The organism is Pseudacidovorax sp. (genome assembly GCF_017991995.1).
Lineage (GTDB): Bacteria > Pseudomonadota > Gammaproteobacteria > Burkholderiales > Burkholderiaceae_C > Xenophilus.
The window spans coordinates 1-54,892 of record NZ_JAGOPN010000025.1 but is presented as its reverse complement, the minus strand read 5'-3'; the positions used below and the strand labels follow the sequence as shown (position 1 = coordinate 54,892).

At 66.6% G+C, this 54,892-nt stretch carries 59 protein-coding genes and 1 pseudogene (1 of these 60 cut by a window edge); 18 read left to right on the top strand and 42 right to left on the bottom strand.

All coding sequences use genetic code 11. The features are described 5' to 3' along the window. From KBC94_RS26240 to KBC94_RS26190, 11 genes are all read right to left on the bottom strand, one after another. Positions 1-70, bottom strand: the 5' portion of a protein-coding gene (locus KBC94_RS26240; protein ID WP_294377592.1) for an ABC transporter ATP-binding protein. The gene continues 761 nt to the left of window position 1, outside the view; only the first 70 of its 831 coding nucleotides appear in the window; it begins with the start codon at positions 68-70; its stop codon lies off the left edge, out of view. 13 nt (positions 71-83) lie between these two features. Continuing rightward, positions 84-836 carry an ABC transporter permease gene (locus KBC94_RS26235; protein ID WP_294377590.1) on the bottom strand — a complete coding sequence of 251 codons (753 nt, stop codon included), beginning with the start codon at positions 834-836 and terminating at the stop codon, positions 84-86. Beyond that, a complete protein-coding gene (locus KBC94_RS26230; RefSeq protein WP_294377587.1) occupies positions 833-1,549 on the bottom strand; it encodes an isochorismatase family protein in 717 nt (238 codons plus the stop codon). Before KBC94_RS26230 ends, KBC94_RS26235 begins: the two co-directional genes overlap by 4 nt. After that, positions 1,549-2,673 carry an ABC transporter substrate-binding protein gene (locus tag KBC94_RS26225; protein ID WP_294377585.1) on the bottom strand — a complete coding sequence of 375 codons (1,125 nt, stop codon included), beginning with the start codon at positions 2,671-2,673 and terminating at the stop codon, positions 1,549-1,551. The genes KBC94_RS26230 and KBC94_RS26225 overlap by 1 nt, the downstream gene beginning before the upstream one ends. Positions 2,674-2,851: 178 nt before the next feature. Further along, complete coding sequence (locus KBC94_RS26220; protein ID WP_294377580.1) at positions 2,852-3,556, bottom strand: phosphoribosyltransferase; 705 nt, start codon at positions 3,554-3,556, stop codon at positions 2,852-2,854. 117 nt (positions 3,557-3,673) lie between these two features. Next, positions 3,674-5,029, bottom strand: a complete 1,356-nt coding sequence (locus KBC94_RS26215; protein WP_294377577.1) for a tetratricopeptide repeat protein — start codon at positions 5,027-5,029, stop codon at positions 3,674-3,676. A gap of 34 nt (positions 5,030-5,063) precedes the next feature. Continuing rightward, positions 5,064-6,554, bottom strand: coding sequence for an ABC transporter substrate-binding protein (locus tag KBC94_RS26210; protein ID WP_294377575.1), 1,491 nt, complete (start codon positions 6,552-6,554; stop codon positions 5,064-5,066). 94 nt (positions 6,555-6,648) lie between these two features. Next, positions 6,649-7,467: an ATP-binding cassette domain-containing protein gene (locus KBC94_RS26205; RefSeq protein ID WP_294377574.1), complete on the bottom strand. Its 819-nt coding sequence runs from the start codon at positions 7,465-7,467 to the stop codon at positions 6,649-6,651. Positions 7,468-7,546: 79 nt separating this feature from the next. Beyond that, a complete protein-coding gene (locus tag KBC94_RS26200) occupies positions 7,547-8,542 on the bottom strand; it encodes an ABC transporter ATP-binding protein (protein WP_294377571.1) in 996 nt (331 codons plus the stop codon). A 58-nt stretch (positions 8,543-8,600) separates the two neighbouring features. Continuing rightward, entirely contained in the window at positions 8,601-9,494 is an 894-nt protein-coding gene (locus KBC94_RS26195; RefSeq protein WP_294377568.1) for an ABC transporter permease, read from the bottom strand. Continuing rightward, positions 9,491-10,450: an ABC transporter permease gene (locus KBC94_RS26190; protein ID WP_294377566.1), complete on the bottom strand. Its 960-nt coding sequence runs from the start codon at positions 10,448-10,450 to the stop codon at positions 9,491-9,493. The genes KBC94_RS26195 and KBC94_RS26190 overlap by 4 nt, the downstream gene beginning before the upstream one ends. 101 nt (positions 10,451-10,551) lie before the next feature. On the opposite strand from KBC94_RS26190, the gene KBC94_RS26185 reads away from it, so the two are divergent. Further along, positions 10,552-10,830, top strand: coding sequence for a YfhL family 4Fe-4S dicluster ferredoxin (locus tag KBC94_RS26185; RefSeq protein ID WP_294377565.1), 279 nt, complete (start codon positions 10,552-10,554; stop codon positions 10,828-10,830). A gap of 21 nt (positions 10,831-10,851) precedes the next feature. On the opposite strand, the gene KBC94_RS26180 is transcribed toward KBC94_RS26185, so the two are convergent. The 21 genes and pseudogenes from KBC94_RS26180 to KBC94_RS26080 form a co-directional block, all read right to left on the bottom strand. Next, positions 10,852-11,358, bottom strand: coding sequence for a hypothetical protein (locus tag KBC94_RS26180; RefSeq protein ID WP_294377563.1), 507 nt, complete (start codon positions 11,356-11,358; stop codon positions 10,852-10,854). A gap of 28 nt (positions 11,359-11,386) precedes the next feature. Continuing rightward, the gene (gene pth, locus KBC94_RS26175) at positions 11,387-12,016 is read right to left on the bottom strand and encodes an aminoacyl-tRNA hydrolase (protein WP_294377560.1); all 630 of its coding nucleotides are present in this window, start codon (positions 12,014-12,016) and stop codon (positions 11,387-11,389) included. 346 nt (positions 12,017-12,362) lie between these two features. Next, a complete protein-coding gene (locus KBC94_RS26170) occupies positions 12,363-12,596 on the bottom strand; it encodes a DUF2274 domain-containing protein (protein ID WP_017407699.1) in 234 nt (77 codons plus the stop codon). Further along, positions 12,593-13,855 (bottom strand): TrbI/VirB10 family protein, encoded by a 1,263-nt coding sequence (locus tag KBC94_RS26165; RefSeq protein WP_294377554.1) that lies wholly within the window; start codon positions 13,853-13,855, stop codon positions 12,593-12,595. The genes KBC94_RS26170 and KBC94_RS26165 overlap by 4 nt, the downstream gene beginning before the upstream one ends. 2 nt (positions 13,856-13,857) lie before the next feature. After that, the gene (gene trbG / locus KBC94_RS26160) at positions 13,858-14,850 is read right to left on the bottom strand and encodes a P-type conjugative transfer protein TrbG (protein WP_035884620.1); all 993 of its coding nucleotides are present in this window, start codon (positions 14,848-14,850) and stop codon (positions 13,858-13,860) included. Next, positions 14,847-15,551 carry a conjugal transfer protein TrbF gene (gene trbF / locus KBC94_RS26155; RefSeq protein ID WP_035884621.1) on the bottom strand — a complete coding sequence of 235 codons (705 nt, stop codon included), beginning with the start codon at positions 15,549-15,551 and terminating at the stop codon, positions 14,847-14,849. The genes trbG and trbF overlap by 4 nt, the downstream gene beginning before the upstream one ends. A gap of 18 nt (positions 15,552-15,569) precedes the next feature. Then, entirely contained in the window at positions 15,570-16,913 is a 1,344-nt protein-coding gene (gene trbL / locus KBC94_RS26150) for a P-type conjugative transfer protein TrbL (RefSeq protein WP_035884622.1), read from the bottom strand. Next, a complete protein-coding gene (locus tag KBC94_RS26145; RefSeq protein ID WP_017407589.1) occupies positions 16,910-17,233 on the bottom strand; it encodes an EexN family lipoprotein in 324 nt (107 codons plus the stop codon). Before KBC94_RS26145 ends, trbL begins: the two co-directional genes overlap by 4 nt. A gap of 11 nt (positions 17,234-17,244) precedes the next feature. After that, on the bottom strand, positions 17,245-17,973 hold the full coding sequence (gene trbJ, locus KBC94_RS26140) for a P-type conjugative transfer protein TrbJ (protein WP_035884623.1): 729 nt from the start codon (positions 17,971-17,973) through the stop codon (positions 17,245-17,247). After that, positions 17,970-20,408 (bottom strand): conjugal transfer protein TrbE, encoded by a 2,439-nt coding sequence (gene trbE, locus KBC94_RS26135; RefSeq protein WP_035884624.1) that lies wholly within the window; start codon positions 20,406-20,408, stop codon positions 17,970-17,972. Before trbE ends, trbJ begins: the two co-directional genes overlap by 4 nt. 9 nt (positions 20,409-20,417) lie before the next feature. Beyond that, positions 20,418-20,690 (bottom strand): VirB3 family type IV secretion system protein, encoded by a 273-nt coding sequence (locus tag KBC94_RS26130; protein WP_017407881.1) that lies wholly within the window; start codon positions 20,688-20,690, stop codon positions 20,418-20,420. Beyond that, entirely contained in the window at positions 20,687-21,070 is a 384-nt protein-coding gene (locus KBC94_RS26125) for a TrbC/VirB2 family protein (protein ID WP_035884625.1), read from the bottom strand. The genes KBC94_RS26130 and KBC94_RS26125 overlap by 4 nt, the downstream gene beginning before the upstream one ends. Further along, positions 21,067-22,105: pseudogene (trbB, locus tag KBC94_RS26120) on the bottom strand (P-type conjugative transfer ATPase TrbB). Before trbB ends, KBC94_RS26125 begins: the two are co-directional and overlap by 4 nt. After that, positions 22,102-22,548, bottom strand: a complete 447-nt coding sequence (locus KBC94_RS26115; protein WP_017407929.1) for a CopG family transcriptional regulator — start codon at positions 22,546-22,548, stop codon at positions 22,102-22,104. The pseudogene trbB and the gene KBC94_RS26115 overlap by 4 nt, the downstream one beginning before the upstream one ends. Next, a complete protein-coding gene (locus KBC94_RS26110; protein ID WP_035884626.1) occupies positions 22,545-24,542 on the bottom strand; it encodes a conjugal transfer protein TraG in 1,998 nt (665 codons plus the stop codon). The genes KBC94_RS26115 and KBC94_RS26110 overlap by 4 nt, the downstream gene beginning before the upstream one ends. 217 nt (positions 24,543-24,759) lie before the next feature. Then, complete coding sequence (locus tag KBC94_RS26105; protein WP_016452519.1) at positions 24,760-24,987, bottom strand: EexN family lipoprotein; 228 nt, start codon at positions 24,985-24,987, stop codon at positions 24,760-24,762. Between the two features lie 25 nt (positions 24,988-25,012). Next, entirely contained in the window at positions 25,013-25,927 is a 915-nt protein-coding gene (locus KBC94_RS26100) for a LysR family transcriptional regulator (protein ID WP_016452520.1), read from the bottom strand. A 17-nt stretch (positions 25,928-25,944) separates the two neighbouring features. Continuing rightward, positions 25,945-26,889, bottom strand: coding sequence for an FAD-binding protein (locus KBC94_RS26095; protein ID WP_026382503.1), 945 nt, complete (start codon positions 26,887-26,889; stop codon positions 25,945-25,947). Position 26,890: 1 nt separating this feature from the next. After that, entirely contained in the window at positions 26,891-27,640 is a 750-nt protein-coding gene (locus KBC94_RS26090) for an electron transfer flavoprotein subunit beta/FixA family protein (RefSeq protein WP_035884627.1), read from the bottom strand. 24 nt (positions 27,641-27,664) lie between these two features. Then, on the bottom strand, positions 27,665-29,446 hold the full coding sequence (locus KBC94_RS26085; RefSeq protein ID WP_016452523.1) for an acyl-CoA dehydrogenase: 1,782 nt from the start codon (positions 29,444-29,446) through the stop codon (positions 27,665-27,667). Between the two features lie 157 nt (positions 29,447-29,603). Beyond that, positions 29,604-30,305 (bottom strand): nitroreductase, encoded by a 702-nt coding sequence (locus tag KBC94_RS26080; RefSeq protein WP_016452524.1) that lies wholly within the window; start codon positions 30,303-30,305, stop codon positions 29,604-29,606. Positions 30,306-30,599: 294 nt separating this feature from the next. On the opposite strand from KBC94_RS26080, the gene KBC94_RS26075 reads away from it, so the two are divergent. After that, positions 30,600-31,628: an AraC family transcriptional regulator gene (locus tag KBC94_RS26075; RefSeq protein WP_016452525.1), complete on the top strand. Its 1,029-nt coding sequence runs from the start codon at positions 30,600-30,602 to the stop codon at positions 31,626-31,628. Positions 31,629-31,650: 22 nt separating this feature from the next. Here the strand turns inward: KBC94_RS26075 and KBC94_RS26070 are convergent, their stop codons facing one another. Continuing rightward, positions 31,651-32,421 (bottom strand): SDR family oxidoreductase, encoded by a 771-nt coding sequence (locus tag KBC94_RS26070; RefSeq protein WP_026062536.1) that lies wholly within the window; start codon positions 32,419-32,421, stop codon positions 31,651-31,653. Positions 32,422-32,707: 286 nt separating this feature from the next. On the opposite strand from KBC94_RS26070, the gene KBC94_RS26065 reads away from it, so the two are divergent. The 15 genes from KBC94_RS26065 (at position 32,708) to KBC94_RS25995 (ending at position 47,097) form a co-directional block, all read left to right on the top strand. Next, positions 32,708-33,739 (top strand): helix-turn-helix domain-containing protein, encoded by a 1,032-nt coding sequence (locus KBC94_RS26065; protein ID WP_017405984.1) that lies wholly within the window; start codon positions 32,708-32,710, stop codon positions 33,737-33,739. A 147-nt stretch (positions 33,740-33,886) separates the two neighbouring features. Then, positions 33,887-35,032 carry an acyl-CoA dehydrogenase family protein gene (locus tag KBC94_RS26060; protein ID WP_016452528.1) on the top strand — a complete coding sequence of 382 codons (1,146 nt, stop codon included), beginning with the start codon at positions 33,887-33,889 and terminating at the stop codon, positions 35,030-35,032. A gap of 11 nt (positions 35,033-35,043) precedes the next feature. Then, positions 35,044-36,096 carry a CaiB/BaiF CoA-transferase family protein gene (locus KBC94_RS26055; RefSeq protein ID WP_035884637.1) on the top strand — a complete coding sequence of 351 codons (1,053 nt, stop codon included), beginning with the start codon at positions 35,044-35,046 and terminating at the stop codon, positions 36,094-36,096. Between the two features lie 11 nt (positions 36,097-36,107). Continuing rightward, positions 36,108-37,775: a long-chain fatty acid--CoA ligase gene (locus KBC94_RS26050; RefSeq protein WP_017405987.1), complete on the top strand. Its 1,668-nt coding sequence runs from the start codon at positions 36,108-36,110 to the stop codon at positions 37,773-37,775. 44 nt (positions 37,776-37,819) lie between these two features. After that, positions 37,820-39,001, top strand: coding sequence for a thiolase family protein (locus KBC94_RS26045; RefSeq protein WP_017405988.1), 1,182 nt, complete (start codon positions 37,820-37,822; stop codon positions 38,999-39,001). Continuing rightward, positions 38,998-39,798: an enoyl-CoA hydratase-related protein gene (locus KBC94_RS26040; RefSeq protein WP_017405989.1), complete on the top strand. Its 801-nt coding sequence runs from the start codon at positions 38,998-39,000 to the stop codon at positions 39,796-39,798. The genes KBC94_RS26045 and KBC94_RS26040 overlap by 4 nt, the downstream gene beginning before the upstream one ends. A 29-nt stretch (positions 39,799-39,827) precedes the next feature. Then, positions 39,828-40,610, top strand: coding sequence for an SDR family NAD(P)-dependent oxidoreductase (locus tag KBC94_RS26035; RefSeq protein WP_026062537.1), 783 nt, complete (start codon positions 39,828-39,830; stop codon positions 40,608-40,610). A gap of 147 nt (positions 40,611-40,757) precedes the next feature. Beyond that, positions 40,758-41,480 carry a glutathione binding-like protein gene (locus KBC94_RS26030; RefSeq protein ID WP_017405991.1) on the top strand — a complete coding sequence of 241 codons (723 nt, stop codon included), beginning with the start codon at positions 40,758-40,760 and terminating at the stop codon, positions 41,478-41,480. A 45-nt stretch (positions 41,481-41,525) separates the two neighbouring features. Further along, complete coding sequence (locus KBC94_RS26025; protein ID WP_017405992.1) at positions 41,526-42,134, top strand: 2-hydroxychromene-2-carboxylate isomerase; 609 nt, start codon at positions 41,526-41,528, stop codon at positions 42,132-42,134. 60 nt (positions 42,135-42,194) lie between these two features. Then, positions 42,195-43,385, top strand: a complete 1,191-nt coding sequence (locus tag KBC94_RS26020) for an ABC transporter substrate-binding protein (protein ID WP_017405993.1) — start codon at positions 42,195-42,197, stop codon at positions 43,383-43,385. A 16-nt stretch (positions 43,386-43,401) separates the two neighbouring features. Then, entirely contained in the window at positions 43,402-44,169 is a 768-nt protein-coding gene (locus KBC94_RS26015; protein ID WP_017405994.1) for an ABC transporter ATP-binding protein, read from the top strand. Beyond that, entirely contained in the window at positions 44,166-44,882 is a 717-nt protein-coding gene (locus tag KBC94_RS26010; protein WP_026062538.1) for an ABC transporter ATP-binding protein, read from the top strand. Before KBC94_RS26015 ends, KBC94_RS26010 begins: the two co-directional genes overlap by 4 nt. A 20-nt stretch (positions 44,883-44,902) precedes the next feature. After that, positions 44,903-45,775 carry a branched-chain amino acid ABC transporter permease gene (locus KBC94_RS26005; protein ID WP_016452539.1) on the top strand — a complete coding sequence of 291 codons (873 nt, stop codon included), beginning with the start codon at positions 44,903-44,905 and terminating at the stop codon, positions 45,773-45,775. A gap of 11 nt (positions 45,776-45,786) precedes the next feature. Next, on the top strand, positions 45,787-46,782 hold the full coding sequence (locus tag KBC94_RS26000) for a branched-chain amino acid ABC transporter permease (protein WP_227472656.1): 996 nt from the start codon (positions 45,787-45,789) through the stop codon (positions 46,780-46,782). 9 nt (positions 46,783-46,791) lie between these two features. After that, positions 46,792-47,097: a hypothetical protein gene (locus KBC94_RS25995; protein ID WP_017405997.1), complete on the top strand. Its 306-nt coding sequence runs from the start codon at positions 46,792-46,794 to the stop codon at positions 47,095-47,097. Here the strand turns inward: KBC94_RS25995 and KBC94_RS25990 are convergent. From KBC94_RS25990 to KBC94_RS25950, 9 genes are all read right to left on the bottom strand, one after another. Next, the gene (locus KBC94_RS25990) at positions 47,090-49,072 is read right to left on the bottom strand and encodes a relaxase/mobilization nuclease and DUF3363 domain-containing protein (protein WP_035884628.1); all 1,983 of its coding nucleotides are present in this window, start codon (positions 49,070-49,072) and stop codon (positions 47,090-47,092) included. The two genes, KBC94_RS25995 and KBC94_RS25990, sit on opposite strands and share 8 nt — an antisense overlap. Positions 49,073-49,549: 477 nt before the next feature. Next, complete coding sequence (locus KBC94_RS25985) at positions 49,550-50,149, bottom strand: S26 family signal peptidase (protein ID WP_035884629.1); 600 nt, start codon at positions 50,147-50,149, stop codon at positions 49,550-49,552. After that, positions 50,146-50,670, bottom strand: a complete 525-nt coding sequence (locus tag KBC94_RS25980; RefSeq protein ID WP_026063021.1) for a DUF2840 domain-containing protein — start codon at positions 50,668-50,670, stop codon at positions 50,146-50,148. Before KBC94_RS25980 ends, KBC94_RS25985 begins: the two co-directional genes overlap by 4 nt. Next, positions 50,667-50,930, bottom strand: a complete 264-nt coding sequence (locus tag KBC94_RS25975; RefSeq protein ID WP_035884638.1) for a hypothetical protein — start codon at positions 50,928-50,930, stop codon at positions 50,667-50,669. The genes KBC94_RS25980 and KBC94_RS25975 overlap by 4 nt, the downstream gene beginning before the upstream one ends. Next, entirely contained in the window at positions 50,927-51,565 is a 639-nt protein-coding gene (gene parA, locus KBC94_RS25970; protein ID WP_035884630.1) for a ParA family partition ATPase, read from the bottom strand. The genes KBC94_RS25975 and parA overlap by 4 nt, the downstream gene beginning before the upstream one ends. A gap of 265 nt (positions 51,566-51,830) precedes the next feature. After that, positions 51,831-52,691 (bottom strand): replication initiator protein A, encoded by an 861-nt coding sequence (locus KBC94_RS25965; protein WP_017407915.1) that lies wholly within the window; start codon positions 52,689-52,691, stop codon positions 51,831-51,833. 26 nt (positions 52,692-52,717) lie between these two features. Next, entirely contained in the window at positions 52,718-53,008 is a 291-nt protein-coding gene (locus KBC94_RS25960; RefSeq protein WP_026063033.1) for a helix-turn-helix domain-containing protein, read from the bottom strand. 83 nt (positions 53,009-53,091) lie between these two features. Further along, complete coding sequence (locus tag KBC94_RS25955) at positions 53,092-53,841, bottom strand: DUF2285 domain-containing protein (RefSeq protein WP_035884631.1); 750 nt, start codon at positions 53,839-53,841, stop codon at positions 53,092-53,094. Positions 53,842-54,186: 345 nt separating this feature from the next. After that, on the bottom strand, positions 54,187-54,534 hold the full coding sequence (locus KBC94_RS25950) for a DUF2958 domain-containing protein (RefSeq protein ID WP_017407756.1): 348 nt from the start codon (positions 54,532-54,534) through the stop codon (positions 54,187-54,189). A gap of 223 nt (positions 54,535-54,757) precedes the next feature. Between KBC94_RS25950 and KBC94_RS25945 the strand changes: the two genes are divergently transcribed. Continuing rightward, positions 54,758-54,892, top strand: a 135-nt coding sequence (locus tag KBC94_RS25945) for a helix-turn-helix transcriptional regulator (RefSeq protein WP_294377655.1), incomplete at its 3' end; no start/stop codon positions are given.

Genomic DNA, 54,892 nt, shown 5'->3' with positions numbered 1-54,892 from the left:
CGCTCAGGTAGCTGGCGGCGCGGTCGGGGGCGGTGCTGTCGGGCAGCAGCCAGGAAGGTGGGTTCGTCATGGGCAGCGCGGCATCAGCCGCCGAAGCGGCGCTGGGTCCAGTGCTCCAGCAGCGCCACCAGGCCATAGAAGGCCAGTCCGAAGAAGCACAGCACCAGGATGGCTGCGAGGATGAGTGCGGTGTCGGCCTGGGCCGAGGCGAACAGCACCAGGTAGCCCAGCCCCGCCTGCGAGGTGATGAACTCGCCCACCACCACGCCGATGATGGCGAAGGTGGTGGCGATCTTCATGCCGCTGAACACGTAGGGCAACGCATGCGGCAGCCGTACCCAGGCGAAGACCTGCCAGCTTGATGCCGTGAGTGCCCGGCACAGGCGCAGCAGCGACCTGTCGACATGGTCCAGCCCGGCGAGCGTGGCGATCACCACGGGAAAGAAACTGATGAACACCGAGAAGGTCAACCGCGACTGGAAGCCGATGCCCAGCCAGACGATGAACAACGGCGCCAGCGCAATCTTGGGAATGAGCTGGAACAGCACCACGTTGGGATAGAGCATGTCGCGCATCAGCGCCGATGCGCTGAGCAGGGCGGCCAGCGCCACGCCCAGCACCGATGCGATGGCGAAGCCGGCCACGCTTTCCCATACCGTGGGCCAGGCATGCTGCATGAGCAGCGGAAAGGTGTCGACCAGCCGCGCTGCAACGGCGCTGGGCGCCGGCAGCAGCACCTCGCGGATGGCGAAGACGCGCACCGCGGCCTCCCAGACCAGCAGGGTGATCAGGGCAAAGGCCAGCGGCAGGACGATGCGGCGCAACGGTGCTGTCATGGGGCGATGGCCTCGGCGCCCGTCGCCGCCAGGCCCTCCAGGAAAGCCACCATGTCGGCGGTCGTGGCGGTCCAGCCGAAGAACTTCTGGATGTTGAACACGCTGGATTCGTAGACGGACGGCGGGCCGGCCTGCAGCGTGGCGTCGGCGACCATCACGGCGAAGAACTCCCGGTGGAAGGCATCGCGCACGGCCGTCTCGACGCACACATTGGTGTTGACGCCGACGAAGACCAGGGTGGTGACGCCGTGGGCCCGCAGCATCATCTCCAGGTGGGTGCCGGCGAAGGCGCTGTAGCGGGGCTTGTGCACCACGGTTTCGTGCGGCAGCGGCTGGAGGGCTTCGACGATCGCATGGTCCCAGGTGCCGCGGATCAGCAACTGGCTGCCGGGATGGGCGCGCATGTACTTGAGTGGGTTGGACTTGTGCCACATTGGCGAGCGGCGTGGCCCTGCTTCGGCCAGCGAGGGGCTCCAGCCGTTCTGCGCATGGATCACCATGAGCCCCGCGCGGCGTGCCGCCTGCAGCACCTGCGTCGCACGCTCGATCACCGGTGGCGTGCCGCTGACATCGAAGCCGGCCAGGTCCAGGTAGCCGCCGGGCGACAGGTAGCCGTTCTGCATGTCGATCACCACCAGCGCCGTCTGCGAGGCGCAGGCCTCCAGCGGCTCCGGCAGTGTCGGCAGCGTGATCGCTCTGGCCTGCGCGGCCATCAGGCCATGCCCACCAGCTTGGCGTAGGGTGCCACGTTGCGCCGCACCGCGTCCCATTCGGCGGCGCTCAGCTTGATGCGGCCGGCGAAGCGGTTGGTGGCCAGGTCCTCGGGCACCAGCGGCTTGGCATCGGCCTTGAGCGCGCCGGCGCGGGCGGCCAGCGAGATCATGCCGGCCAGCTTGGGAATGCTGCTGTAGCCCATGCCGTGCTCGATGGCCTCGGGCGCCACCATGGTGGCCTGGGCCAGGCCCTGCGACAGGCGGGCGTTCTCCTTGCCGCCCTTGGTCAAGGCGATCTCGGGCTGGGCCTTGAACAGGATCTCCAGCGATTCCTCGGGCTTCTTGAGCGTGTAGACCACCGATTCGAGGATGCCGTCGACCATCGCCTGGCACAGCCCCGGGTCGGCCTGGATGGTCTCGGTGCGGGCGATGACCTGGGCCGCATACAGCTCGATGCCGGCGGCGGACCAGGGGATGAAGCGGGTCTTGACGCCCAGGGAGTCGAGCACGGGAATGCTGGACGAGCCGATGGCCGTGATGGCGTCGACCTGCTTGTCCATGAGCGCGCGTTCGATCAGCCGCGCATCGAGCTGTTGCCGCGTGACCTTCGTGAGGTCGATGCCGGTCTTGGCGGCGTAGGCGGCCCAGTAGGGCGACTCGGCCGACGTGGCGACGGTGCCGACGCGCTTGCCTTCAAAATCCTTGGGGCCGCGGATCGGCGAGTCGGCCAGCACCAGGTTGCCCATCAGCGAGTCGTAACCCACGGTGGCCAGCGCCTGCAGCGGCAGGCCGCGCGCCATGTTGACCAGGGTGCCGCCAAAGAACACGACGCCCATGTCGAACTGCTTGTTGGCCACGGCCTGGGCCGCGGCCACCGAGCCATTGCCACGCGAGACGGTGAGGTCGATGCCGCGCTTCTTGAAGAAGCCCAGTTCCTTGCCGACCATCGGCCAGTAGTTGGAGCCGTTGACCACCCACGGCAGGGTGATGCTGATGGCGCGGGTCTGCGCCAGGACCGGGGCGGCGATGGTGGCGCCGGCCGCTGCGGCGGCCTGCAGCCAGCTGCGGCGGGTGAGGGTCCCTGCGGGCAGGGGAGGACGGGCGGTCAGGGTGGGTCGGGACATGCGGGGCTCCATCGCACACCCTGGCGCGGCAGCAGCGCGGCCGAGGCGCGAGCCGCTGCATGCACCAGAACGTATACGAAAAGGGATACGGAAGGGCGATGCGGCTGCTTCAAGCAGTTTGCGTACCACCTTGGCACCAGAGCGACGACCGCGACGCCCAGGCGGGCTCCGCCGGCGCTTAGTCCCGCGGCACCCAGCCCTCGTCGGTGGCGCGCAGCAGCGGGCTTTCGAAGATGCCGACCACGCGCGCGGCGCGCTCCGGCCCCAGCGTGTCGCGCCACCGGTTGCCCTGGCGCATCGCCACGCCCACGGCCGCCACCTGCACGCCGATGGACTCCAGCATGGTCCAGGGCGCCAGCAGGGTGCGGCCGCTGCTCACGGCATCGTCCACCACCACGGCGCGCTTGCCCTGCACCAGCGGCAGCAGGTGCGGGTCGAGGTAGACGCGCTTGCCGCCTGTCGGCGTGGTGATCGACTGCACCGCGCCCGACAGCGCCTCGTCGTACCAGAACTTGCGCGAGTAGCCCAGCGGCACGTACCGCGCGTGGCCAAGGTGGCGGGCCACCAGCGGCGCGAAGGTCAGGCCCAGCGTGGGCAGGCCGATGACGACCTCGGGCGCCAGCGGCGCCAGGCGCTCGGCCAGCAGGCGGCCGAGTTCATCCACCACGTCGAGCGAGGCCTGGTTGCACAGGAAGGAGGCGACCGCCAGGCCCGGGTCGTCGGCCATCTGGCGGATGGGCAGCACCAGCACCCGGCCGTCCGGCAGCGTGGCGGGCACGCCGTGGCGCCAGGGCGGCATGGGCGCCGGTGCGGCGTCGGCCGGCAGCAGTTGCTGCCAGTAGTGGGTCGTCGGCTCGGTGAAATGCGGGACGGGCGTGGTCATGGAAGGGCGGAGGCCGAAGACGATAGAGGGATGCGGCGGGTCAGGAACCGAGGCAGGCACGGCGCCAGCGGTGCATGCAGGCGGCATGTCGCAGACACCGCCGCAGCGGCCGCGTGCTCAGTGCGCCACCGGCGGCAGCCCCAGGCCGGCGTGGATCGTATCGGCCAGCCGCGCCAGCCGCAGCGATTCCGGTTGGCCGTTGCGCTGCGGCTGCACCACATCCAGCGCCTGCGCCAGGTGGCGGGCCTCGCCGCTGCGCACCAGCGCGTCGACATGGATCTGGCCGAAGAGGTCGCGCTGCGCATGGCTGCCGCCGATCTCGATCATGCGGGGCAGCGCGGTGCCCAGTGCCTCGGCCGCCTCCTTGAAGTCGCCGCGTGCATGGGCCACGAGGCCATGGGCTGCGGGCACGCAGACCTTCTGCCAGGCATGGCGGCTGGCTTCCGGCGCCCGGGGCGCGAAGGCCTCGAGGCGTGCCAGCAGTCCGTTGGCCTCGGGCCGGCCGGCGCGGGCCAGGCCGTAGAGGTACTGCAGATCCAGGAAGGGCAGCACCTGATCCTGCGTGTGCTCGGCGAGGTAGGTGCCCAGTTCGGTCCAGCGCTCGCCCACGTCCTGGCCGGCCAGTTCCAGCCGGGCGAGCAGAGAGACGGCGCCGATCTGGTCCTGCGAATAGGCCTTGGCCACGCCCCAGCAGTGCCGGTCATGCACCGCCAGCGCCTCGTCGGCGCGGCCCAGGTCGATGAGGAACAGCGCCAAGTGCCACCAGTTGTGCGTGACCATGAAGGAGTTCAGGCCCGTCCAGGTCTCGCTCACGTCCTCCATGAAGGCCAGGCCTTCGCGCAGCCGGCCTTCGGTGAGCATGACGTGCGCCAGCGCATGGTGGGCCCAGGGTTCCTTGCGCTGCAGGGCGATGGCGCGGCGGGCGCTGGCCTCGGCTTCGCGCAGTCGATGGCATTGCTCAAAGCCGAAGGCCACCATGCCATGCACTTGCGGTACGTCGGCCGCATGGGGCAGGGCAGCCAGGCCCAGGCGCAGCATCCCGGCGCAGTCGCCCAGGTTGAAGCAGTGGTACTGGCCCAGCTTGACCGAGACTAGGTCGCGCGGAAACTCGCGGGCCTGTTCCTCATGCAGTTGCACCGCGCGGCACATGTCGCCGTCGACCCAGGCAGCGACGGCCTCGATGAAGCGCCGTTCGCGTTCCGTGACGCCGGCAGCGCCCGCCCGTGCGCGTTCGATGTGGGGCCGGGCGGCTGCGGGCGCATCGCCCGTCTCCGCGAACATCTGGAGCGCCGCGGCATAGGCCTGGAAGAGCGGGGCGTCGTCGTCGTGGCCGTCGGTGACGAGGTTGGCCGCCCTGGATTCGCAGGCCAGGAAGCCCGAGGCGAAGTCGTCGATCAGCCGGCGGCTGGTGGTGTCGCTGACGCTGATCGGGTTGCCGAACGGGTCGGCGGGCAAGTTGGAGGCGGCGGGCATGCATCCATTCTGCCGCCGCCTCATCGAGCGGGCATCAGCCCCAGTGCAGCGCCGCCAGGTCGTTGCAGAAGATGGGCATCTGCGTCCACAGGCCCTTCACGCTCTTCTTGGCGATCACCGGGAACTGCGGCTGGTACATGAAGCCGTTGGCCGCGTCCTGGGCCAGCATCTTCTGCGCGTCGCCCAGCAGCTTGTTGCGCTCCTTGGCGTCGCCCGTGGTCTTGATCTTGTCGTAGAGCTGGGTGAAGGCCTTGCTGTCGTAGCCCCAGTAGTAGTCGGGCTTGGAATAGTTGCCCAGGTCGAAGGGCTCGACATGCGAAATGATCGACAGGTCGTAGTTGTGGCCGCCGCCATAGGTCTGGCTCAGCCACTGGGCCCATTCCACGTTCTGCGTCTTCACGGTGATGCCGACCTTGGCCAGTTGCGCCACGATCACCTCGCCGCCCTGGCGGGCATAGGGCGGGGGCGGGAGCGTCATGGTGAGTTCCAGCGGCAGCTTGACGCCGGCTTCGGCCAGCAGCTTCTTGGCCTTCTCGGGGTCGTAGGGGTTGATGCCGGTGGTGTCCACGTAGCCGGGCGCGCCGGGCACGTAGTGGCTGCCGATGGGCGTGCCGAAGCCGTCGGCCGCGCCATCGATGAAGGCCTTGCGGTCGATGGCGGCCAGGATGGCACGGCGCACGCGCACATCGTCCAGCGGCTTCTTCTTGCTGTTGATGGCCACGATGGTCTTGGCGCGCGAGCCGCCCAGGATCACCTGGAACTGCGGATTGGCCTTGAACTGCGGTACCACACGCGTGGCGATGCGCGGGAAAGCGTCCACGTCGCCGGCCATCAGCGAGGCGGCCTGCGCCGCCGGGTCGGAGATGAAGCGGAAGACGATCTTGTTGAGCTTGGCCAGCTTGGGATCGCGGAAGCCCTCCCACTTGCTCAGCGTCAGCGTGGAGCCCTTGGCCCAGGCGTCCAGCTTGTAGGGGCCGGTGCCCACGGGCTTGGCGGCGTTGCCGTCGGCGCTCTTGGGCTCGACGATCACGGCCGTGGCCTGGCCCAGCACGAAGGGCAGGTCGGGGTCGATCTCTTTGTTGATCAGCACCACGGTGTACTCGTCCACCGCCTGCGTGCTGATGGCGGCGAAGGTGCGCTTGTCCTTGTTGGTGCTCTTCTCGCCGCCGGCACGGTCGAAGGCGAACTTGACGGTCTGCGCATTGAAGGGCTCGCCGTTGCTGAACTTGACGCCGCGGCGCAGCTTGAAGGTGTAGGTCTTGAGGTCGGGCGAGACCTCCCAGCTCTCTGCCAGCAGCGGCGACACGCTGCCGTCGGCATTGATCTTGGTGAGCGTCTCGAGGATGTTGTAGAGCACGACCTCGCCGATGGCCGAGGCGGCGCCGGCGGTCGGGTCCAGGCCCGGCGGCTCCAGCGTCATGCCCAGCACCATGGTGTCCTTGCGGCTCTGGGCCAGCGAGGCGAGGGGGCTGGCCAGCGCGACCGAGGCGCTGCCGGTGACCAGGAGGGTGCGACGATTCAACATGAGGTGAGATCTCCGAAAAGGCTGACGGAAACGGTTCACGAGCGGCCGGCGGCCCCTCGGCGCGGGCCATTGTGGCCCAACTCTGGAGCGGCTTTCAGGCCGCGTGCAGCACGTCGCCGGAGGGCGCGTGCTGAACGGCTTCGAGCAGGCTGCGGGTGTAGGGATGCTCCGCCTCGCGGAACAGCCGCTCGGGCGGCCCCTGCTCGACGATGCGGCCCTTGAGCACCACGCAGACGTCGTCGCACAGGTGGTTGACGACGGCCAGGTCGTGGCTGATGAGCAGGTAGCTCACGCCGAACTGCTGCTGCAGGTCCTGCATGAGGTTGAGCACCTGGGCCTGCACCGACACGTCCAGCGCGCTCACCGGCTCGTCGGCCACGATGAGCTTGGGCCGGGTGATGAGGGCGCGGGCGATGGCGATGCGCTGGCGCTGGCCGCCCGAGAACTCGTGCGGATATTTGTCGATGTCGGTGCTGCGCAGGCCCACGGCGGCCAGCGATTCGGCGGCGCGTTCGCGCTGCTCGGCGCGCGAGGCGTTGGCCAGCGCGTCCAGCGGCTCGGCCACGATGCGGCCCACGGTCTGGCGTGGGTCGAGCGAGCCGTACGGGTCCTGGAACACCATCTGGAAGTCGCGGCGCGCGGTGCGCAGCTCGGCAGCCGACAGCCGGTTCAGGTCGCGGCCCAGCAGTTCGATGCGGCCGGACGTGGGCTTGTCCAGGGCCATCACCAGCCGGGCGATGGTGGACTTGCCCGAGCCCGACTCGCCCACGATGCCCAGGCTGCGCCCGGCCTGCACCTCGAAGCTCACGCCGTTGAGGGCCTTGACGGTGGGCGGCGGAGAAAAGAGCTTCTCACGCGGCAGCGCATAGTGGCGGACCAGGTCGGTGACCTTCAGCAGGGGTGGGGTGCTCATCGGAAAGCCCCGGAGAGGAGAGAAGCGTCACGCAGCGCGCTGGCTGCGTCTTCGCGCATGGTGAGGGCTCGGGCTGCGCTCATGCCTCGACTCCTTCGGCCGCAGCCGCAGCAACGGCCTCCAGCCGCAGGCAGCGCACCGCATGGTCGCCCGGCAGCGGCGTCGGCGGCACCGGCGTCGTGTGGCAATAGTCTTCGGTGAAACTGCAGCGGCCCGCGAAAGGGCAGCCAACCGGCAGGTCGACCAGCTCGGGCACGCTGCCGCGGATGGTGGCCAGCCGGCCGCCGCGCGGCGCACCCAGCACCGGCCGGGCCGCGAACAGTCCCTGCGTGTAGGGATGCGCCTTGGCCGCGAACACCGAGGCTGTCGGTCCGCTTTCGACCACGCTGCCGCCATACATCACCAGCATGCGCTGGACGTTGTTGGCGATCACGCCCAGGTCGTGCGAGATGAGGATCAGGCCCATGCCGCGCTCCTTCACCAGGTCCTGGATCAGATCGAGGATCTGCTTCTGGATGGTCACGTCCAGCGCGGTGGTGGGCTCGTCGGCGATCAGCAGGTCGGGCCCGCAGGCCAGCGCCATGGCGATGCCGATGCGCTGGCGCTGGCCGCCGGAAAACTGGTGCGGATAGGCGTCCAGCCGCGAGGCTGCATCGGGAATGCCCACGCGGTCGAGCAGGGCCAGCACTTCCTTGCGCGCCTCGGCCTTCGACAGGCCGCGGTGCAGCCGCAGCGGCTCGCCCACCTGGCGGGCGATGGTGTGCACCGGGTTCAGCGCCGTCATCGGCTCCTGGAACACCATGCCGATGCGGTTGCCGCGGAGGGCGCACATCGCCTTCTCGGGCAGGCCCACGAGTTCCTGGCCGTCGAAGCGGATGCTGCCGGTCACGCGTGCGGTGTTGGGCAGCAGGCCCATCAGTGCCATCACGGTGATGGACTTGCCGCAGCCGGATTCGCCAACGATGCCGAGCGTCTCGCCGCGCTCCAGCGAGAAGGAGATGCCGCGCACCGCTTCGGCCGGGCCGCGGTGGGTCTGCAGGCCGATGTGCAGGTCGTTGACGTCGAGCAGGGCCATGGTCAGCGCGCCGCCCGGTGCAGGCCGGGCGCGTAAAGGAAGGCGAAGGGAATGCGGTTCATCGTGCGCGGGCCAAGCGGGGATCGAGCAGGTCACGCAGACCATCGCCCATCAGGTTCAGGCCGAGCACCGCCATGGCGATGGCGGCGCCGGGCCACACGGCCAGCAGCGGCTGCTGGAACATCAGCGTCTGCGCCTCGCTCAGCATTCGGCCCCAGGAGGGCTGCGGCGGCTGCGTGCCCAGGCCCAGGTACGACAGCGCGGCCTCGGCCAGGATGGCGATGGCGAAGCGGATGGTGATCTGCACGATCAGCACCGCCGAGATGTTGGGCAGCACGTGCTGCATCGTGATCGCGAACGGCCCCTTGCCGCAGGCCTGCGCCGCGGCGATGTACTCGCGCGACCACACGGCATTGGCCGAGGCGCGCGTGATGCGCGCAAAGATCGGGATGTTGTAGATGCCGATGGCGATGATGGCGTTGACGATGCCCGCGCCGAACACGGCCGTCAGCATGATCGCCAGCAGGATCGCCGGGAAGGCCAGCGAGAAGTCGGTCAGGCGCATGATGGCCTCCTCGACCCAGCCGCGTTTTGCCGCTGCCAGCAGGCCCAGCGCGGTGCCAGCCACCAGGCCGATGCCCACCGCGATGATGCCCACCAGGATCGACGCCCGTGCGCCGACCAGCAGCAGCGAGGCCACGTCGCGGCCGAAGGCGTCCGTGCCCAGCCAGTGCTTTGCCGACGGACCGGCCAGCTTGTTGGCCATGTCCATGTCGTAGGGCGACCAGGGCGTCCACACGAACGAAAGCGCAGCCGCCACGATCAGCGCCAGCGTGAGCACGCCGCCGATCATGAAGCTGCGGTGGCGCAGCGCGCGCTGCCAGAAGCCGTGCCGGCCTGCAGGCCTTGCTGTGGCGGAGGGCGTGGCCGCAGGAATGCCGGCGCTGCTCATATGTCGGAAGCCTTGATGCGCGGGTCGATCACGGCATAGAGCACATCGACCACAAAGTTGACGATCACCACGAAGGCGGCCAGCAGCATCACGCAGTTGCGCACCACGACCAGATCGCGGTTGCTGATGGCCTGGAAGATCAGGCGGCCCAGGCCGGGCAGGTAGAACACGTTCTCCACCACGATGGTGCCCGCCAGCAGTTCGGAGAACTGCATGCCCATGACCGTGATGACCGGGATCAGCGCATTGCGCAGCACGTGCAGCCACAGCACGGCGCGCTGGCTCACGCCCTTGGCGCGGGCGGTGCGCACGAAGTCCTCGCGCATGACCTCGAGCACCGCCGAGCGCGTGATGCGCGCCAGGATCGCGGCCTGCACCACCGCCAGCGACAGCGCGGGCAGCAGCAGCGACTTCACGCCGTCGAGGATGCCGCCCATGCCTTCGCCCCAGCCATCGAAGCCGCCCGCCGAGAACCACTGCAGCTTCACCGAGAACAGCAGGATCAGCAGGATGGCGAACCAGAAGTTGGGAATGGCGATGCCCACCTGGGTGAGGCCCATCAGGCCCACGTCGCCCAATTGGTTGTGGCGCGCGGCGGCCGTCATGCCCACCAGCAGCGCCAGCACCGTGGTGAGCAGCATCGCCATGAAGGCGAGAGGAATGGTCAGTTGCAGCCGCTCCAGGATCAGCTCAGCCACCGGCGAGCCGTAGGTGTAGCTGTCGCCCAGATTGCCGGTGAGCATGCCGCCCACCCAGTGCCAGTAGCGCGTCCAGGCCGGCTGGTCCAGGCCCAGCTTGGTGGCCAGGGCCGCCACGGCATCGGGCGAGGCATCCGGGCCCATCAGCATCTGAGCCGCGTTGCCGGGCAGGATTTCGAGAACGAGGAAGATGATGACGGACGCCCCGATCAGGGTGCCGACCAGCGTCACCAGACGCTTGAGAAGAAAGAGACTCATCGTGAAAGCTGGGCCCGCGAAGGCAAGCGGCGCAGCATAACCGGACAGGGGAATGATTCACGCGCATGCAACGTGCGTGCCCGCCCAGGGATAATCCGGGGATGGCCTTGATGATCACCGACGAATGCATCAACTGCGACGTCTGCGAGCCGGAGTGCCCCAACGACGCCATCTCGATGGGCGAATCCTTCTACCAGATCGATCCGCACCGTTGCACCGAATGCGTGGGCCACTTCGACGAACCGCAGTGCGTGCAGATCTGTCCGGTGGCGTGCATTCCGGTCAATCCCGCGCATGTGGAGACCCGGCCGATGCTGATGGCCAAGTACGAGCGGCTCACGGCTGCCGTGCATCTGGAGCCGGCAGCGCCGCAGCGTTGAGCGACGCGGCACCGGGCCGCGTCATGCGTCCGACTTTTTCTTCTTCTTTTTCTTTGTGCCAGCGGGTGCCTCGCCCGCGGCGCGCGCGCTGAAGTCGCCGCCGACGGTGGCGCGCTTGGGAGCGCGGGGCTTATCGAGGTGGTTGTCAGCCAGCGCAGACCCGGTGTGCTGGGGCTGCGGATGCTCGAAGACGGCGGGGCGCTGGCCCGTGGCACGGTCCTCCAGCCGCTCGCGCTCGCGGGCCATGGCGTCCGCGCGGCGCTGGATGCGGTCGGTCTGGGCCTGTGCCTCGCGCGCCTTCTGCGGCGACGACGCTGGCGCCTCGTCGAGCGACCGGCCGTTGTCGCAGGGAATCTGGCTGTAGAGGTTGCCGCAACGCCAGATGGTGCCGCTGCGTGCGGGTTGGGGCTGTTGCGCTGCTGCGGTGGCGCCCAGCAGCGCCGTCAGCAGGACCAGCGTGGCCTGGCGACGCCTGCGGAGCCTGGACTGATCGGTGTGCGCCGTTTGTAGGTGGTGATGGGGTCGCACGGTCTCTCCCTGATCGAAAGTAGGTGGTTTAGCCTGGCGGTTTATCCGCAGGCGCGCTCTCCTGGCGCGGCGGCTTGGGCCGGGGCGGCTTGTGGGTGTGGATCTGCTGCATCGCGGCGGTCATGTCGCCGGCCAGGAGGGTGGGGACCGCCCGCAGGCTGCGGACGATGGCGTCGTCGATGGCTTCGCGCTGCTCGCGCAGCGGCTTCTTCAGCACCCAGTTCACCACTTCGGACTTCAAGCCCGGATGGCCGATGCCAACGCGCAGCCGCCAATAGTCGCCGGTGCCCAACTGCGCATGGATGTCGCGCAGGCCGTTGTGGCCGGCGTGGCTGCCACCGAACTTGAGCTTGGCCTGGCCGGGCACCACGTCCAGCTCGTCGTGCACCACCAGGATTTCTTCCGGCGCGATCTTGAAGAAGCGGGCGAGCGCCGCCACCGACTTGCCCGACAGGTTCATGAAGGTCTGCGGCTCCAGCAGCCAGACCGTCTGGCCGCCCACATTCGTTCGGGCCGCCAGGCCGTGGTAGCTGCGTTCGGGTGCGAGGTGGAGCTTCCAGTCGCGGGCGAGGGCGTCGATCCACCAGAAGCCGGCGTTGTGGCGCGTGTCCTCATACTCGGGCCCCGGATTGCCGAGGCCGACGAAGAGCTTGATCATGGATGGATTATCCCGGCGCCTGGCCGGGCCAAGGAGAGAAGGAGTGGACGATCGGCCCATGAAAAATGTCCGCTGTCAAGTCCTTCATTCAGACATGCAGTGGGGAAAAAGCTCTTACAGGGCAATAGGTTAGGCTAGATTTCAGCCGCTGAGTGCTCTTGCTGCTTTTCGAGCTAGGTGCTGCATAGGCGCTTCGCGGCGGTAAGCGTGGGGGCGCCGCGGCGGGCAAGATCGCACCATCATAGTCTCGCCCTGCCGCAAGCCCCGTCAAAAGCGAAAGCGCAGTCAGTGGACTGCGCTTTCATCGTGAAGGGGTAGCGGATGCGTCCACATCGTCAACCCTACTTCAGGGTATGGCCTTGCTCCCGCCACCCTTCCTGAATCCCCGGTCGCCGGCCATGAACGCCTCCAGCATAAGAGGAATCAACGTAGTGGCATCGACTGCCTCGCCATACGCCTGCGAGTGCGCCACGGCATAGCGGTCGAGATCAGCTTTTAGGCTGACCGGGCACAAAAACGTGAGCTTCGTGCTCTCGGTCTTGGGTAGCGGCCCAAGCCGCAATTTCTTGGAGGTGTTCATTTCGCCGCTCCTCTCTGGACGAAAAGCGGCTGGTACGGTCGCAGCATCAGGTCACGGTTGACGATGATCCGCACCGGCAGGCCCGGCCGCCCCGTCAAGGTCGGCTGAATGTTCATGTTGCGCCGGGTCATCTCCTGGCCGACCTGATTGATGCTGTCCTGCGCGCTGTCGCGCCAGGCAATCACGATGCGGTTGCCGTTCTGCCGGTTCTCCGGCGCGGCCAGCTCCGCGCCCACGCCCAGCAGTGTCGTCAGCGCCGCACCGGCAAAGACGCGATCCCAGTGCCAATCGACGCCATCCTCCAGGCCGGAGTAGCCGGCCGGGTCGGTGCCCGCGAGGTTGTCGAGCTTCAGCGAAGACGTGTCCGGCAAGATGATGCGGTTCCACACCAACTGCACGCGGCTCTGCCCATAGCTCACCTGGCTGTTGTACTTGCCCATGAGGCGCGAGCCCTGAGGGATCAACAGAAACTTGCCGGTGGCCGAGTCGTAGACCGACTCCGTCACCGTGCCAATCACGTCGCCCGGCAGGTCAGACTTGATGCCTGTCACCAGCGCCCCGGCGATCACCGTCCCGGCCATCACCTGGTACGGCGAGGTCGGCATTTGCAGATTGCCGGAATTGCGGGTTTCCGTAGAACCGCCTTTCAGGAAAGCCTCTTTCTGGTCTTGCCGGTTCTGCACGGCGGTCGGGTCGGCAGGCAGGGCAGCCGTCGAGGCCGGCCCAGCGGCCAGCGGGTCGAAGCCCGCCAAGGTCGATGCCGGGCCAGCCGCTTGCGCATTCGCTGGCGCTGCGGTCTTGCCGGGCGTACCAGAACGGAAGAACACCGAGGAAGCCGCTGCCGCTTCGGCTTCCTTGCGCCGAGCGTCCTCCGGGTCGTGGCCCGGTGGCGCATACGTGGGTGTCACCGGCTGCTGCGCCTTCACGATGGCAGGGCCGAGATCGCCCGGCAGCGGCGGCCCCAGCTCCGGCACCTTCGGCAGCTTGGAGTAATCCGAAGGCAGGCCATCCAGCCCCTCGGACTTCGAGACTCGATCCACGTTGTAAAGCTCGGTCTGCTCGCCTGCGCCGCGCCGATGTGGCTGCAATGACCAGATCGTGGCCCCTAGCACGGCGACCGACAGGCCGCCCGTGAGCATGGCCAAGGTGCGCCGATTCAGACGTGTGACCGGGCGCGGCTGGGCGCGCAGCGCCACCGCCTCGGGCGCGACCTTGCCCGCCTGTGGCGTGCCAAGATCGCGAGTGTCGTCCTGGCTCATGGTCAGTTCCTCCGCGTGCCACCGGAAACGCCATCGGTGCGCTCGATCCGCACCACATCGCCCTTGTCTCCGCCCAGGCGCAGTTCGGCCGCACCGAACAGGCGATCCACGATGTAGTACGGCGCACGGAATCGGTAGTTCACCAGTTGCCCATCGCCCTGCGCGCCGATCACGAACAGCGGCGGCAGCTCGCCCTGCGCGATGCCCGGCGGGAACTGGATGTAGACCTTCTCGCCATCGTCGAAAGCGCGCAGCGGCTTCCACGGCGGATTGCTGCCACTGACCGCATAGCGAAAGCGGATCTTCTCCAGCGACAGGCCAGCATCGACCGGCGCGGCGGCGCTGGCCGCCTGCGCCTGGCGCTGCAAGGCCAGCATCTTGTCCTTCGGATACTCCCAGGACACCGACGCCATCCACGTCTTCTCAGTCGAAGTCAGTTCAATCAGGTACGTGCGCCGGCTGGTCGTGATGACCAGATTGGTCTTGAGGCCCGAGCGGATCGGCTTGACCATCACATTGACGCGCAGCGCATCGCCGCTGCCGCTCGATGTATCGCCCACGATCCAGCGCACGGTATCGCCGGCGGCCACCGTTACCAGTTCCTCACCGGGCTGGAGCGCGATCACCGTCACGCGACCCACGGCCGCATAGACCTGATACAGCGCGCCATCGGTGAAAGGCCACACCTGAATCGCGTTGACGTACCCCTCGCGCGTGGGCGCGATACGCGCCTCGGCGTTGGCGCGGGACACACGCACGGTTTCATCGGCAGGTTCTGCTGCGGGCTTGGCATCCGGCACAGGCTTCATCTGAGCCGGCATCGGCAGCACTTGCGGCATGGCCACCACCTCCACCGGCGCAGGCGGCTCCGGTAGCGGCTGCGCCTGTACCGGCTCGTCGAGCGAAATGGACGGCGGCGGCTTGCCCTGCGTGGCGCAGCCCGCGAGGGCAAGCAGCATGATCGGCAAGACGGATTTACGGAAAAGATCATTCATGGTTTTGCTCCTTCGTTAGCTTCCAGTTCGCGGCTCCACGACAGCCCGTTGACGTAGATGCCCAGGGGGTTCTTGCGCACACGCTGCTCGGTGCGCGGCGTCTGCTGCACGATGGACACGACAGCGTTCCAGCGTTCGGTGCGGTCCAGCGCACCGTTGACGAAACGGGTCTCCGTCCAGCGCACGTTGAACGACGTATCGCTCGCGCGAGTCACGCTGCTGACCTGCACCGTCACCGACTCCTTGCCAATGCGCGCGAACGGATCGTTCACGCGGGCGTACTCGTTGAGCACCACGGCGCCCTTGTCGGTCGTGTAGTCATAGGCATCGAGCCAGTTCTGCCGCACCACGATGGGGTCGATGGACAGCGAGCGCACCAGACCGATGAAGCGGCCGAGGTGGTAAGCAATCTGCGCATCGCTGGGCCGGTACGGCGTGGCCGCTTCGCCGACAGCGCGCACCTGACCCGAGTTGTCCACCTCGATGACGTAGGGGGTGACGATGGACTGCGCGGAACGCCAGACCAGGCCACCGGCCATCAGTACGGCCAAAGTGAGGCAGCCGAAGGCCATGAGCCGCCAGTTCTTCGCCTGTGCGCGGGCCGAGCCGATGCGCTCGTCCCAGGCCTGGGCAGCGGATTGGTACGGGGTAGCAGGCTGCGGTGTGTTGGCATAGCGCACCTGCGGTCTTTTGAATCGCATGGAAGTTCTCCTTCAAGATCAGGAATCGGAATCACGCAGGCTTGGCCCCTGGCTGGAGCTGCCGCCGTCGCCGCCGCGCAGCGTGTGGGCGGCGGTCGTCGCGGCATGGGTGAGTTGCTGCCTGCGGTGCAGGCGCTTGGCCCAGGCGGGTTGCTCGGTGGATGGGGCTGTGGCGGGAGCCTCGCTTGCGGCCTGTGCGGCGCCGCCCCCCGACGCCGATCCGGCGTCATCGGGCCGAAAGGCCGCCGCCATGCGCTCCTTCATCGACCGCGCCCCATCGGCGACTTTCTGCCCGGCCGCCTGCGCGCCGGTCTTGGCAACATTGCCCACGCCGGCGGCGGCACCCTTCAGGCCGCCACCGGCCGAAGTGGAGCCCGCCTGGTACGCCGACTTGGCGCTGCTGGCGGTCGATGCCATCGAGCGGGCGGCGGCGGGTGCCATGCGTGCCCCGGCCGCCACTGCGCTTCCGACGCCGGTAGCCGCGGCACCGACCGCCACGGCGGTTCCGGCTGCGCCGATGGCAGCACCGGCCATCGCGCCCGCGCCGAGCTGTGGCCCACCGGACACCAAGCCTGTCGCAATGCCCGGCCCAAAGATGCCCAGGGCCAGCAGGGACAACGAGGCCAGCATGATGACCAGCGCCTGGTCGATGGACGGCTCGGAACCGGGCGGTATCCTGAATTCGGCGAATAGCCCCGAGCCGATACCCACGATGACGGCGAGCACCAGCACCTTGATGCCCGAGGACACCACGTTGCCCAGCACCTTCTCGGCCATAAACGCTGTCTTGTTCCAGAGGGCAAACGGCACCAGCACGAAGCCCGCCAGCGTGGTCAGTTTGAACTCGATCAGGGTGACGAAGAGCTGCACCGCCAGCACGAAGAAGCTAACGATAACCACCAGCCACGCGAGGAACAGCACGACGATGGGCGCGATGTGGATGAACACCTCGGGGAAGCCCGCCATCTCCCTGATCTGGTCGAGGATCGGCGCCGCTGTGTCGATGCCGGCCTTGGCCAATCGACCTGGTTGCAAGAAGTTGCCCATGCTCAAGGTCGAGCCGCTGGCTGTCAGGCCAAGACCCGCGAAGGAGCGGAACAGGACACCGGCCAGCATGTTGAAGTTGCCGATGATGTAGGCGAAGGCACCGACGTACAGCACCTTGCGGATCAGCTTGGCAATCACGTCCTCGCCCTGGCCGGTCGCGTGCCCCATCGCCCAGAACAGCCCGGCGAGCGTCATGTCGATGACGATCAGCGTGGCCGTGAGGAATGCGACCTCGCCGTGCAGCAGGCCGAAGCCCGAGTCGATGTAGCGCGAAAAGACATCGAGAAAATGGTCGATGACCGAAATGTCATTCATGGCGAGTCCTCCTGCACAGGCGAGGCCGTGGCCACCGCATTGCTGTCCTCTGCGGGTTCATCGAAGCTGGGCGGAATCGGCGGCAGATCGGCCAGCGTCTGGTACTCATCTGGCCCGGTCTTGCCGGAGAGAAAGCGGCGCAAATCGGCCTGGGCCACCTGCGCGCAAGACGCGTCGTCGAGCTGGCCCGCGCGGCATTGCTCCTTGAGCAAGTGCAGCCGCGACGGATCTGCCGAGAGCGCATCGACCGAAGGCCCCTCCTGCTGGCCGCAGCCGGCCAGCAGGAGCACGAAACCGCAGAGAGCAGGCACGCGGGTCATGACAGCACCCGTCACCGGCCGTAGAAATCGACGGACTGCGGTGTGTACGGCGTGCCTTCGCCCAGGAAGCGCCGATTCACCTCGCGGCCACGCTCCACAGCAGCGGCCTGCCGTGCCAGTTCCAGCGACGCAGCGCGATCCTGGGTGATGCTCAGGCGCTGCGTCTGGATGGACTGCTTGGCTTGCAGGGCCAAGAGCTGGTTCATGGCCTGCATCGCCTGCAAGGCACCCACTGCCGATTGGCTCTTGCCCACGAGGTCGGCCAGCACGCCTTCGTCGTCGCTCAGGTTCTGTGAGGCCTGGGCCTGCATCTGCATGGTGGTCTGCAAACCATTGAGCGTGTTCTTCCAGCGTTCCTGCGTATCGCGGTACATCTGGTCGCCGCTCACGGTGGCGGCGTATTGCTCGGGATACAGGCGCTGGAACTCCCGATCCAGATTCGTCACGTCATAGGCCAGGCCCTTGGCTTGCGCGATCAGCCGCTGGGTGGTCGCCAGATTGGCGCGCAACTGGCCCACCACGCTGGACGGCAGGCTGGCCAGGTTGCGCGCCTGGTTGATGAGCATCTGCGCCTCGTTCTGGAGCTGCTTGATCTGGTTGTTGATCTGCTCCAGCGTGCGGATCGCGGTCAGCGTGTTCTGCACGAGGTTCGTGGGGTCGATCACGACCCATTGCGCCTGCACGGCGGTAGCGGTGCAAAGCATGGCCGCGACGGCGGCGGCGAGAAGACGCTTTTTCATGATGGGTTCTCCTGGGGGTGGGTGGACAGGAACGAGGACAGCAGGTCGGCGGCCCAATGCAGGCCACGGTGGCGCAGCCACGCGGCTGCGAAGGGAGAGGAATCGGAATGCGCAGCGGCAAGCACCGCGTCGATGTCGCGCTGGTCTTGCGGCGTGGAAGCACCCGCGAAGGCCAGCGTCGCGGCGCCCAGGTCGAGGTCAAACAGGCGATTGCCGAGACGCGATTGGTAGTAGTAGTCGCGCTTGGGCTGCGCGGTGGCGACAATCTCGATCTGGCGGCTGTTGAGGCCGAAGCCTTCGTAGATCGTGCGAATCTGCGGCTCGGTCGCCTGCGGGTTCGGCAGGAAGATGCGGCTTGCGCAGCTCTCGATGATGGCCGGCGCGATGCTCGAATCCTTGATGTCGGCGAGGCTCTGCGTGGCGAAGATGACGCTGACGTTCTTCTTGCGCAGCGTCTTGAGCCACTGGCGGATGCGCGCCGCAAACACCGGATCGTCAAGGAACAGCCACGCCTCGTCGAGGATCAGCAGCGTGGGGGCGCCGTCAAAGCGTTCGTCGAAGCGCGCAAAGAGGTAATGCAGCACCGCCATGACGGCGGCCTTGCTGTGCATCAGCTCCTCCATCTCGAAGCACTGCACGTCGGCCATGCCCAGCCGGTCATGGTCGGCATCCAGCAGCTTGCCGTGCGCGCCGCCGAGCACATAGGGCGCGAGGGCCTGCCGCAGTGCGTTCGATTGCAGCAGGACGGAAAGCCCTGTCATCGTGCGCTGCTCCACGGGCGCACCGGCGAGACTGCCGAGCGCCGACCAGATCGCTGCCTTCTCGTCAGGGCCAACCGCGACGCCTTCATGCCGTAGCCGGCCTTCGATCCATTCGGCCGCCCAAGTGCGGTAGCCCTCGCGGTCGATACGGGCCAAGGGCTGGAAGGCGATCTCGCCATCCATCCCGAGGTCGTAGTGCTCACCGCCCAGGCCCAGGATGGTGGCGCGCATCGAGCGCCCCATGTCGAAGGCGAAGACGCGCGATCCGCGATAACGACGGAACTGCATCGCCAAGGTGGCGAGCAGCACCGATTTGCCCATGCCCGTGGGGCCGGCCACCAGCGTGTGGCCCACATCGCCGATGTGCGTGACCAGCCGGAACGGCGTCGCGCCCTCGGTGCGGGTCACGATCAGCGGCGGGCCGTCGAGATGCGCGTTCTTCTCTGGCCCGGCCCATACGGCGGACACCGGCACCAGATGCGCCAGGTTCAGCGTCGAGACGATGGGCTGGCGGACATTGGCGTAGGCATGACCCGGAATCGATGACAACCACGCATCCACCGCATTAAGCGTTTCGGGAATGGTGACGAAGCCGCGCCCCTGGATGACACGCTCCACCATGCGCAGCTTCTCGTCGGCCACGGCGGCATCCGCGTCCATGACGATGACGGTTGCCGTCAGGTAGCCAAAGGCCACCTGGTCGCTGCCCAGCTCCTGCAAGGCAGCATCGGCATCGGCCGATTTGTTGCTAGCGTCGGTATCGACCAGCGGGGATTCCTGCTGGAAGATGGTTTCGCGCAATAGCGCGATGACGTTCTTGCGCTTGGCGAACCATTGGCGGCGCAGGCGAGAAAGCTCTCTTTCCGCATCGGCTTTGTCCATGCAAAGGAACCGGGTTGACCAGCGATAGCCAAAGCTGAGGCGGTTGAGGTCGTCCAGAATCCCCGGCCAGGTCGAGGTGGGGAAGCCCCGCACCGTCGCCACGCGCAGGTGCTGGTCGCCCAGCATCGGCGCCAGACCACCGATCAGCGGCGCGTCGGCCAGCAGCGCGTCGAGGTGGAATGGCACTTCCGGCACGCCCACGCGGTATCGCCGTGGGGAAATGGTCGAGTGCAGGTAGGTCAGCGTCTGGCTGTCATCGAGCCACGCAATCTCCGGCATCACGCCATCGAGCAGGTCGAAAATCCGATCCGTCTCCGCGACGAAGGCGGTCAGGCGCTCACGCCAGTCCACTCCCTCGGTCGGACGGTTCTCGTACAGCATTCCGGCCGCACGAGCGCGGGCTTCCTCCGGCGGCAGGTACACCAATGTCAGGTGGTAGCCGCTCTCGAAGTGGTTGCCCGAGTCCTCAAATGCGGCGCGGCGTTCTTCATCGACCAGCCAGGACAAGGGCTCCGGGAAGTCCGAGTGTGGGTAGCCGGCAGCAGCTCGCCGTTCGGCCTCGATGAACAGCGCCCAGCCCGAACCGAGCCGGCGCAGCGCGTTGTTCAGCCTCGCCGACGTGGAAATCAGTTCGCCCTGTGTCGCGCTGTCGAGGTCTGGCCCCCGAAAGCGCGCAGTGCGCTGGAAGGAGCCATCCTTGTTCAGCACGACTCCGGGCGCGATCAGCCCGGCCCAGGGTAGCCAGTCGGCCAGCAGCGCGGGCCGCTGGCGGTATTCGGCAAGGTTCAGCATGGCATCACCTCACACGTCCAGCAGCGGCCGGTGCTTGATGTGGCGGGCGAAGACCTGCATGAACTGCGGATCGACACGAGCGCCCCAGACCGCCAGCGCATGGCCGACGATCCAGAGCACCACGCCCGGAATCCACATCTGCAAGCCCAGGCCCACGGCAGCGGCCAAGGTGCCGTTGGTGATGGCCACGGTGCGCGGGGCACCGCCCATCAGAATCGGCTCGGTCAAAGACCGATGCAGCGGCACCTCGAAGCCAGGCATCCCATCGTGCGGGCCGTTCATACGACGGCCCCACCGGAGAAGCTGAAGAACGACAGGAAGAAGCTCGAAGCCGCGAACGCGATCGATAGGCCAAAGACGATCTGGATCAGCTTGCGGAAGCCGCCCGAGGTATCGCCGAAGGCCAGCGCCAGGCCCGTGGCAATGATGATGATGACCGCGATGATCCGGGCCACAGGTCCCTGGATCGACTCCAGGATGGATTGCAGCGGGCCTTCCCACGGCATCGACGAACCGGCGGCCTGAGCCGCGCCCGCAAGCAGCAGCATCAGCGCCGCGAGCATCAAGCCCTGCATGGCCGGGCGAGCCAGGCTATCCAGCCGCGGTGGCCGAGGAAGCGGATACGCGGAAAAACGGAAAGCAGGAACGATCATCTGCGTCATGGCAGTTCTCCAGAGTGGTCAGGGGACAGGGGGGGAAAAGTCGGACTGCGGCAGCAACTCCGGGAATGGAGCCTCCAGCGCGTCCGCCAGGTGATACCCAACGCCATCGAAGCCGACGACGCGAGCGATGCTCTCGATGCGGCGCTTGCGTCCGCGCCCGGCGATGTGGATGACCACGTTGACCGCTTCCGCGATCAGCGCACGGGGCGGGTTCACCGCCACTTCGAGAATCAGTTGCTCCAGGCGCAGCAGTGCGCCCAGCGCGGAGCCGGCGTGGATCGTGGCGATGCCGCCCGGATGGCCGGTGCCCCACACCTTGATGAGATCCAGCGCCTCGGCGCCGCGCACTTCGCCGACGATCACGCGATCCGGCCGAAGGCGCATGGACGAGCGCACCAGCTCGGTCATGGACACCACGCCCGCGCGTGTGCGCAGCGGCACGTGGTCGCGGGCCGCGCATTGCAGCTCCACCGTGTCTTCGAGCACCAGCACGCGGTCGCCGGTGGCGGCGATCTCGGAAAGCAAGGCATTGGCGAGCGTGGTCTTGCCGGTGCTAGTGCCACCTGCGATCAGAATGTTCTTGCGCTCGCGCACTGCACGCACCAGCAAGCCCGCCTGCGCGGCGGTCATCATTCCATCCTCGATGTAGCGCGACAGCGGGATCACGCCAAAGGCGCGCTTGCGCAGTGCGAAGGCAGGCCCCGGCGCGGCCGGCGGCAAGATGCCCTCGAAGCGTTCGCCCGTCTCGGGCAGCTCCGCCGTCAACAGCGGCTGGCCCCGATGCACCTCGGCACCGACATGGGCCGCCACGAGCCGAATAATGCGTTCACCGTCCGCTTCGGACAGCTCCACGCCCATCGGCGCGCGGCCCGTGGAAAGCCGATCCACCCAGAGCGTCCGGTCGGGGTTGAGCATGATTTCCACCACGTCCGGGTCTTCGAGCGCAGCGGCGATCAGCGGCCCCATCGCTGTGCGCAACATCTGGATGCGGCGATCTAGCGAAACGGCGGTGAAGGAAGAAGGCGTGGTACTCATGACGTACGCTCCTGCACTTCACCCATGCGCGAAGGGTCGGGATGCAGTTCCTCCACCACGTCGCGCACCAGACTGCGCCCACGCAGCAGGTGGCGGCCCAACTGCTCCACGAACTGCTCGAAGCGGGCCTTGCCCTGGGCGCGAGCGGCGTCCTGATGTGCTTCGGGCACGGGTGTGCTGACCGTGAGGAAGTAGCGGATGAACAGCGCCAGCGTCTCGATCTGAATGTTCTGGTCGCGCTCCATGCGCTCGGCGTGGCGCGACAGCCGATCCAACCGTTTGGCAATGGCCGCCTCCCGCTGGTCGGCGGCATCGGGCGACAGCCACGATGCGAGTGCCGCCGCGACGATGCTGGACTTCGATACGCCTTTGGTGGCGGCCAGTTCGTCGAGCCGTTTGCTGTGCTCCGGCTGAATGAACACATTGAGGCGGTGCTGGGTCATAGGTCGATTCCGTCGTCAGGGTCGAGGGAAGCCAGCCGGGCCGTGCGTTGCAGGGCCGGATCGAACCGGCGCGGGAGGGGAAGCGGCATGTCGTCGTCATCGAGCAGGCCAAGGTCGGCCACGGGTGCGGCCTGCTCGGGGTCGTAGGCGACGGTTTCGGAAAGCTCGGGCTGACGGCGCGGACCACCGTCGTCGGTCGAACCCAAGTTCTCCAGGCCATCAGCGGACGCCGCGGCCGGTGCGGCGGGAATCGCCAGTCCGCTCCAGTCGTCGGGACGCGATGGCGGCGCGTCGGCGTATCGCTCGCTCGCCAGCGCGGGCGGCGGCAACACGCGCCGCTTGAAATTGCTGTCCGCGTAGTAGCGCAGCTTCTTGGCCTTGATCGGCGCCACGCTGGACACCATCACCACTGCTTCGTCGGGCGGAAGCTGCATGACTTCGCCCGGCGTCAACAGCGGGCGCGCGGTTTCCTGGCGCGACACCATCAAGTGCCCGAGCCACGGCGCGAGCCGGTGGCCCGCGTAGTTGCGCTGCGCGCGCAGCTCGGTCGCAGTGCCGAGCGTCTCGGAGATCCGTTTGGCGGTGCGCTCATCGTTGGTGGCGAACGTCACGCGCACATGGCAGTTGTCCAGGATCGAATGGTTCTGGCCGTAGGCTTTGTCGATCTGGTTGAGCGACTGCGCGATGAGGAAGCTGCGGATGCCATAGCCAGCCATGAAGGCCAACGCCGTCTCGAAGAAGTCGAGGCGTCCGAGTGCCGGAAACTCATCGAGCATCAGCAGCAGCTTGTGACGACGCTCGATGCCGTCGCTGCCATCGAGTGATTCGGTGAGGCGCCGGCCGATCTGGTTGAGGATCAGGCGGATCAGCGGCTTCGTCCGCGAAATGTCCGAAGGCGGCACCACCAGGTACAGCGACCCCGGATGCTCGGCCGCGATCAGGTCGGCAATGCGCCAGTCGCAGCGCGAGGTGACTTCGGCCACCGTCGGGTCGCGGTAGAGGCCGAGGAACGACATGGCCGTGGACAACACGCCCGAGCGTTCGTTGTCCGATTTGTTGAGCACTTCGCGCGCCGCCGAGGAAACGACCGGATGCGGGCCATCGCCGAGATGCGATGTGGTCATCATCCGATGCAGCGTCAGCTCAAAGGGACAAGCCGGGTCGCTGAGGAAGTTGGCGACACCGCGCAGCGTCTTGTCTTCGCCCGCGTAGAGCACATGCAGAATGGCCCCGACCAGCAATGCGTGCGAAGTCTTCTCCCAGTGGTTGCGCTTCTCCAGCGCGCCATCGGGATCGACCAGGATGTCCGCGATGTTCTGCACGTCGCGCACCTCATGCGCGCCGCGCCGGACTTCCAGCAGCGGGTTGTAGGCCGCCGACTTGCTGTCCGTCGGATTGAACAGCAGGCAATGCGAGAAGCGCGAACGCCAACCTGCGGTGATGCTCCAGTTCTCGCCCTTGATGTCGTGGATGACGGCAGACGCTGGCCAAGAAAGAAGCGTTGGCACCACCAGGCCCACGCCCTTGCCTGAGCGCGTGGGCGCGAAGGTCAGGACATGTTCCGGGCCCTCGTGCCGCAGGTACTGCTGCCGATGCAGGCCGAGGAACACGCCTGCAGGCTGGTCAAGGCCCGCCTTGTGAATGTCCTCCGCGTTGGCCCAGCGCGCCGTGCCGTAGGTCGTGACCAGCTTGGACTGGCGCGAGCGCCAGATCGACATGCCGATGGCAACCACCACCGCGATCAGGCCGCTGCCTGCGGCAATGGCACCGCCCACGTCGAATACATGCGGCGCGTAGGCGTCGAAGAAGAACCACCACTCGAACAGGCGCCAGGGGTGATAGACCGGCGTGCCGAGGAAATCGAACCAGGGCGAACCCAGGCGTAGCTGGTAGCCCAGCGCCGCTGCTGTCCATTGCGTGGCGCTCCATACGCCAGCGATCACGATGCCGAAGACAACGGCAATCTGACCGAACAGCACGTTCGTTCCTTGCATTGGCCAACCTCCCGCTACGGCACAGGGACATGCCGTAGTGCCGAGGATCAAGGCGAGCGTGCAGGTCGGTCAAAGACCGTTATAGCGGGGATTCAGGCCAAAATGGCCAGACTTCTTGCTGTGGCGAAGGCAATAAAAATGCCGCATGCGCGAGCGCGCTGCGGCGTGATGAGGTAACAGCAAGAACTCTGTCGCGGCCAGGCGACGGCGCGGGGCGCTATTTGGATTGCTGTTCCGGCCGATCGCCGAAGAAACGCCGGTTGGCGGCTTCGGCCGCACGGCGGCAGAGTTCTTCTCCTGCCTTCGCGCGGTCTTCCTTGCACAGGCGCTGGACTTCTTTGAGGCGCTCGGGATGGGCAACGAGGAAGTCCACGGTTTCCGTCGGTTGGGATGGTCCACAGCCCGTCAGTGCGGCAACCATCAGCAGCGGCAGGAATCGGGTCATGGCTTGGGTCCTTTCAGCAGGTGGATCAGGAGTCCTCGGCGGCGCTGGAGCCATCCGCCGAATCAATGGAGGCCACTCGTTCGATGAACCGGGCCAGCATTTCGGAGGGCTCCACGTCACGGTGCAGCAGATACGTGGCCAGCATCTGCGGCTTGCCCGCCAAGCGCCGGGCCACAACACCTGGCCCACGGCCGGATGCAATGTGCGCGGCGCCCGCCAAACCGAGCGCCAATCCGGCTGAGACCAAGGTCATCATCACCTCATAGGACGCCACGCGCTGGGCGATCAGTGGCTGTTGCTCGTAGCGCTGCAAAACGCGATCAACTTGGCGTGCATGGCCTTCGCATATCGCCGGATCGCATAGCGCCAGCGGATAGCGCAACACTTCTTCCAACGGCACGTGCTTGTGGGCCAGAACAGGATGGCGAGCTGGGACCGCCACCATCAGTTCGTCTTCCCATGCAGGCCTGACCACAATGCCGTCGCCCACCTCTTCGGCCATCGAAAAGCCGACGTCATACAGGTCATCGTGCAGACCCTTGATCTGTTGATCCAACGGCACCTCAAATAGCCGAACATCAATCTCTGGATCTTCCGCTCGGCACTGTGCCAGCAGCGTCGGCATTCGCGAGGGCGTGATGCCATCGGACAAAGCGATGCGCAACTGTCGCTGAAACCCACTGGCGGCGGACTTGACGCCGTCACACGCCTGTTTCAGAGCTTCGAAGATTCGCGGCACCCGCTCCAGGAATGCCATTCCGGCAAAGGTCAGGCGGGTGCTTCGCGTGGTTCGCGTGAACAGTTGCGCCCCGAGCTCTTCCTCTATCTCCTTGATGGTGCGCGACAAAGGGGACTGATCGATGTGCAGCTTTTCCGCTGCGCGGCCGAAGTGAAGTTCTTCGGCCACCGCTATAAAGCAACGTAAATGCCGAAGCTCCATGGTGTATCTCATCCAATTTAAAAGGCCTTGACGAATTCCGGCACAACTGCGAAAAGGTCCGCCTCCAGCCCGTAGTCGGCCACGCTGAAGATCGGGGCCTCGGGGTCCTTGTTGATCGCCACGATCACCTTGGAGTCCTTCATGCCGGCCAGGTGCTGGATGGCGCCCGAGATGCCGGCGGCAATGTACAACTGCGGCGCGACGATCTTGCCCGTCTGGCCCACTTGCAGGTCGTTGGGGGCGTAGCCCGCATCCACGGCAGCACGGCTGGCGCCGATGGCAGCGCCCAGCTTGTCGGCCAGGGGGGTGATGACTTCGTCGAACTTTTCCTTGCTGCCCAGCGCACGGCCACCAGACACGATGATCTTGGCGGCGGTGAGTTCGGGGCGGTCGCTCTTGGCGATCTCGCTGCCCACGTAGCTGCTCTTGCCAGCGTCGGCGGCCGCAGCAGCGGTTTCGACAGCGGCGCTGCCACCCGTGGCGGCGGCGGCGTCAAAGCCGGTGGTGCGCACGGTGATGACCTTCACGGCATCAGCAGACTGCACGGTGGCGATGGCGTTGCCGGCGTAGATGGGGCGCTCGAAGGTATCGGCGGAGATGACCTTGGTGATGTCGCTGATCTGGGCGACGTCGAGCTTGGCAGCCACGCGCGGGGCCACGTTCTTGCCGCTGGCGGTGGCGGGGAACAGGATGTGGCTGTAGTTGCCGGCACCACTGCCATGGAGTGCCAGCACCTGGGCGGCCACGTTCTCGGCGAGGCCGTGGGCCAGGCTGGCGCCGTCGGCGTGGATGACCTTGGCAACGCCGGCGATCTGGCTGGCTTGCTGTGCGGCAGCGCCGGCGTTGTGGCCGGCCACCAGCACGTGCACGTCGCCGCCGCAGGCTGCGGCGGCCGTCACGGTGTTGAGCGTCGCGCCCTTGATGGTCGCGTTGTCGTGTTCAGCGATTACGAGTACGGTCATGTCAGATCACCTTCGCTTCGTTCTTGAGTTTCTCGACCAGGGCGGCCACGTCGGCCACCTTCACGCCGGCGCCGCGCTTGGCGGGTTCGCTGACCTTCAAGGTCTTCAGGCGCGGGGCCACGTCCACGCCGAGGTCTTCGGGCTTGACGGTGTCCAGCGGCTTTTTCTTGGCCTTCATGATGTTGGGCAGCGTGACGTAGCGCGGCTCGTTCAGGCGCAGGTCGGCGGTGATGACGGCGGGCAGCGTAAGGCTGAGGGTTTCCAGGCCGCCGTCCACTTCGCGGGTCACGGCTGCCTTGTCGCCGGCGATCTCGACCTTGGAGGCGAAGGTGGCTTGCGGCAGGTCGGCCAGCGCCGCCAGCATCTGGCCGGTCTGGTTGCAGTCGTCGTCGATGGCCTGCTTGCCCAGGATCACGAGGCCGGGCTGTTCATTGTCGATCAGGGCCTTGAGCAGCTTAGCCACGGCCAGCGGCTGCAGTTCTTCATTGGTCTCGACCAGGATGCCGCGGTCGGCACCGATGGCCATGGCGGTGCGCAGCGTCTCCTGGCATTGGGACACGCCGCACGAGACGGCGACGATCTCCGTTGCCGCGCCTTTCTCCTTGAGCCGCACAGCCTCTTCGACGGCAATCTCGTCGAAGGGGTTCATGCTCATTTTGACATTGGCGATGTCCACGCCGCTGCCATCGCTCTGGACGCGGACCTTGACGTTGTAGTCAACCACCCGCTTGACGGGAACCAGGATTTTCATGGGAGGGTTTCCTTTCAGGATCATTCAGAGTTGATCATCCGCCAGGGCCAGCGTGCTGGCGGCGCCGCCCGTGACGATGTCGCGCAACATCGGCGCCTGCACTAGGACATGCGCTGCGTAGTGGCTGGCCGTGGCACGCTTGGCGCCGAGAAAGCCCGCATCGCCAGATCTCGCCGCGAGTTGCGCAGTGGCGGCTTCGGCCATGCGCGCCGACAGCCAGCCGCCGATCACCGTGCCCGCCAGCCGCAAGAAGGGCACGGCGCCCGCCGCGCACTGCGCGGGTTGGTCGTCGTGGGCCAGCAGCCAGTCGGCCGCGTCCCCCAGCGCACGCGCCGAAGCCGCTAACACGCCGCCGATCTGCGCCAGCGCGGCATCGGGCATCTCGGCCAACCGGCGCGCATCGCCGTCGATGCGGCCCAGCAGTGCCTTCAGCGTGCGCCCGCCCTCGCGCGCCAGCTTGCGGCCAATCAGGTCGTTGGCCTGGATGCCCGTCGTGCCTTCGTAGATGGTCGTGATGCGCGCGTCGCGCAAGTGCTGTGAGGCGCCGGTTTCCTCGACGTAACCCATGCCGCCATGCACCTGCACACCATCGGACGTGATGCCCTGTGCGCTGTCGGTGCACCAGCCCTTGACCACCGGGATCAGCAGGCCGACCAGGGCCAGCGCCTGCTCGCGCTCTTGCGCGTCGGCGTGGCCTGCGGCGCGGTCCATCTGGCCGGCGCAGAAATAGGCCAATGCGCGCATGGCCTCGGTGCGGGCCTTCATGTCCATCAGCATGCGCCGCACGTCCGGGTGGCCGGCGATGGTGGTGCTGCCGCTGAGCAGTGGCTTGCCCTGCACCCGCTCCAGCGCGTAGGCGCGTGCGCGCTGGTAGGCGCGCTCGGCGATGCCCACGCCTTCAAGGCCGACGTTCAGCCGCGCATGGTTCATCATCGTGAACATGCAGGCCAGCCCCTGGTTCGGCTCGCCGACCAGGTAGCCGATCGCGCCCCCGCAGTCGCCAAAGCTCATCGACGCCGTGGGGCTGCCGTGGATGCCCATCTTGTGCTCGATGGAGGTGCAGGCCAGGTCGTTGCGTTCGCCCAGGGAGCCGTCGTCGTTGACCAGGTACTTCGGGCACAGGAACAGCGAGATGCCTTTCACGCCGGGCGGTGCATCGGGCAGGCGCGCCAGCACGAGGTGGACGATGTTCTCGGCCATGTCGTGCTCGCCCCAGGTGATGAAGATCTTGTTTCCGCTGACGCGGTAATGGTCGCCTTCGGGCACGGCGCGACTGCGCAGCGCGGCCAAGTCGGAGCCTGCTTGGGGCTCGGTGAGGTTCATGGTGCCGGTCCAGCGGCCCGCGACCATGGGCTCCAGGAAGCGGCGCTTGAGTGCGTCGCTGCCATGGTGCGCAATGGCTTCCACCGCGCCCAGCGTGAGCATCTGGCACAGGCTGAACGCGAGGTTGGACGACTTCCACATCTCCAGCACGGCTGTGGACACCAGCGTGGGCAGGCCCTGGCCGCCCCATTCGGTGGCAGCGGGCATGCCGTTCCAGCCGTTCTCGCAGAAGCTGGCCCAGGCTTCGCGAAAGCCATCGGCTGGCGTGACCTGGCCGTCGTGCCAGCGCGCGCCCTGCACGTCGCCGGTGCGGTTCAGCGGATCAAGCACGCCGGTGGCGTAGTGGGCAGCCTCCTGCAGGATGGCCTCGACCAGGTCGGGCGTGGTTTCTTCATGGCCCGGCTGGGCACAGATCGCATCCAGGCCTCCGACTTCCTTCATCGTGAACAGCATGTCGCGCAAGGGCGCGGCGTAGGTAGACATTGCTTACTCCTCTTTGTGGGTTCAACCCGTCTGCCCCATAGGGCATTCATCCATGCATGACCCTACCCACCAGGACAAGGCCCGGTCGATCAACCGCTTCAGGGCGGCTGAATTTCTCAGGCGGCTTACGACGCGATTAGTTGGTATGACAAGATTTCTAGAAGCCGCTGAAGCGTGTGAAGTTCTCGACCGGCTCACGCTCGGTGCGCACGCGGTTCACCACGGCCGCCGGGTCGGCATAGCCCAGTGCCATGCCGCACAGGACCATCTGCCCGTCCGGGATTTGCAGGGCTTCAGCCAGAAGGCGCGGGTAAAGGGTCCACGCCATCTGCGAACAGGTATCCAGGCCTCGTGCGCGGGCCGCCAGCATGATGTTCTGTAAGAACATCCCGTAGTCCACCCAACTGCTCTGCACCATGCGCCGGTCCAAGGTGAAGATCAAACCGACCGGCGCATCGAAGAAGGCAAAGTTGCGTGCATGTTGAGCGCGCATGGCATCCGTATCTCCCTTGGAGATTCCGACTGCGGCATAAAGAGCGAAACCGCACCGACGCCGCCTGGTCAGGTAGGGCTCGAAGAACTCGGCCGGGTAGATGTCGTATTCGGACTGGTGCTCTCCCTCTTCATGGTGAAAGGCGTGCAATACACGGTCGCATAGGCGCTTCCTCGCCTCGCCCGCCACGGCAATGACATGCCACGGCTGGGTGTTGGTGCCACTGGGCGCGCTGGCTGCCACCGACAGAATCTGGGCCACCGCTTCTTGCGACACCGGGGTCGGCAGAAAGGCGCGCACGGAACGACGTTCGCGCATCACCGCATCAATCAGCATGTTGCGCAAAGGCACGGCGCAGACAGACATTCACTCTCTCCTGGTTGCTGGGCTATTCGGGTGAGCACACCGACATGCCGTTGCCGAAGAAGCATTCATGCGAATGCATCGATGCCGAACGTCCACGGGTCGTCCCTGGGTGTGCTACCAAGCGGTATTCTGGGCACTCGGCACATACGCGTCTTGCCCGCCAGTGCATGGCGAGTTGACTTTGTATGCACAAGGCAAAATCCGGTTGACCGCAGCCGGACGCTACATCGTTAGCGGGCCGTTTTCTTGGTGTAATTTCGGATTCAGCGCCAGCTATCGTTGCTCCCTTTGACCATGTTGAAACCCGTCGTCACTGTTCCTGTTTTTGCCGTGCATGGCCTGCTCGACGGCGCGCGCAGCAAAGGACTGGCCACCGAGTCCTGGCTGGATGGCGTTCTGGCGCAGGCCCGCATCGCCGAGTCGCTGCTGCATCTGGAGCAGTCGCGTGTGACCATAGAGCAATACATCGCACTCTTCAGTGCCGTGAAGAACAGCTTGGACGACGAATGCCTAGGCCATCTACACGGTCGGCCGTTGCGCTGCGGCAGCTTTGCGCTGATGGCTCGCTCTACGCTCGGGGCCAAGACGCTGGCAGCCGCCTTGCAGCGCGTGAGTGCATCCTTCGCCCTGCTGCAGGACGACGTGGCGCTTGTGCCCGTCTCTGATGGCTTGCTCAAGGGTGCTGCTCTGGACGTGCGCCACGCCCTGGGCAAACATTCAGACTTCCTGCACGGGCTGCTGTTGCGCGTTTTCTGGCGTCTGCTGGTATGGCTGCACGGCGGCCGACTGGTGCCCAGAGGGCTCGATTTTGCCTTCGAGCCACCGCCGCGTGCCGCAGACTATGCCCAAATCTTCTCGGGCACGTTGCGGTTCGGGCAGGCGCGGTCGGCGGTCTGGTTCGAGGCATCCGCATTCACGCAGCCGATGCGCCGTGACACCGCCGCGCTCCAGACCTTTTTGCGTGCCACACCGGGCAACCTGATCGGCCCGCGTCTAATCGAGCGGACAGCCAGCGCGCGGGTGCGCGCGCTATTGCAGCAAGCGTGCCCGGAGTGGCCCGATCTGACTGTCGCCGCGCAGCGCTTGCACATGTCGGTCAGCGCACTGCAGCGGCATCTGGCCGTGGAGGGCAAGTCCTTTCAGGTGCTGAAGGACGAGTTACGGCGCGACATGGCGATCGTTCGGTTGACCAGCACCGATGCCGCGCTGAGCGCCATCGCCGCCGAGTTGGGGTTCGCCGACGGCACCGCCTTCCAGCGGGCCTTCAAGTCATGGACCGGCAGCACGCCAGGCGTCTATCGTTCGCGCACCCAAAAAACGTAGCGCTGCTTCGACGCGGTCGCACTCAAAGCGACGAGCACAGATGCCCGCCATCCACTGGCACGCAGGCGCCGGTCATCCACGACCCGGCCTCGGTCGCGAACAGCAGGAACAGACCGTTGAGCTCCTCCGGCTTACCCAGGCGGCGCATCGGGATGCGCTTGATAAGCGCCTTGCCATGGTCGGTATCCCACATGGCATCGGTCATCTCGGTGTCGATGTAGCCCGGCTCGATGGCATTGACGCGAATGCCGTGGCGCGCCCATTCGAGCGCCAGGCTCTTGGTCATGTGCACGACTGCAGCCTTGGACGTGGCATACAGCATGGCGCCCGGCATCACGCGTTCGCCCAGGATCGATGCGATGTTGATGACTGAGCCTCCCCGCCCCGCATCCACCCAGCGCTGCGCGGCACGCGCGGCCACCAGCCACACGCCGCGCACGTTGGTCTCCATCAGCGAGTCGAAGTCGGACGCAGGCAGCGTGAGCGACAAGGCGTCGTTGGAAGCCCCGGCGTTGTTAACCACCACGTCGAGGATGGTGCCCGAGGCGTCTATCTCGGCGAAGGCGTCGTCGATGGACTGCTCGGAAGCCACATCCATTTCCAGCACCGTGACCTGAGGCGAACCGAGCTTTTCGAGTTCCTGGGCGAGTTTGTCGAGCCGCGCCTTGCGCCGCGCCCCAATCACTACCTTGGCCTTGCAACCAGCAGCCAGCCGAGCGAAGTTCTCGCCCAGGCCCGACGAGGCCCCCGTGACCAGCACCCGCTTGCCTGCCAGCATTGCACCCAGATCCATCATCGTCTCCTTGCATCTTCAGTTCGCCGTCGATGCCGGGAGGTTAGCGCAGGGCCGCTCGGCTGCGGGGTTGCCTCGCTCCCCCATCCGTCGAAAGAGGTGCCTTGTCAGTTGATCGAGACCATCCGTCATTGCCGCGCCAAGCACCGCTGCCTACGATTGCCTGTATGCCTTGGGTACCCTGAGCGCCGCACGAAAGCACGCCACGGTGTCGACGCTCCGGTCCCGATGGGCTGCGGCGTCTGGGGGCAGATTCAGGAGACGACAAGTGCTGCAACAGTCACCCATGGAATGGTCCATCGACCATGCGCCCATCGAGGGCAGGATAGATGCGACGGAAGCGATCCTCAAGGACTCCTTCCAGCGCTGGAGTCTTTCCTCCCCGGCGAAGCCTGCTGCATTCCAGGCGAAGTTGCGGCGACACGAACTCGCCGGAGCCTCCTTGGTATGCACCGTGACCGGTGCTTGCGTCGAGCAGTCTCCTCCTGGACATTCGTCATTCGACGATGAGTTCTGCCTGGGGCTGCAGCTGAACCTGAGCGGCCGAGTACAGTTGCAGCAGTGGGACACGCCAATCTGCGAGGGCGACATGTTCCTCTGGCGTACCGATCAGCGGCAAGACTATGAGGTGCTGGAACGAACCCACAGCGTGTCGTTGATGATTCCCTGGCAGCTCATGCGCGAGCATCTACCGGGCCGCAAGCAGCCGCCCGCAGCCTGCCGCATTGACAGTCACACAGGCGTGGGCTCACTGCTCAGCCAACACCTGATGGGGTTGGCAAAGGAGATCGGCGCCGTGCCGCCCTCCGCCCACGTCGCCCTTTGCCGCACGGTGATCGGGCTTCTGGACATTGCGCTGCCAGAGCCGGAGAGCGCCACTCGATTCACGGCCATGGCCGCGTTGCGCGAACGAGTACTTGCCTACATCGCCCAGCATTTTCAAGAGGATGACCTGAGTCCGGCACGCATCGCCGCGGCGCACGGTATTTCACTGCGTTACCTTCATGCGCTGTTTGCGCAGGGCGATACCACGGTGGTCGGCCACATCCTGGAAAGCCGATTGCAAGCGTGCTGGCGGACACTCGTTGACCCGGTCTGCCGGCATCTGCAGGTCTCGGCGATCGCCTTTCACTGGGGCTTCAACTCCACCAGCCATTTCTGCCGCGCATTCAAACAACGCTTTGGAGTGTCGCCCAGCGATGCACGCGGCATGACTGCTCACGGCTCCGCCATCGGCCCGGTCGAGTCAGCCGGGCTTTCCCTTGCACACGCAAAGTCAACTTGCCATGCACTGGCGGGCAAGACGCGCACGGGCTGAATGCCGACCATATGCCCTGGACAGACTGAGAACGCAGAGATTCGACGCTTCGCCCGCCCCGTTGTGGGTATGCGGGCATGACCCGGGGCCGCATCGCTGGCCAAGTTTTCAAACCTTCATCGTACAAACCTTCTGAGGAGCGCTCCCATGCTGCCGCAATTGCACCGTCAACCCTGGATGGACAGCGACATCGAGACCTTTCGCGACCAGGTGCGCCGCTACATCGCCGCCGAGATGGCTCCGCACCTGCCCGCTTGGCGCGAACAGGGCTACGTCCCGCGCGAGACCTGGCGGCCCTTCGGCGAGATGGGGTTCATGCTGCCCGAAATGCCCGAAGCCTACGGCGGCACCGGGGCCAGCATTGCCTACCAGCTGGTGGTACAGGATGAGTTGACCAGAGCGGAAATGCCCAACAACGTCCAGGTGAACAGCATCGCTGCGCACTACATCATGGACTACGGCACCGAGGAGCAGAAGCAGCGCTGGCTGCCCAAGCTGAGCAGCGGCGAGATGCTGCTCGGCATTGCGATGACCGAACCCGGCTGCGGGACGGACCTCAAGGCCATCGCCACCCGCGCGCGCCGTGATGGCGACCACTACGTGATCGACGGTGCCAAGACCTTCATCACCAACGGCTACACCTGCAATCTGCTGATTGTGGTCGCACGCACCGGCGAGGCGGGCAGCCGAGGCCTTTCGCTGATCGTGGTGGAGACCGAGAACCTGCCAGGGTTCCGCGTGGGCCGCCTGCTCGACAAGATCGGCCTGCATGCGTCGGACACCGCCGAACTCTTCTTCGACGGGGTGCGCGTGCCGGTCGATCAAGTCCTGGGGGGCGTCGAAGGGCTTGGTTTCAAGCAGTTGATGGGCCAGTTGCCCTACGAACGCATGACCATCGCCGTGCCTGCGGCGGCCATCATCGACCGGGCCCTGGAACTCACCGTCGAATACACGAAGGAGCGCAAGATTTTCGGCGCACCGCTGTTCGAGATGCAGACCACGCGCCACAAGCTGGCCGAGATCGCCACCACCGCTCACGTGGTGCGCACCTTCGTCAACGACTGCATCCAGCGGCTGCTGGACGGAAAGCTCGACGCCGAAGCCGCGTACATGGCCAAGTGGTGGTGCAGCGAGCAGCAGTGCCGCGTGGTGGACGAGTGCCTGCAGATGTTCGGCGGCTACGGCTACATGTACGAATACCCGATCGCGCGCATGTACACCACCTCGCGCGTGCAGAAGATCTACGGCGGCGCGAACGAGGTCATGAAAGAACTGATTGCGAGGAAGCTGTGAACGCCTCGCACATGCTGCAAAAGCCACTGCACGGCGTCCGTGTGGTGGAGTTCGAAGGGATCGGGCCGGGCCCGCTGGCCGCCATGATGCTGGCCGACATGGGTGCCGAGGTGATTGCGCTGACACGGGCCGAGCAGGCCGCCGGGGCGCAGCCGCTGGGCGGGGCGGCGGCCAACCCGCTGCACCGGGGCAAGACGGTCGAGATCACCGACCTGAAGTCGCCCGGCGGCAAGGCGCGCGCCCTGGATCTGATCGGCCAGTCCGACGTTCTGATCGAAGGCTTTCGCCCCGGCGTGATGGAACGGCTGGGGTTCGGCCCCGCCGAATGCGCGGCGCGCAACCCCAAGCTGGTCTATGGCCGGATGACGGGCTGGGGCCAGGACGGCCCGCTCTCCCGGGCCGCTGGCCACGACCTGAACTACGTGGCGCTGACGGGCCTGCTGTCGCTGTCGGCCCGCAAGGGGCAGATGCCCATCGTGCCGCCCTCGGTGCTCGGGGACGCGGCCGGGGCGCTGGGCATGGCCTTCGGTGTCGCCTGCGCGCTGGTCGATGCGCGCGGTAACGGTAGGGGCAGTGGCCGCGGCCGGGTCGTGGATGCCGCCATCATCGACATCGTGGCCATGATGGGCACGCTGGTGCATTGGATTCGCGCCAATGGGCAGATCGACGGCACGAAGCCGAGCCCGTTTCACGATTCGCCGTTCTATGACGTGTACGCCTGTGCCGACGGCGGCTTCATCAGCCTCGCGGTGGTGGAGCCCGCGTTCCACGCACTGCTGCTGTCGAAGCTGGGCCTGACGGACGTGAACCCTGCCGACCAGTACGACACGACGACGTGGCCAGCGCTGAAGGAGCGCATTGCGGCCCTCATCCGCAGCCAACCCAGGGCGCACTGGTGCGCGTTGCTCGAAGGCAGCGACGCCTGCTTCGCGCCCGTGCTCAGCCTGGCCGAGGCGGCGCGGCATCCGCACAACGCGGCACGGGGTATCTACCAGACCACCCCCTCCGGCGCCATCGAGGCGGCCCCGGCCCCACGGTTCCAGGCACTCAACGCAATTACTTAGGAGACCAGAAAATGACCAGCACCACCCAGCCCATCCGCGGCTGCCCGTCCACCACGGGCAACGAACGCCAGCTCAACACCACGACGCTGATCCGGCACGCCGCGCGCACCCACGGGGACCAGGAGATCGTCTACCGCACACCCGATGGCGGCTGGGATCGCTACACCTATGCCGACTGCTACGCGCGCGTCTGCCGCAGCGCCAATGCGCTGCGCGCGCTCGGTGTCGAGCCGGGCGACCGCGTCGGTGTGCTGGACTGGAACAGCCGGCGCCACTTCGAGCTGTACTGGTCCATCCCCGGCCTGGGCGCGGTCATGCTGCAGATGAATCTGCGCCTGGGCGCCGAGGACCTGGGCTACGTGGTCGGCCACAGCAAGGTGTCTTACGTTTGCGTGGACGAGTCCTTGCTGCCGATCGCCGAATCCGTCGCAGCGAACTCGCCCCAGATCAAGGGCTGGATCGTGATGACCGACAAGCCGCTGGACCAGATCAAGACCACGCTGAAACCGCTGCTGCACTACGAAGACCTGCTGGCCGCTGCTGATGCCAAGATCGACTGGCCCGAGATCGACGAAACCTCGGCTTACAGCGCCTGCTACACCACCGGCACCACGGGCAAACCCAAGGGCGTGTACTACTCGCACCGCGGCATCTACCTGCACTCCACGGGCATGGCCACCAACATGGGCATGACGCTGGACGACTGCGTCATGCTCATCACGCCCATGTTCCACGGGCAGTGCTGGGGCTTACCACAGGCCGCCACGCTGCTGGCCGACAAGATCGTGCTGCCGGGACGCTACGCTGCCGAGGACACCAAGCCGCTGGTCGACACCATGATTGCCGAGGGCGTGACCATCACCAACGGCGCACCGGCCATCTTCCAACCGATGCTGCAGTACATCGAGACGCTGCCGGTCAAGCCGGACTTCAGCCGCATGCGCATGCTGTCCGGCGCGAGCGAGCCGCCGCTGTCGATGATGATCGGCTTCCACGAACTCACGGGTGCCGAGGTGGTGCACGGCTACGGCGCCACCGAAGCCACGACGCTGGTGACCGTCAACCGCCTCAAGCCCACGTTGAGGAAGCGCTTGACTCAGGACGAGCGGTGGAATCTCAAGCGCAAGCAGGGCCTGGTCCTGACCGGCGTGGACATCCGCATCCTCGATGCCAACGACCAGGATCTGCCGCACGACGGCCAGTCGGCCGGCGAGATTTGCCTGCGCGGCCCCTGGATCACGACCAGTTACCACGACATGCCCGATTCGGGCGATCGCTTCCTGGAGGGCGGCTGGTGGCGCTCGGGCGATGTCGGCACGGTGGACGAGAACGGCTACCTCAAGGTTACCGACCGCATCAAGGACGTGATCAAGAGCGGTGGCGAATGGATCTCTTCCATCGACATGGAAAACCTGCTCATGGGCCACCCGGCCGTGCGCGACGCCGCGGTGGTCGGGGTTCCGCATCCGAAGTGGCAGGAGCGGCCGCTGGCCCTGGTGGTGCTGAGGCCCGGCCAGCAGGCGACCCAGGAGCAATTGCAGGAACACCTGACCAGCGCCTTCGCAAAGTGGCAGTTGCCGGATCAGATCCTGTTCGTCGAGACCATCCCCAAGACCAGCGTCGGCAAGATCGACAAGAAGCGCATCCGCGTCGAGCAGGCAGAGCGCTACGCCGCCTGAACGCCACTTTGCGTGACACCCAGTTTCTTACACAGGAGAACCAGATGAATGACCATGAACCCGTTATCGTCGGTGCGCTGCGCACCCCCGTGGGCAAGCGCGGCGGGCGCCTGCACAAGTGGCATCCCGTCGATCTGATGGCCGAGACGCTGCGCCAGTTGGTCGAGCGGTCCGGCGTCAACCCCGCCGATCTGGACGACGTGATCATCGGCTGCGTGCTGCAGTGGGACCAGCAGCACGGCAACCTGGGCCGACATGCCGTATTGGCGGCGGGGCTGCCCGAATCCGTGCCGGCGGTGACGGTCGATCGGCAATGCGGCTCGGGCCAGCAGGCGGTGAGTTTTGCCGTGCATGGCATCCAGGCGGGTGCCTACCAGTTGGCCATCGGCGGGGGGGTGGAGTCGATGTCGCAGGCGCCACTGCCGCCGTCGTTCAAGCCCGGCGCGCCGCTCGGTTCGCAATACAGCCCGCGCGAACTGGCGCGCTACCAGGACAACCCGCTGATACCGCAAGGCGTTTCGTCGGAGTTGCTGAACACGCGCTTCGGCCTCACGCGTGAAACCCTGGATGCCTCCGCAGTGCGGAGCCATAAGCGCGCCACCGAGGCGATTCAGGCCGGTCGCATCAAGGACCAACTGGTGCATCTGACCGAGGACCCGGCCGACCCGAACAGTCCGGTCGTCGCCGCCGACGAGGGCGTGCGCGCCAACCCCGACCCCGAAAAGATGGCCACGCTGAAAGCCGTGTTTGCCGCCAACGGCACCACCACCGCCGGCAACTCGTCGCAGGTCAGCGATGGTGCCGCCGCGCTGCTGATCGCCAGCCGCGCCTATGCCAAGAAGCATGGCCTGAAGCCGCGTGCGCGCTTCGTCAGCACGGCAGTGGCCGCCGCCGACCCGGTGATCCAGTTCACCGCCGTGCTCGACTCCACCCGCAAGGCACTGAAGGAATCGGGCCTGACCATCAACGACATCGACCTGTTCGAGGTCAACGAGGCTTTCGGCGGCGTACCGCTGATGTTCCAGCAGGAGTTCGGCATCCCGGACGACCGCCTCAACGTCAATGGCGGCTCGATGGCCATCGGCCATCCGCTGGGCTCCACCGGCGCGCGCATGCTCACCGACCTGCTGTATGAACTGGAGCGCCGGGGCGGCCGCTATGGCCTGCAGACCATCTGCGAGGCTTCGGGCACGGCCAACACCACCATCATCGAGCGGCTTGCATGAGCGGGGCCACCATGAGCGAAGCCAGTGAAGTGCTCGTGAGCCGTGACGGCGCCGTCGTCACCCTGACCATCAACCGCCCGCGTGCGAAGAACAGCCTGAACCGCGCGGTATTCGATGGCCTGCGCGCGCAGCTTGCGCAACTGCGCGACGACGATGCCGTGCGAGCCGTCATCATCACCGGCGCCGAGGACGTGTTTTGCGCGGGCGCCGACATCACGGCCTTTGAAGTGCTGCGTGCCGCGCCGCTGCTGGGCGACCGCTCGGCAACGGGCTGGGACTTTTTTGCGGCGCTGGGGCGCTTCCCCAAGCCCGTCATCGCGGCGGTGGAAAAGGTCGCGCTGGGCGGCGGCATGGAACTGGCGCTGGCCTGCGACATCGTGATTGCTGGCGAGTCCGCCAAGTTCGGCGTGCCGGAAGTCAAGCTGGGCGCCATTCCCGGTGCCGGCGGCACCCAGCGCCTGGTTCACGCCATCGGCAAGTCCAAGGCCATGGCGCTGCTGCTGACCGGCGATTTCATGGACGCCCGCAAGGCATGCGACGTTGGCATCGTCGCCGAAGTGACGGCTGATGGCCAGGCCCTGCCGACGGCGCTGGCGATGGCCTGCCGGATTGCGGCCAATTCGCCGCTGGCCGTGGCGCTGGCGAAAGATGCGGCCCTGGCCAGCTTTGAAACCCCGCTCGCGCAGGGCCTGGAGCATGAGAAGCGCAATTTCGTTGTCGCTTTGCGTTCGGCCGACAACCTCGAAGGGCAAGCGGCATTCCTGGGCAAGCGCACCCCCAAATTCACCGGCCAATAACGCCTGTCTGTCATCTTCAAGGAAAAACCATGCAACTCAATTCCGACATTTCTGCCGTCATCACCGGGGGGGCTTCCGGCCTGGGGGCCGCCACGGCCCGGCGTTTGGCCAGCCATGGCGTCAAGGTCGCCATCTTCGACATGAACGAAGCCGTCGGCCAGGCGTTGGCCAGCGAGCTTGGCGGTGTTTACTGCAACGTGGACGTGACGTCCGAGGAGCAGGTGGACGCGGCCTTCGCCAAAGCCCGTGCCGCGATCGGGCAGGAACGCATTCTGGTCAACTGCGCCGGCACGGCCGACGCCGTCAAGACCGTCAGTCGCGACCGGAAAACGGGCGAGATCCGCCCGAGTGCGGTGGATCGCTTCAACCGCATCGTGCAGATCAACCTGGTGGGCACGTTCCGCTGCATTGCCAAATCGACGGCGGGCATGCTGGCGCTGGAACCGCTGGCCGACGGCGACCGCGGCGTCGTGGTCAACACCGCTTCGGCCGCTGCGGTGGACGGCCAGGTCGGCCAGGCCAGCTATGCCGCCAGCAAGGCCGCCGTCATGGGCATGACCTTGCCGATCGCACGCGACCTGATGGACGAAGGCGTTCGCGTCAACACCATCCTGCCGGGGATCTTCGGCACCCCCTTGCTGCTGGCCCTGCCGGACAACGTCAAGCAGGCGCTGGCGGCCAGCGTGCCCTTTCCCAAGCGTTTGGGCGACCCCGATGAATTCGCGCAGGCCGTCGAGTTTCTGGTCACTTGCGGCTACATGAACGCTGAGTCCATCCGCGTGGATGGGGCCCTCCGCATGGCGCCGCGCTGACGCCTTGAACCCTCGAAGAGCTGCGCATGATGTCGTCAACCCGAGAAAGCCACGCAACGGGAGCCTGGAATGTCAGGGGGTCGGCCACGGGTGCCTGCAAGTCATGGCGTGATGTCGATCCGCAGCTCGGCAGGAGCGTCATTCGCCATGATTGACCTGCATTACGCACCGACACCCAACGGCTGGAAGATCTCCATCCTGCTGGAGGAACTCGGACTTCCCTATACGGTGACTCCGGTCAACATCCGCGCTGGCGAGCAATTCAGGCCGGAATTTCTGGCGATCAGCCCGAACAACCGCATTCCGGCCATAGTGGACCATGCGCCGCTCGACGGCGGCGGCCCGCTTTCGGTGTTCGAGACCGGCGCCATCCTGGTCTATCTGGCCCAGAAAACCAACCGCTTCCTGCCCACGGATCTGCGCGGCTTCACCCAAACCATGCAATGGGTGATGTGGCAGGTGAGCGGACTGGGGCCCATGCTCGGCCAGCATGGTCACTTTGCGCTGTATGCGCAGGAAAAGATCGCCTACGCGATTGAGCGTTACCGCGACGAAGCGGCACGGCTGTATCGCGTGCTCGATACCCAGCTCGGCAAGACCGGCGCCTATGTCGCTGGCACCGAGTACGGCATCGCCGACATCGCTTGCTTTCCCTGGACCATGACCCACAAGGCCCAAGGCTTCACGCTCGACGACTTTCCCCACCTCAAGCGCTGGTACGCCAGCGTGCGCGGCCGGCCCCAGGTGCAAGCGGGGCTGGCGGTCGGCAAATTCGAGCAAGAGCCGCTGGACGACGAAGCGAGAAAGAACATGTTCGGCCACAAGGCCAGGGAGCTGGCGGAACGGAGCGCCATTCCGGGGCGCGAGTAGCGCGATTCCGGAATCCAGTGACGCCCCAAAAACACAGGAAACACCATGATCGAATTCTTCTTCGACTGCTCCAGCCCCTGGACTTATCTCGCCTTTCATAACATCCAGCCGCTCGCCAAGGAGCTTGACGTTGAGATCACATGGCGGCCGATCCTGGTCGGCGGCATCTTCAACACCATCAATCCCACCGTCTATGCCTCGCGCGAGACGCCGGTGCCGCAGAAGGCCCGCTACCTGAAAAAGGACCTAGCGGATTGGGCCCGCTCGACGGGGCTTGCGATCAAGATGCCGCCGACGGTGTTTCCCGTCAACAGCGTGAAGGCGATGCGCGGCTGCATCTGGCTCGGCAACGACATGGCGCCGTTTGCCCGCGCCATATTTGAAGCCTATTGGGGCGACGACCAGGACATCTCGCAGGACGCGGTGCTGGCGCAGGTGTGCCAGCGCGTTGGCATCGAGCCCGCCCAATTCTTTGCAGGCATCGGCGAGCAGGCGATCAAAGACCAGCTCAGGGCCAACACCGATGAGGTGGTCGCGCGCGGCGGCTTTGGCTCACCGACCATCTTCGTGGACAAGACGGACATGTATTTCGGCAACGACCGCATGCCGCTGATCCGCGAAGCCGTGCTGCGCTTGCAAGGGAAGGCGGCCTGATGCCGCAGGCCAGGGTTCACCCATCCATCCATTCATCTCACCACCACCACAGGAGACACCATGCAAAAAAGACAATTCATCACCATGCTTTCCGGCGCCATGCTGACCGGCGTTTCTGGCCTGGTCCGCGCGCAGGGCGCGGGCACCCCGGGCGTGACGGATCGCGAGATCAAGATCGGCTCGACCGGACCGCTCAGCGGCCCGGCCGCAGGCTATGGCATCGTCGGCAAGACCATGTCTGCATGGTTTGACCTGGTCAACGCCGAGGGCGGCGTGAATGGGCGCCAGCTCAAGCTGGTGCTGGCCGACGATGGCTACAGCCCGCCGAAAACCCTGGAGCAATCGCGCCGCCTGGTGGAGCGCGATCAGGTGGCTTTTCTCGCGGCGCAGATAGGCTCGTCCACTGGGCTGGCGTCGCGCAGCTATCTCAACAACGCCAAAGTACCGCAACTCTTCGTTTCGTCCGGCTCCGCCACGTGGCTGGATGATGCGGCTAAGTTCCCCTGGAGCATGGGCTGGCTGCCCCTGTACACCGACGAAGGGCGCATCCTGGCCAGGCACATCCTGCAGACGCGGCCCAACGCGAAGATCGCCATGTTCTACCAGAACGACGACGCCGGCAAGGATGTGCTGCGTGGCGTGAAGGAGGTTCTGGCTGCCGCCGGGAAGAAGCTCATCAGCGAAGAGTCGCATGAGGTGTCGGATCCGACGGTGGACTCGCAGATCGTCTCCATGCATGCCTCGGGCGCGGACGTGCTGGTGGCGTGGGGTTCGCCCAAAGCCACCCTCCAGTCGCTGCGCAAGACCCACGACATCGGCTGGCGCCCGGCCATCTACATCAACCCGAGCGCATCTTCGGTGCCCGCGGTGCTGACTCCGGTGGGGCTGGACAAGGTCAAGGGCATCATGAGCGCCGCGTTCCTCAAGGATCCGAGCGATCCGACCTGGAAGAACGACCCTGGTGTCCTGGCCTGGCATGCCTTCATGGACAAATACAACAAAGGCGCGGCCAAGGAATACCTCACCGTGCTCGGTGCCTGCCTTGGGCAAGTGACAGTGCAGTTGCTCAAGCAGTGCGGCAACGACCTCTCGCGCGAGAACATCATGCGGCAGTCGCGCCGCCTGGACATGGATTTGCCCATGATGCTGCCGGGCCTGCGTGTCAAGACCAGCGACGCCCGCCCTCACCCGATACCGGACATGCGCATCCAGCAGTTCGACGGCACGAGCTGGAAGGTGATGCCGTCCTGACGGGGCGAGCGCAGCGATGGAACCCATTCTTTCCGTACGCGACCTGACGATCCGCTTCGGCGGTGTCGTCGCGCTGGACGCCTTCTCGATGGACGTGCCCGAGGGCTGCATCTTCGGCCTGATCGGGCCGAACGGCGCTGGCAAGACGACCTGCTTCAACTGCATCAGCGGCCTGTACCGGCCCACCCACGGCAGCGTGCGCTTCGGCCAGGCCGAGTTGACGCGCCTGCCGCGCCACGGCGTGGCACGGCTGGGTCTGAGCCGCACCTTCCAGAACGTGGCGCTCTACCCCTCGCTCACGGTGCGCGAAAACGTGATGGTGGGTGCGCACGCGCGGCTGCCGGTGTCGATGCTGGGTGCCGCGCTGCGCTCGCGCGCCGTCCGTGCCGCCGAGGAAGAAATCGCGCACTCGGCTGACGCGGCCCTGGCCACGCTGCGGCTGTCTGACTATGCCGACCGGGGCGTGGCGGAACTGCCAGTGGGCATCCAGCACCGCGTGGAAATCGCGCGGGCGCTGGTGACGCGGCCCAAGCTGCTGCTGCTCGACGAGCCCGCCGCTGGCCTCACCGCTGGCGAGGTCGATGAACTGCGCGACGTGCTGCTGCGCCTGCACGAGGAATTGAAGCTGACCATGGTGGTCGTGGAGCACAACATGCGCTTCGTGATGAAGACCTGCTCCGACCTCGCGGTACTGAGCTTTGGCCGCAAGCTCGCCCAGGGCTCGCCCGAGGAAGTGGCCAACAACGACGCCGTGCTCGATGCCTATCTGGGAGGTGTGCTGTGACCCAACGGCTTGAAATCCGCAACCTCGCGGTGGCCTACGGCCGAACGGCGGTGGTGCATGGCATCGACCTGCACGTGCAGGCCGGCGAGATGGTGGCGCTGCTCGGCGCCAACGGCGCGGGCAAGACCTCCATCCTGCGCGCCATCAGCCACCAGCAGGTGACTGCCAAGGGCACGCTGCGCTTCGAGGGCCAGGACATCATCGACATGGCCGCGCCCGCCATCGCCTCGCTGGGCATCGCCCACGTGCCCGAAGGGCGCGGCACCTTTGGCGACCTGACGGTGCTGGAGAACCTGCGCGTGGGCGCCATCCACCGCCGCGACAAGGACGGCATCGAGCAGGACATCGCCCGGATGCAGACGCTGTTTCCCAAGCTGTCCAGCCGCGCGAAGCAAGCGGCGGGCACGCTCAGCGGCGGCGAGCAGCAGATGCTGGCCATCGCGCGCGCGCTGATGATGCGCCCCAAGATGCTGCTGCTGGACGAGCCTTCGTTCGGCATCGCGCCGCGCGTGACGCAGGAGATCTACGAACTCCTGCACCAGTTGCGCGAAACCGAGCACCTCACGGCGCTCATCGTGGAGCAGAACGCCCAGGTCGCGCTGAACCTAGTCAACCGGGCCTATGTGCTCGAAAGCGGGCGCGTCACTGCCCAGGGCACCGCAGCCGAGCTGCGCGAAGACGACGCCGTGCGCCGCAGCTACCTCGGCCACTGATCAAAAAGAGGTTCATCACCATGCAAGCATTCCTTCACCAGATAGCTTCGGGCCTGGCGGCGGGCGGCATCTATGCCAGCCTCGCCATCGCGCTCGTGCTCATCTATCGCTGCACTTCGTCCGTCAACTTCGCGCAGGGCGAACTGGCGATGTTCTCCACCTATATGAGCTGGGCGTTGGTTCAGGCGGGCGCATCATGGTGGGTGGCCTTCGCCGTTGTGGTCGTGGGTTCCTTCCTGCTCGGGCTGGCGCTGGAGCGGGTCATCTTCCAGCCCCTGCGGCACAAGCCGGTGCTCTCGGTCGTGGCGGCCAGCATCGCGCTGCTCATCATCTTGAACAGCCTGGTCGGCTGGCTGTTCGGGCATGAGATGCTGGAGTTCGCCACGCCGTTCGGTGGAGTCCTCAGCCGTGCCGAACCCTATCTGTCGGCCCACGAGGTCGGCGTTCTGCTCGTCACCCTGGCCGAACTGGCGGCGGTATTCGCGTTCTTCCGCTTCACCCGGTTCGGCCTGGCGATGCGTGCGGTGGCGGTGAACGCGCCGTCGGCGGAACTGTCGGGCATCAGCACCAACAAGGTGCTGGCCGTGGGCTGGGGTCTTGCAGCGGTGGCCGGTGCCGTGGCGGGGCTGATGGCCGCGCCCATCGTGTTCCTGGAGCCGTCGATGATGATGGGGCCGCTGATCTACGCACTGGCGGGCGCGCTGCTGGGCGGCATCGCCAGCCCTGTGGGCGCCGTGGCCGGGGGCTTCGCCGTCGGGGTACTGGAGAACCTGCTGGGCGCCTACGTGGTCGGCAACGACCTGAAACTGACCTGCATCATGCTGTTGATCATCGCGATGCTGGTCTTGCGGCCCGCCGGTATCTTCGGCAAGACGGCCCAGGTGAGGGTGTGAGCATGAGTACCATGAGCGCCCCACTCAACATCCGCCCGGTGGCATCGCCCACCTGGTTGCGCTGGACGGCCTCGGTGGTCGGGCTCGCGCTGCTGGCCTGGTCCTTTAGTTGGCAAAGTTATCCGTTGTACGTGATGACGCAGGTGCTGATCTATGGCATCGCCATCATGGGCCTGAACCTGCTCACCGGCTACACGGGCCAGATCTCGCTCGGCCACAGCGCCTTCTTCGCCATCGGTGCCTATACCGCGGCGGTGCTCTCGCATCACCTGGGCTGGCCGTTCTACGTGGGCGTGCCGGTGGCGGCGCTGTTGTGCTTCGTGGCGGGTTTCCTCTTCGGCTTCCCGGCGCTGCGGCTGCCCATGCTTTATCTGGCGCTGTCCACCTTCGCGGTGGCGGTGGTGACACCGCAGGCGCTCAAGTGGAAAAAGATCGAGTGGCTGACCGGTGGCGTGGCGGGGATCGTCCTGGAAAAACCTGTGTTCCCAGGGGTGCTGGCCGACCGGGCGGACTGGGCCATCATGGCCTGCGTTGCGGCCTGCGCGCTCTGCGCCTTCCTGCTGGCGCGGCGGATTCTCGGCTCGCAGTTCGGCCGCCTGGTGGACGCCTCGCGCGACCAGCCGCTCGCGGCGGCGGCGGGCGGACTCGACATCACCGCCCTGCGCACGCAGATGTTCGGCCTCAGCGCGGCGTTCACCGGCCTGGCCGGTGCCCTGAGCGTGGTGGCGGGCCAGTTCGTCGCGCCCGAGAACTTTCCCTTCCTGCTCTCGGTGTCCCTGCTGGTGGGCAGCTTCGTGGGCGGGGTGCGCAGCCTGTGGGGCGCCTTCCTGGGGGCTGCCTTCATCGTGCTCACGCCCAACCTGGCCGAGAGCGTGTCGCAATCCGCGCCGTGGATGATCTTCGGCTTCGCACTGCTCGCGGTGGTCTTCCTGGCCCCTAATGGCTTGAGCGGCTGGATCACCAGCCTCTGGCGCAGGCGTGCAAATTCCTCATCCGCCCAGTCTTAGACGCTTTCCATGCAGCCCGTCTTCGTCGCTGGCACGGGCATGACCCGTTTCGGCAAGCACATTGACTGCGGTCTCAAATCGCTCGCCGCCGAGGCGATTGGCGAAGCCATTGCCGATGCAGGCATCACCCCGTCCCAGCTGCAGGCCGCCGACATGGGCAACGCCGCTGCTGGTGTCATGGCCGACCAGGTGCTGATCCCCGGACAGGTGGCGCTGCGCGGCATGGGCATCGGGCGCATTCCGGTCGTCAACATCGAGAACGCTTGTAGACGCATCCTTGCAGTGGGTGCTCGATATGCTGCTGGCTTCAGATAACAGATAAGCCCTGTTGCCGTCGGATTTGCCAGGATACGCGGCCGTCATGTACCTGCGCAGAAATCGGCATACCGAGTCGTTGTTCGATGACAGGCCTCCATGGCACCAGGCTGAACCCCATGCCATCATCGAGCATGGCGTAGCGCCCGCTGGCCAGCATGACGCTGCGGCGGTAGATACCCGCCACGCGCTGGCCATCGGCCACGGGCCGGTGCTCCAGGCCAGTTTCGGCGGCCAAGTCCTTCGCGGCATGCGCTACATCCCGGCTGCGCAGCATTGCCAGCAGATTGCGCGCCAGGATGACGCGTTGGCCGCGCCGCTCGGCCAGCCCCTGTTCGGCCAGGAAGTCGGTGCGCTGTTGCATTGCCTGCTTGGCCTCGCCGCCAAAGCCCAGGTCGCCCAGGCCAGAGCCACCGCCGATCAACTGCTGGTCAAGCCAGGTGGCCCCGATCACGCGGGCCTGCCGCTCGATGGGCAGGTGCGATTTCAGCTCCACGGCCACGCCGCCCAGGCGCTGCGCGTCGTAGCGACGGCCCTGATCGGGCAGGTCGCCCGGCACCTTCCATAGCCCTTCGGCCACGCGCTCCACGATGCCTGCCCGGCGCAGGGCTTCCAAGCGCCGGACGTGGGCCGCGACGACTTCCTGCGGATCGCGGCCCGGTACGGCCTGGCCCTGCGCGATAGCAAGGTGGTGGTCGGTGCGGTACAGGCCATCGCTCGCCAGCACGGCGATGTTCTTGTCAGCCGCGCGCACGTCGGCCGATCCCTTCACCTCCACCACGGCGCCGGTGGGATAGTTCGCCAGCTCGTCGCGGGTGTTGAGCGCGACGTAGTGGGCCTTGCCGTCCACCCCGTCGATGACCAGATAGCCGCGGTCGCGCAGCTCGTCGGCCAGCCCCTTCGCGGCCACGCGGCCGAGAATGGTTCGGCTATCGTCGCCCGGCTCGAACACCGCCAGTTCGCGCGGCTCGCCGCGCATGGCACGCTGCATGGTGCGGATGATGTCGCCACGCTCGCCCAGGGCGCGCAAGGTCTTCTCGGCATCGGCATGGACGGCCCAGGTGCCCGGCTGCGCCTCGTCGGCCAGTCCCAGGCGCTGCAAGCGTTGCAGGCGGCCGATCAGCAGCAGGCGTTGGCGTTGCAGCTTCGGTTCGTTGAAGCGTTCGATCTGCACCCGGCCGTCTTCGCCGGCCTCGCGTTGCAGCGTGCGATCCAGGCTCGTCCACCGCTCCTGCTCCACCTCGCGTTGCAAGGTCTGCTGGATCTCCAGTTCGGTGCGCGGCCCCAGCCATTCGGTCGCCAGTTCAGCGGCACGATGGCGGAATCCATCAGCGATGTAGTCGCCGGCGATGATGAGGTCTTTGCCGGTGTCGTCGCGCCCGCGCACGATCAAATGCGTGTGGGGGTTGTCGGTGTTCCAGTGATCCACCGCCACCCAATCCAGCCGCGTGCCCAAGTCAGCTTCCATGCGGTTCATCAGATGCCGCGTGTAGGTGCGCAGGTCGTCCAGTTCGGCCCCGTCCTCGGGCGAGACGATGAAGCGGAAATGGTGCCGGTCGTCGGCGCAGCGTTCCTTGAAAGCATCCAGATCGGCTTCGTCGGTCTGCGGCCCATAGGCCCGGCCTGGCTCGCCATCACGGCCCACACCATCGCGCTCGATGTAGCGCAGGTGCTTGGCGAGCGATTGCGGGCTGGCCCGCTGCTGGTTGACCAGCAAGGTTTTGATAGTCACACGCCGCGACATGGGCGTGAGCTTCGCGCCCGCAAACCGCGCCGCCGTATGGCCGCGCCCCAGGCGTGAGCCGGGCCGCTGGCCGGTGGCCTTGCCGCCGATGGCCGATGCCGGACGGCGCACCGAGGACTTGCCGCCACTGGCCTTGCCGGCCTGCTGGAGCACCTTGGAAACGAAGCCCTGGCCGCGGTTTTTTGGAGCGCTGGGGCGGATGCGGAAATCGTCGTCGCGGCGGTTGATCATGACTTCTCTCCCTGAAAGCTGGGGCGTAGTCCGTCGTGCGAAGCACGCGGACAAGCCCATATCGACGCGGGCCACGCGCCACAAGCAGCACGGCGGCGAAGCCGCTGCGTGCCGCGCCGCCCCCACGTGCAGACAGGCTTTCGACGCGGCCCGGTGCCGCGTCCTTTTGTCTTGCCTTCCGCATTTGCCGCCCCTTGCACCCCAGGCTCTCGCTTCCGGCACGTGCGGCCCGGCGGCGCTGCTGCACCCGCAGCCAGCGCCCCGGCGAACACGGCGGTGGCCGCAGGCCAGCCGTGTTTGAGGCAAGACGCCTGCACGTGGGACGGCTGCGCCGGAAGCAGCGCGAAGTGCGGTGCCGGATACGCAAAATCGGCACCTGCACTGCACTGCACGCGCGACGACACGGCGACAAACAGCAGAACGACACGCCCGATGGCACGATGAGATGCACGGCGACGTGCAGCGAATCGGCGGCCATCATGGGCGCGACTCCAGCCAGACCGGGCGCGCAACGCCGATCACGGCGGATGCGCTGACCGGCCCGAAATACCGGCTGTCGAACGACGCCGGATTGGTGACGCTGAGCAGGAACAGCTCGCCGGACTCAAGGCGGCGGCACTGCGGCCAGGATAGCAGCGGCCGGCCCCAGCGATCAGCTGGCAGCACGGCGGCCGAAGGCACGCCGTCGATGCGGACAAAGCCCCTAGTGATGCACACCTCTTGTGGCGCCATCGCGCCCACACGCTTGAGCAGCGGGATGCGCGTCGGCAGGTAGCCGCGCTGCGCAGCGAGCGCGGCAGCTTCGGCGGGCAGCGGCACCAGCACGATGCTGCCCACGTGCAATGGAGGTTGCAGCGGACGTAGCGGCGAGCTGGTGCGACGGTCGAGTGGATCGACGCGATACCAGCCGACCGCTACGCTGTCCGACGGGTTGTAAGTCAGGCGCGGCAGCGGGTGCTTGAAGGACGCCCAGGCGAGCGCAGCGAGGCCGAAGGCGGACAGGCCCGCCAGCACGAGGCGAGCGCGCAAACGTGAGTGCGCTGGCGAGCGAGAAAGGGATGCTGTTGTGACCGTCATGACAGCGCCCTCCCGGCCAGCCAGGCGGCGTGCCGCTCGGCGGTGTACTCGGGCAGCGGCAAGCGCGCCGCGAGCCGGTTGCCCAGCGTGCGCCAGTACGCGGGCGAGGCGCCTGCAGGCGCGATGCCCAGCGTCTCGATGCCGTCGATGCGCTCCAGCACGGCGCGCACCGACTGTTCACCTTCGATGTGCAGCAACAAGCGCGCGCCCGGCTGCACACCGGGGATGCGCTGCGCGCCATCCATCGGCATGCACGCTTGCATCACCATGAGCTGCCAGCGGATCGTGCCGTAGTCATTGGCCTGCCAGCGAATGCGGCAGAGAACCGCGTTCGGCGTGAACACCGCGCAGCGACGCCAGCGGTCGAACCGGATGATGCGCGCAGGATCGCCGAAGCGCAGATAGAGGTCGAAGCGTTGGTCGATGTAGGCGAGTGCAACGCGCGTCAGCGGCACGCCGTCGGCTTGGCCGATCGGCGGGGCAGATGAAGGCGGCAATGCTGTCGAAACTGGTGTGGTCATGGAGACTTCTCCGGAAATTCCCGCTCCAGCAGCGCGCGCAACAGATCGGCCACCGTCACGCCTTGCGTGAAGGCCGATACCTTGATGCGCGCCCGCATGGCGGGCGCAATGTCGAGGGTCAGGCGGGCCGTGTAGAGGTCGCCTTTCTGGAGGTCATCGGCGCTGCCCTGGCGAATCCACGCCTCGGCGTGCGGATTCGCGGGCGGACGCGCACCGATGCCGATGCGCTTGCCCGAGCGTTTGCTGGCGGTACTGCTCATGACGGCCACCGCAGCAGTTCATCGACCAACGCGGTGATTTCGCGGGCGGCGACGCTGCCAGGCGCCGTTTCGCGTGCGAGCCGGCCAGCGGCCACGCTGTCGGCGAACACGATGCGCTGATGCACTTCCGCGCGCAGCGCAGGAAGCGGCTGCTCGGCCAGCGCGCCGCGTGCCTCCCGTCCGATCACGGTGGTGCTGACGCGCCGGTTGATGACAAAGGCCGCGCCGAGCAGCGGCCGGAACACCTGCGCCTCGCGGATCAGCGCCACCATCTCGGCACTGGCCCACAGGTCGTAGGGACTGGGCTGCACGGGAATCAGCACGCGCTCGGCCGCCAGCAGCGCGGAGCGCGCCAGCGCCGCGATGCGTGGTGGCCCGTCGATGACGACGTGATCGGCCCGCCTGGCGAGTTCTGGCGCTTCCTGGTGCAGGGTTTCGCGTGCAAGGCCCACAGCGCTGAACAGCCTTGGCAAGCCTTGCTGGCTGCGGCGCTGTGTCCAGTCCAGCGCGGAGCCCTGCGGATCGGCATCCAGCAGGATTACCGACTGCCCGCGCATCGCCAGCTCGCCGGCGATGTGGGTGGCGAGCGTGGTCTTGCCCACACCGCCTTTTTGGTTGAGCAGCGCGACGATCATGGCCTGGACCTCCCTGCTGGAGAACCTGGCTGTCGCTGCTGGTTTTCGTGGCTCTCGTTCGCCGGTTGGGTGGTTGTCCACCGAAACGCGGCGCTGCTACTACCAGTTAGAGAATTTAAGTTAGGGAAGTTAAGGGAAGCCGAAACCCGCGCCAGCATTGGCTTTGCGGCCGATGGACACGCCTGATAGCACGATAGTCCCACGCCTGATAGCACGATACCGGGCACGCCTGATAGCACGAGCCCGTCCACAGGACGCGCACCGTTTATCCCCGTGCCGTGGGCGGCACGGGACGCATGGGACGGAAGGTCAGCAGCTCGGCGCCATCCAGCCGCTCGATCCCCAAGACGTAGCCCGGCAGCGACTGCCGCGCTACCAGCGCGCGCAGGTCGCAGGCAAAGTCGTAGGGCTTGGCCGTGCTGCCCGACTTGCGGTGCAGGTGCCGGAAGTCGAACTGCCAGCCGCCAGGCTGGTGGCCGCCGTGCTTGCGCACCAGGCGGTACAGCCAGCGCTCGATCCCGCCCGTGAGGCGGAAGTACGCCGGGTCGATGGTCAGCACCAGAGCGGCATCGAGCACGCCCGCATAGAACCAGTCCGGCAGGATCAGCTCCAGCCCCAAGGGCGTGCCTTTGGCATCGGCCAGCTCCTTCCACTCGTTGATCCACGAGAAGCGGTGCAGGCGCCGCCCAGTCGTCTCGCGGATCGACGTGGCCACCGTGGTGGATTGCAAGCGATCTAGGGCTGCCTTGAGGCGCTGGTAGTCGCGCAGCGACGTGCCGCGCCCGATGAAGCGCAGGATCTCGTAGGGCGTGGCCTGCATTAGCCGCGACGGGCGCAAGCCCGCGTCGCGCGCTTCCACGATCTGGCTGGCCGCCCAGATCAGCACGTCGGCATCCCAGATCGTGGCGATGCCGTGCTCCTGCGTGCCCTCTACGCGGATCGTGATGCCGCTGGCGCGAAAGTCGATCGGCGCGACGCGCCGCGACTTCGTCAGCGAGAAGAACGGAAAGGCCATCAAGTCCTGGCTGTCGCGCGGCGCCATGTCGCCCGGCAAGGCGCGGAACAGGTCGAGCTGTTCGCGCTCCTGCATCGGTCGCTGCCGCATGGGCAGCGCAGGGCTGGACATGGCGAAGGCCACCCGCGCGCCAGTGATCAGCGCGCACGGCTGTCCGCCGAGTGCTGCTCGGCGTATTCGGGATCGGACGTGCTCTCGAAGCTGCGCTCGGCGGCCCAGGCATCGAGGTCGGCCACTGCGTACATGACGCGGCGGCCGAACTTGCGGAACTTGGGGCCGCCACCCAGCACGCGCTGCTTTTCCAGCGTGCGCGGCGACAGCCGCAGGTACTCGGCAGCCTCGTCGTTGGTGAGATAACGTTGCGGCTGTGCAGCAGTGGCCGGGGTAGCTGCGGGTGCGGCGGTAGGCCGCAAGGGAGCAGGACGCATGGTGAGAACCTCCATCGGTTGCAGGGCTCCGGCCACACAGCGCAACCGGATGGAGGCAGTCTCAGAAAACGAAGCGATCCTGCTCAGGGTCGTTTTGCGTCCTCTTCAAAACGACCCTTCTCAAGCGGCGGGAGCTGTGCTAGGCGGCGATAGCCGCCGCGCATCAGCGCATCGCCGCGCCGCACCAGGCGGCGCACCTTGGAGCGCAGGCCGCCGTCGCTGTACCAGCCGGCCGCGGCGTCCGCACCGAACAAGCCCTCGGCCACGTCGCGCAAGGACGCGCCCGCCAGGGTGGCGTCGAGCGCCTGCAGGGTGTGCAGCTCCAGCAGCGCCGCAGGCGGTGGCCGGGGCCGCGCCATGGGCGTAGGTGTGTCGGGTGCGTGCGTGGTGCTGCGATCGCGGTGGGCGTAAGCCACCGCCATGCCGTCCTCGAGGCCAGGCGCCAGCGCATAGCGCTGGCAAAGGCCGGGGCTGCGCGCGATCAGCGCCAGACCCTTGCCGTCGTGCAGCAGCTGCTTGTGGCCGGGGATGCGCCAGAACGCGAAGGCGGTGGCCTCCGGAGGCGGGTCGGCATCCGGGTGAAGCTGCACCACGGCCTCATGGCCGGGGAGCCAGGCAGGATGCGCGTCACGCGCATCCAGGGTCGGGTCTTCCAACAAACGCAAGCCCCAATGATGCGCAGCGTCGGGGCGGCGCGCACGGCGCAGCCAGTCGATCCGGTAGTCGGGATGGCGGCGCAGGTACTCCCAGGCCAGTGCGAGCGTGTCCAGGCACAGGACGTAGAGGTAGGCGGCAGTCGGATACCAGGGCGCGAAGTGGCGCAGCTCGGCCATGACGCAAGCTCCCATATAACCGCAGGACTGCCGTCACAGATTTCACATGCAAACTTCACCGCGTCGAACCAGCATCCAATCGTGAATAAGCTGGTAGATTAGTAACTTGCGTGTCAAGACGAAATGCATCGGATGGGTTGCATGGATCGTCTGAATGCGACGGTGGCACGCGAGGACATACGCGCCTCCTGCGATATCCACCGTGCCCGATGCCACGGCCGGCATCATGACCGTTTGCGTCACGATGGCACCGATTTGTTGCAATAGTGCGGACTAAGGCCGGACGGGTCCGGGGCAAGACCGAAAGAGTCTCAATGCGCCCGGCTTGGCCTGGGCGCGAACGGCTCAATCGAGGATGGAGCCGTTCTCCTGGGCCAGCCGTAGGTACTCCGACAACGGGCGCACCGCCCGGAAATACCGGTCCCGCATCACGGGCTGTTTGCTCGGCCCGACGATGGATGCGAGATCGGACAGCTTGATTTTGCCCAGCTCGGGCATGCCGATCCCCAAGTCGATCAGGCCATGGGCCGTATCGCCGTCGGCGGGGTCGAGCGACACCAGCAGCCAGGTGGCGTGTGCATCCGGCGTGAACAGCCGCACCACGGGCAGCGGGTCGATGACCCGGCCAGCGGCGCGGGCCTGGCCGTGTTCCAGCAACAGCCTGCGCTCGTCCTCGGTGATGAGCTGGTTCATGAGCGTCCCCTCATTCGCACAAAACCGCCGAAGCGTGAAAGCGCAAAACCGCATTGGCGGGTTTGTGGAAAGGCACGGACGCGGCTTTGCGCTTCTGTGAGAAGCCGCAGATACGGATTTCCGTAAAAGCACGAAAGCGGCAGGCGGGCATGGTTGAACACTATAGATTGTAGTCCTATAGGGCGCAATCGGCTGTCATCTTGGATTTTGGGGAGATCCAGGGTTGGCAGCGAAACATACATTGTCGGAGGCACTAAAGACCATCAGGAAAGCGCGTGGATTGAGCCAGGAGGCGTTCTCCGACGTGTCCAGCCGCACCTACATGAGCACGCTGGAGCGCGACCTCAAAAGCCCCACC

Excerpts from the sequence above, each read along its gene's own strand:
- trbE (WP_035884624.1), bottom strand. The coding sequence starts at position 20,408 with ATGCTGAACCTTGCCGAATACCGCCAGCGGCCCGCGCTGCTGGCCGAC.
- trbJ (WP_035884623.1), bottom strand. The coding sequence starts at position 17,973 with ATGAAAAAGCGTCTTCTCGCCGCCGCCGTCGCGGCCATGCTTTGCACC.
- KBC94_RS26130 (WP_017407881.1), bottom strand. The coding sequence starts at position 20,690 with ATGAACGGCCCGCACGATGGGATGCCTGGCTTCGAGGTGCCGCTGCAT.
- KBC94_RS25990 (WP_035884628.1), bottom strand. The coding sequence starts at position 49,072 with ATGATCAACCGCCGCGACGACGATTTCCGCATCCGCCCCAGCGCTCCA.
- KBC94_RS26025 (WP_017405992.1), top strand. The coding sequence starts at position 41,526 with ATGATCGAATTCTTCTTCGACTGCTCCAGCCCCTGGACTTATCTCGCC.
- KBC94_RS26170 (WP_017407699.1), bottom strand. The coding sequence starts at position 12,596 with ATGAACACCTCCAAGAAATTGCGGCTTGGGCCGCTACCCAAGACCGAG.
- KBC94_RS26020 (WP_017405993.1), top strand. The coding sequence starts at position 42,195 with ATGCAAAAAAGACAATTCATCACCATGCTTTCCGGCGCCATGCTGACC.
- KBC94_RS26015 (WP_017405994.1), top strand. The coding sequence starts at position 43,402 with ATGGAACCCATTCTTTCCGTACGCGACCTGACGATCCGCTTCGGCGGT.
- KBC94_RS26075 (WP_016452525.1), top strand. The coding sequence starts at position 30,600 with ATGTTGAAACCCGTCGTCACTGTTCCTGTTTTTGCCGTGCATGGCCTG.
- KBC94_RS26085 (WP_016452523.1), bottom strand. The coding sequence starts at position 29,446 with ATGTCTACCTACGCCGCGCCCTTGCGCGACATGCTGTTCACGATGAAG.
- KBC94_RS26000 (WP_227472656.1), top strand. The coding sequence starts at position 45,787 with ATGAGCGCCCCACTCAACATCCGCCCGGTGGCATCGCCCACCTGGTTG.
- KBC94_RS25985 (WP_035884629.1), bottom strand. The coding sequence starts at position 50,149 with ATGACGGTCACAACAGCATCCCTTTCTCGCTCGCCAGCGCACTCACGT.
- KBC94_RS26125 (WP_035884625.1), bottom strand. The coding sequence starts at position 21,070 with ATGACGCAGATGATCGTTCCTGCTTTCCGTTTTTCCGCGTATCCGCTT.
- KBC94_RS26055 (WP_035884637.1), top strand. The coding sequence starts at position 35,044 with ATGCTGCAAAAGCCACTGCACGGCGTCCGTGTGGTGGAGTTCGAAGGG.
- KBC94_RS25980 (WP_026063021.1), bottom strand. The coding sequence starts at position 50,670 with ATGACCACACCAGTTTCGACAGCATTGCCGCCTTCATCTGCCCCGCCG.
- KBC94_RS26215 (WP_294377577.1), bottom strand. The coding sequence starts at position 5,029 with ATGCCCGCCGCCTCCAACTTGCCCGCCGACCCGTTCGGCAACCCGATC.
- KBC94_RS26105 (WP_016452519.1), bottom strand. The coding sequence starts at position 24,987 with ATGACCCGATTCCTGCCGCTGCTGATGGTTGCCGCACTGACGGGCTGT.
- KBC94_RS26190 (WP_294377566.1), bottom strand. The coding sequence starts at position 10,450 with ATGAGTCTCTTTCTTCTCAAGCGTCTGGTGACGCTGGTCGGCACCCTG.
- KBC94_RS26100 (WP_016452520.1), bottom strand. The coding sequence starts at position 25,927 with ATGGAGCTTCGGCATTTACGTTGCTTTATAGCGGTGGCCGAAGAACTT.
- KBC94_RS26035 (WP_026062537.1), top strand. The coding sequence starts at position 39,828 with ATGCAACTCAATTCCGACATTTCTGCCGTCATCACCGGGGGGGCTTCC.
- trbG (WP_035884620.1), bottom strand. The coding sequence starts at position 14,850 with ATGAATGATCTTTTCCGTAAATCCGTCTTGCCGATCATGCTGCTTGCC.
- parA (WP_035884630.1), bottom strand. The coding sequence starts at position 51,565 with ATGATCGTCGCGCTGCTCAACCAAAAAGGCGGTGTGGGCAAGACCACG.
- KBC94_RS25960 (WP_026063033.1), bottom strand. The coding sequence starts at position 53,008 with ATGCGTCCTGCTCCCTTGCGGCCTACCGCCGCACCCGCAGCTACCCCG.
- KBC94_RS25965 (WP_017407915.1), bottom strand. The coding sequence starts at position 52,691 with ATGTCCAGCCCTGCGCTGCCCATGCGGCAGCGACCGATGCAGGAGCGC.
- KBC94_RS26225 (WP_294377585.1), bottom strand. The coding sequence starts at position 2,673 with ATGTCCCGACCCACCCTGACCGCCCGTCCTCCCCTGCCCGCAGGGACC.
- KBC94_RS26045 (WP_017405988.1), top strand. The coding sequence starts at position 37,820 with ATGAATGACCATGAACCCGTTATCGTCGGTGCGCTGCGCACCCCCGTG.
- KBC94_RS26195 (WP_294377568.1), bottom strand. The coding sequence starts at position 9,494 with ATGAGCAGCGCCGGCATTCCTGCGGCCACGCCCTCCGCCACAGCAAGG.
- KBC94_RS26235 (WP_294377590.1), bottom strand. The coding sequence starts at position 836 with ATGACAGCACCGTTGCGCCGCATCGTCCTGCCGCTGGCCTTTGCCCTG.
- KBC94_RS26080 (WP_016452524.1), bottom strand. The coding sequence starts at position 30,305 with ATGTCTGTCTGCGCCGTGCCTTTGCGCAACATGCTGATTGATGCGGTG.
- KBC94_RS26040 (WP_017405989.1), top strand. The coding sequence starts at position 38,998 with ATGAGCGGGGCCACCATGAGCGAAGCCAGTGAAGTGCTCGTGAGCCGT.
- KBC94_RS26070 (WP_026062536.1), bottom strand. The coding sequence starts at position 32,421 with ATGGATCTGGGTGCAATGCTGGCAGGCAAGCGGGTGCTGGTCACGGGG.
- KBC94_RS26230 (WP_294377587.1), bottom strand. The coding sequence starts at position 1,549 with ATGGCCGCGCAGGCCAGAGCGATCACGCTGCCGACACTGCCGGAGCCG.
- trbL (WP_035884622.1), bottom strand. The coding sequence starts at position 16,913 with ATGAATGACATTTCGGTCATCGACCATTTTCTCGATGTCTTTTCGCGC.
- KBC94_RS26210 (WP_294377575.1), bottom strand. The coding sequence starts at position 6,554 with ATGTTGAATCGTCGCACCCTCCTGGTCACCGGCAGCGCCTCGGTCGCG.
- KBC94_RS26090 (WP_035884627.1), bottom strand. The coding sequence starts at position 27,640 with ATGAAAATCCTGGTTCCCGTCAAGCGGGTGGTTGACTACAACGTCAAG.
- KBC94_RS26165 (WP_294377554.1), bottom strand. The coding sequence starts at position 13,855 with ATGAGCCAGGACGACACTCGCGATCTTGGCACGCCACAGGCGGGCAAG.
- KBC94_RS26030 (WP_017405991.1), top strand. The coding sequence starts at position 40,758 with ATGATTGACCTGCATTACGCACCGACACCCAACGGCTGGAAGATCTCC.
- KBC94_RS26065 (WP_017405984.1), top strand. The coding sequence starts at position 32,708 with ATGGAATGGTCCATCGACCATGCGCCCATCGAGGGCAGGATAGATGCG.
- trbF (WP_035884621.1), bottom strand. The coding sequence starts at position 15,551 with ATGCGATTCAAAAGACCGCAGGTGCGCTATGCCAACACACCGCAGCCT.
- KBC94_RS26005 (WP_016452539.1), top strand. The coding sequence starts at position 44,903 with ATGCAAGCATTCCTTCACCAGATAGCTTCGGGCCTGGCGGCGGGCGGC.
- KBC94_RS26115 (WP_017407929.1), bottom strand. The coding sequence starts at position 22,548 with ATGACCCAGCACCGCCTCAATGTGTTCATTCAGCCGGAGCACAGCAAA.
- KBC94_RS26200 (WP_294377571.1), bottom strand. The coding sequence starts at position 8,542 with ATGGCCCTGCTCGACGTCAACGACCTGCACATCGGCCTGCAGACCCAC.
- KBC94_RS26060 (WP_016452528.1), top strand. The coding sequence starts at position 33,887 with ATGCTGCCGCAATTGCACCGTCAACCCTGGATGGACAGCGACATCGAG.
- KBC94_RS26205 (WP_294377574.1), bottom strand. The coding sequence starts at position 7,467 with ATGAGCACCCCACCCCTGCTGAAGGTCACCGACCTGGTCCGCCACTAT.
- KBC94_RS25955 (WP_035884631.1), bottom strand. The coding sequence starts at position 53,841 with ATGGCCGAGCTGCGCCACTTCGCGCCCTGGTATCCGACTGCCGCCTAC.
- KBC94_RS26110 (WP_035884626.1), bottom strand. The coding sequence starts at position 24,542 with ATGCAAGGAACGAACGTGCTGTTCGGTCAGATTGCCGTTGTCTTCGGC.
- KBC94_RS26050 (WP_017405987.1), top strand. The coding sequence starts at position 36,108 with ATGACCAGCACCACCCAGCCCATCCGCGGCTGCCCGTCCACCACGGGC.
- pth (WP_294377560.1), bottom strand. The coding sequence starts at position 12,016 with ATGATCAAGCTCTTCGTCGGCCTCGGCAATCCGGGGCCCGAGTATGAG.
- KBC94_RS26145 (WP_017407589.1), bottom strand. The coding sequence starts at position 17,233 with ATGACCCGCGTGCCTGCTCTCTGCGGTTTCGTGCTCCTGCTGGCCGGC.
- KBC94_RS26220 (WP_294377580.1), bottom strand. The coding sequence starts at position 3,556 with ATGACCACGCCCGTCCCGCATTTCACCGAGCCGACGACCCACTACTGG.
- KBC94_RS25995 (WP_017405997.1), top strand. The coding sequence starts at position 46,792 with ATGCAGCCCGTCTTCGTCGCTGGCACGGGCATGACCCGTTTCGGCAAG.
- KBC94_RS25950 (WP_017407756.1), bottom strand. The coding sequence starts at position 54,534 with ATGAACCAGCTCATCACCGAGGACGAGCGCAGGCTGTTGCTGGAACAC.
- KBC94_RS26095 (WP_026382503.1), bottom strand. The coding sequence starts at position 26,889 with ATGACCGTACTCGTAATCGCTGAACACGACAACGCGACCATCAAGGGC.
- KBC94_RS25975 (WP_035884638.1), bottom strand. The coding sequence starts at position 50,930 with ATGAGCAGTACCGCCAGCAAACGCTCGGGCAAGCGCATCGGCATCGGT.
- KBC94_RS26185 (WP_294377565.1), top strand. The coding sequence starts at position 10,552 with ATGGCCTTGATGATCACCGACGAATGCATCAACTGCGACGTCTGCGAG.